The organism is Sphingobacterium olei, assembly GCF_005048855.1.
GTDB classification, from domain to species: Bacteria; Bacteroidota; Bacteroidia; order Sphingobacteriales; family Sphingobacteriaceae; genus Sphingobacterium; species Sphingobacterium olei.
In genome coordinates this window covers 1-57,671 of sequence record NZ_SUME01000013.1, presented here as the reverse complement: position 1 = coordinate 57,671, position 57,671 = coordinate 1, and the positions used below count along the sequence as shown (strand labels likewise).

Annotated in this window: 53 protein-coding genes (1 of these 53 running past the window's edge); 26 read left to right on the top strand and 27 right to left on the bottom strand. The window is 41.7% G+C overall.

Annotation, left to right across the window (positions count from 1 at the left end; translation table 11 throughout):
• Both FAZ15_RS21520 and FAZ15_RS21515 read right to left on the bottom strand, forming a co-directional pair.
• On the bottom strand, positions 1-338 hold the 5' end (the start) of the coding sequence (locus tag FAZ15_RS21520) for a hypothetical protein (RefSeq protein WP_136903439.1). Its footprint begins 1,705 nt before the window's first position; only the first 338 of its 2,043 coding nucleotides appear in the window; its start codon is at positions 336-338; the stop codon falls past the left edge of the window.
• 136 nt (positions 339-474) lie between these two features.
• Entirely contained in the window at positions 475-1,149 is a 675-nt protein-coding gene (locus tag FAZ15_RS21515) for a hypothetical protein (RefSeq protein ID WP_136903438.1), read from the bottom strand.
• Between the two features lie 199 nt (positions 1,150-1,348).
• Between FAZ15_RS21515 and FAZ15_RS21510 the strand changes: the two genes are divergently transcribed.
• The 3 genes from FAZ15_RS21510 (at position 1,349) to FAZ15_RS21500 (ending at position 4,450) form a co-directional block, all read left to right on the top strand.
• Complete coding sequence (locus tag FAZ15_RS21510; RefSeq protein ID WP_136903437.1) at positions 1,349-2,098, top strand: 5'-nucleotidase C-terminal domain-containing protein; 750 nt, start codon at positions 1,349-1,351, stop codon at positions 2,096-2,098.
• Positions 2,073-3,035, top strand: coding sequence for a bifunctional metallophosphatase/5'-nucleotidase (locus tag FAZ15_RS21505; protein WP_136903436.1), 963 nt, complete (start codon positions 2,073-2,075; stop codon positions 3,033-3,035). Before FAZ15_RS21510 ends, FAZ15_RS21505 begins: the two co-directional genes overlap by 26 nt.
• Positions 3,036-3,235: 200 nt before the next feature.
• Positions 3,236-4,450: an MFS transporter gene (locus FAZ15_RS21500; protein WP_136903435.1), complete on the top strand. Its 1,215-nt coding sequence runs from the start codon at positions 3,236-3,238 to the stop codon at positions 4,448-4,450.
• Positions 4,451-4,463: 13 nt separating this feature from the next.
• On the opposite strand, the gene recR is transcribed toward FAZ15_RS21500, so the two are convergent.
• Positions 4,464-5,078, bottom strand: a complete 615-nt coding sequence (gene recR / locus FAZ15_RS21495) for a recombination mediator RecR (protein ID WP_136903434.1) — start codon at positions 5,076-5,078, stop codon at positions 4,464-4,466.
• 55 nt (positions 5,079-5,133) lie between these two features.
• Here recR and FAZ15_RS21490 point away from each other — a divergent pair, with 55 nt between their 5' ends.
• Positions 5,134-5,838 (top strand): LOG family protein, encoded by a 705-nt coding sequence (locus tag FAZ15_RS21490; protein ID WP_136903433.1) that lies wholly within the window; start codon positions 5,134-5,136, stop codon positions 5,836-5,838.
• Positions 5,839-6,014: 176 nt separating this feature from the next.
• A complete protein-coding gene (locus FAZ15_RS21485; RefSeq protein ID WP_136903432.1) occupies positions 6,015-6,239 on the top strand; it encodes a hypothetical protein in 225 nt (74 codons plus the stop codon).
• 194 nt (positions 6,240-6,433) lie between these two features.
• On the opposite strand, the gene FAZ15_RS21480 is transcribed toward FAZ15_RS21485, so the two are convergent.
• The 4 genes from FAZ15_RS21480 to FAZ15_RS21465 form a co-directional block, all read right to left on the bottom strand.
• Complete coding sequence (locus FAZ15_RS21480) at positions 6,434-9,646, bottom strand: TonB-dependent receptor (RefSeq protein ID WP_136903431.1); 3,213 nt, start codon at positions 9,644-9,646, stop codon at positions 6,434-6,436.
• 250 nt (positions 9,647-9,896) lie between these two features.
• A complete protein-coding gene (locus FAZ15_RS21475; protein ID WP_136903430.1) occupies positions 9,897-10,538 on the bottom strand; it encodes an MgtC/SapB family protein in 642 nt (213 codons plus the stop codon).
• 11 nt (positions 10,539-10,549) lie between these two features.
• Positions 10,550-12,931 (bottom strand): endonuclease MutS2, encoded by a 2,382-nt coding sequence (locus tag FAZ15_RS21470; RefSeq protein WP_136903429.1) that lies wholly within the window; start codon positions 12,929-12,931, stop codon positions 10,550-10,552.
• A gap of 4 nt (positions 12,932-12,935) precedes the next feature.
• A complete protein-coding gene (locus FAZ15_RS21465) occupies positions 12,936-13,769 on the bottom strand; it encodes a DUF4296 domain-containing protein (RefSeq protein ID WP_162305027.1) in 834 nt (277 codons plus the stop codon).
• An 81-nt stretch (positions 13,770-13,850) separates the two neighbouring features.
• Between FAZ15_RS21465 and FAZ15_RS21460 the strand changes: the two genes are divergently transcribed.
• The 8 genes from FAZ15_RS21460 to FAZ15_RS21425 all read left to right on the top strand — a co-directional run bounded on the left by FAZ15_RS21460 (position 13,851) and on the right by FAZ15_RS21425 (position 23,308).
• A complete protein-coding gene (locus FAZ15_RS21460) occupies positions 13,851-14,540 on the top strand; it encodes a YggS family pyridoxal phosphate-dependent enzyme (RefSeq protein WP_136903427.1) in 690 nt (229 codons plus the stop codon).
• Positions 14,541-15,368: a DUF3298 and DUF4163 domain-containing protein gene (locus FAZ15_RS21455; protein ID WP_136903426.1), complete on the top strand. Its 828-nt coding sequence runs from the start codon at positions 14,541-14,543 to the stop codon at positions 15,366-15,368.
• Between the two features lie 29 nt (positions 15,369-15,397).
• Positions 15,398-16,666 (top strand): aspartate kinase, encoded by a 1,269-nt coding sequence (locus FAZ15_RS21450; RefSeq protein ID WP_136903425.1) that lies wholly within the window; start codon positions 15,398-15,400, stop codon positions 16,664-16,666.
• A complete protein-coding gene (locus FAZ15_RS21445) occupies positions 16,659-17,843 on the top strand; it encodes a THUMP-like domain-containing protein (RefSeq protein ID WP_136903424.1) in 1,185 nt (394 codons plus the stop codon). Before FAZ15_RS21450 ends, FAZ15_RS21445 begins: the two co-directional genes overlap by 8 nt.
• Before the next feature lie 132 nt (positions 17,844-17,975).
• On the top strand, positions 17,976-18,971 hold the full coding sequence (locus tag FAZ15_RS21440) for an LLM class flavin-dependent oxidoreductase (protein WP_136903423.1): 996 nt from the start codon (positions 17,976-17,978) through the stop codon (positions 18,969-18,971).
• A 158-nt stretch (positions 18,972-19,129) separates the two neighbouring features.
• The gene (gene sbnA, locus FAZ15_RS21435; protein ID WP_136903422.1) at positions 19,130-20,110 is read left to right on the top strand and encodes a 2,3-diaminopropionate biosynthesis protein SbnA; all 981 of its coding nucleotides are present in this window, start codon (positions 19,130-19,132) and stop codon (positions 20,108-20,110) included.
• Positions 20,107-21,915, top strand: coding sequence for an FAD/NAD(P)-binding protein (locus FAZ15_RS21430; RefSeq protein WP_162305026.1), 1,809 nt, complete (start codon positions 20,107-20,109; stop codon positions 21,913-21,915). Before sbnA ends, FAZ15_RS21430 begins: the two co-directional genes overlap by 4 nt.
• Positions 21,899-23,308: a type III PLP-dependent enzyme domain-containing protein gene (locus tag FAZ15_RS21425; protein WP_136903420.1), complete on the top strand. Its 1,410-nt coding sequence runs from the start codon at positions 21,899-21,901 to the stop codon at positions 23,306-23,308. Before FAZ15_RS21430 ends, FAZ15_RS21425 begins: the two co-directional genes overlap by 17 nt.
• A gap of 6 nt (positions 23,309-23,314) precedes the next feature.
• Here the strand turns inward: FAZ15_RS21425 and FAZ15_RS21420 are convergent, their stop codons facing one another.
• The 3 genes from FAZ15_RS21420 to FAZ15_RS21410 all read right to left on the bottom strand — a co-directional run bounded on the left by FAZ15_RS21420 (position 23,315) and on the right by FAZ15_RS21410 (position 26,674).
• Complete coding sequence (locus FAZ15_RS21420; protein WP_136903419.1) at positions 23,315-24,394, bottom strand: acyl-CoA dehydrogenase family protein; 1,080 nt, start codon at positions 24,392-24,394, stop codon at positions 23,315-23,317.
• 6 nt (positions 24,395-24,400) lie between these two features.
• A complete protein-coding gene (gene pnuC, locus FAZ15_RS21415; protein ID WP_202912466.1) occupies positions 24,401-25,006 on the bottom strand; it encodes a nicotinamide riboside transporter PnuC in 606 nt (201 codons plus the stop codon).
• Between the two features lie 174 nt (positions 25,007-25,180).
• Positions 25,181-26,674 (bottom strand): malate:quinone oxidoreductase, encoded by a 1,494-nt coding sequence (locus FAZ15_RS21410; protein WP_136903418.1) that lies wholly within the window; start codon positions 26,672-26,674, stop codon positions 25,181-25,183.
• A gap of 235 nt (positions 26,675-26,909) precedes the next feature.
• Between FAZ15_RS21410 and fabG the strand changes: the two genes are divergently transcribed.
• Positions 26,910-27,653 (top strand): 3-oxoacyl-[acyl-carrier-protein] reductase, encoded by a 744-nt coding sequence (fabG, locus tag FAZ15_RS21405; protein ID WP_136903417.1) that lies wholly within the window; start codon positions 26,910-26,912, stop codon positions 27,651-27,653.
• A gap of 65 nt (positions 27,654-27,718) precedes the next feature.
• On the top strand, positions 27,719-28,693 hold the full coding sequence (locus FAZ15_RS21400) for a LuxE/PaaK family acyltransferase (RefSeq protein WP_136903416.1): 975 nt from the start codon (positions 27,719-27,721) through the stop codon (positions 28,691-28,693).
• A 16-nt stretch (positions 28,694-28,709) separates the two neighbouring features.
• Here FAZ15_RS21400 and ypfJ read toward each other — a convergent pair whose 3' ends face one another.
• Positions 28,710-29,576, bottom strand: coding sequence for a KPN_02809 family neutral zinc metallopeptidase (gene ypfJ, locus FAZ15_RS21395; RefSeq protein WP_136903415.1), 867 nt, complete (start codon positions 29,574-29,576; stop codon positions 28,710-28,712).
• A 191-nt stretch (positions 29,577-29,767) separates the two neighbouring features.
• Between ypfJ and FAZ15_RS21390 the strand changes: the two genes are divergently transcribed.
• Positions 29,768-30,346 carry a PhnA domain-containing protein gene (locus tag FAZ15_RS21390; RefSeq protein WP_136903414.1) on the top strand — a complete coding sequence of 193 codons (579 nt, stop codon included), beginning with the start codon at positions 29,768-29,770 and terminating at the stop codon, positions 30,344-30,346.
• Positions 30,347-30,359: 13 nt separating this feature from the next.
• On the opposite strand, the gene FAZ15_RS21385 is transcribed toward FAZ15_RS21390, so the two are convergent.
• Complete coding sequence (locus FAZ15_RS21385; protein WP_238387339.1) at positions 30,360-31,325, bottom strand: polysaccharide deacetylase family protein; 966 nt, start codon at positions 31,323-31,325, stop codon at positions 30,360-30,362.
• 367 nt (positions 31,326-31,692) lie between these two features.
• Here FAZ15_RS21385 and FAZ15_RS21380 point away from each other — a divergent pair, with 367 nt between their 5' ends.
• From FAZ15_RS21380 to FAZ15_RS21335, 10 genes are all read left to right on the top strand, one after another.
• Entirely contained in the window at positions 31,693-32,439 is a 747-nt protein-coding gene (locus FAZ15_RS21380; protein ID WP_136903413.1) for a methionine ABC transporter ATP-binding protein, read from the top strand.
• A gap of 21 nt (positions 32,440-32,460) precedes the next feature.
• A complete protein-coding gene (locus tag FAZ15_RS21375; RefSeq protein WP_136903412.1) occupies positions 32,461-33,117 on the top strand; it encodes a methionine ABC transporter permease MetI in 657 nt (218 codons plus the stop codon).
• A gap of 64 nt (positions 33,118-33,181) precedes the next feature.
• Positions 33,182-33,988: a methionine ABC transporter substrate-binding lipoprotein MetQ gene (metQ, locus tag FAZ15_RS21370; RefSeq protein ID WP_136903411.1), complete on the top strand. Its 807-nt coding sequence runs from the start codon at positions 33,182-33,184 to the stop codon at positions 33,986-33,988.
• A 43-nt stretch (positions 33,989-34,031) separates the two neighbouring features.
• Positions 34,032-34,397 (top strand): hypothetical protein, encoded by a 366-nt coding sequence (locus tag FAZ15_RS21365; RefSeq protein WP_136903410.1) that lies wholly within the window; start codon positions 34,032-34,034, stop codon positions 34,395-34,397.
• Complete coding sequence (locus FAZ15_RS21360; protein WP_136903409.1) at positions 34,394-34,891, top strand: CpaB family protein; 498 nt, start codon at positions 34,394-34,396, stop codon at positions 34,889-34,891. The genes FAZ15_RS21365 and FAZ15_RS21360 overlap by 4 nt, the downstream gene beginning before the upstream one ends.
• On the top strand, positions 34,888-35,508 hold the full coding sequence (locus FAZ15_RS21355) for a toxin-antitoxin system YwqK family antitoxin (protein WP_136903408.1): 621 nt from the start codon (positions 34,888-34,890) through the stop codon (positions 35,506-35,508). Before FAZ15_RS21360 ends, FAZ15_RS21355 begins: the two co-directional genes overlap by 4 nt.
• The gene (locus tag FAZ15_RS21350; RefSeq protein WP_136903407.1) at positions 35,475-36,755 is read left to right on the top strand and encodes a hypothetical protein; all 1,281 of its coding nucleotides are present in this window, start codon (positions 35,475-35,477) and stop codon (positions 36,753-36,755) included. The genes FAZ15_RS21355 and FAZ15_RS21350 overlap by 34 nt, the downstream gene beginning before the upstream one ends.
• Positions 36,752-37,138 (top strand): type II secretion system protein, encoded by a 387-nt coding sequence (locus FAZ15_RS21345; protein ID WP_136903406.1) that lies wholly within the window; start codon positions 36,752-36,754, stop codon positions 37,136-37,138. The genes FAZ15_RS21350 and FAZ15_RS21345 overlap by 4 nt, the downstream gene beginning before the upstream one ends.
• A gap of 125 nt (positions 37,139-37,263) precedes the next feature.
• On the top strand, positions 37,264-37,758 hold the full coding sequence (locus FAZ15_RS21340) for a prepilin-type N-terminal cleavage/methylation domain-containing protein (RefSeq protein ID WP_136903405.1): 495 nt from the start codon (positions 37,264-37,266) through the stop codon (positions 37,756-37,758).
• A gap of 5 nt (positions 37,759-37,763) precedes the next feature.
• Positions 37,764-38,909, top strand: a complete 1,146-nt coding sequence (locus tag FAZ15_RS21335) for a type II secretion system F family protein (protein WP_136903404.1) — start codon at positions 37,764-37,766, stop codon at positions 38,907-38,909.
• A gap of 18 nt (positions 38,910-38,927) precedes the next feature.
• Here FAZ15_RS21335 and FAZ15_RS21330 read toward each other — a convergent pair whose 3' ends face one another.
• The 15 genes from FAZ15_RS21330 to FAZ15_RS22595 form a co-directional block, all read right to left on the bottom strand.
• Complete coding sequence (locus FAZ15_RS21330; RefSeq protein ID WP_136903403.1) at positions 38,928-39,359, bottom strand: hypothetical protein; 432 nt, start codon at positions 39,357-39,359, stop codon at positions 38,928-38,930.
• A gap of 295 nt (positions 39,360-39,654) precedes the next feature.
• Complete coding sequence (locus FAZ15_RS21325; RefSeq protein WP_136903402.1) at positions 39,655-40,248, bottom strand: hypothetical protein; 594 nt, start codon at positions 40,246-40,248, stop codon at positions 39,655-39,657.
• 2 nt (positions 40,249-40,250) lie between these two features.
• Positions 40,251-45,365: a DUF6443 domain-containing protein gene (locus FAZ15_RS21320; protein ID WP_136903401.1), complete on the bottom strand. Its 5,115-nt coding sequence runs from the start codon at positions 45,363-45,365 to the stop codon at positions 40,251-40,253.
• A 15-nt stretch (positions 45,366-45,380) separates the two neighbouring features.
• Complete coding sequence (locus FAZ15_RS21315; protein WP_136903400.1) at positions 45,381-48,923, bottom strand: RHS repeat protein; 3,543 nt, start codon at positions 48,921-48,923, stop codon at positions 45,381-45,383.
• Between the two features lie 297 nt (positions 48,924-49,220).
• Positions 49,221-49,718, bottom strand: a complete 498-nt coding sequence (locus FAZ15_RS21310; RefSeq protein ID WP_136903399.1) for a hypothetical protein — start codon at positions 49,716-49,718, stop codon at positions 49,221-49,223.
• The gene (locus FAZ15_RS21305) at positions 49,705-50,955 is read right to left on the bottom strand and encodes a hypothetical protein (RefSeq protein WP_136903398.1); all 1,251 of its coding nucleotides are present in this window, start codon (positions 50,953-50,955) and stop codon (positions 49,705-49,707) included. The genes FAZ15_RS21310 and FAZ15_RS21305 overlap by 14 nt, the downstream gene beginning before the upstream one ends.
• 10 nt (positions 50,956-50,965) lie before the next feature.
• Positions 50,966-52,927, bottom strand: a complete 1,962-nt coding sequence (locus FAZ15_RS21300) for a secretin and TonB N-terminal domain-containing protein (RefSeq protein WP_238387338.1) — start codon at positions 52,925-52,927, stop codon at positions 50,966-50,968.
• Between the two features lie 2 nt (positions 52,928-52,929).
• Entirely contained in the window at positions 52,930-54,354 is a 1,425-nt protein-coding gene (locus FAZ15_RS21295; protein ID WP_136903397.1) for a GspE/PulE family protein, read from the bottom strand.
• Between the two features lie 12 nt (positions 54,355-54,366).
• Complete coding sequence (locus FAZ15_RS21290; RefSeq protein ID WP_136903396.1) at positions 54,367-54,867, bottom strand: hypothetical protein; 501 nt, start codon at positions 54,865-54,867, stop codon at positions 54,367-54,369.
• Complete coding sequence (locus FAZ15_RS21285) at positions 54,867-55,289, bottom strand: type IV pilin protein (protein WP_136903395.1); 423 nt, start codon at positions 55,287-55,289, stop codon at positions 54,867-54,869. The genes FAZ15_RS21290 and FAZ15_RS21285 overlap by 1 nt, the downstream gene beginning before the upstream one ends.
• A gap of 210 nt (positions 55,290-55,499) precedes the next feature.
• Positions 55,500-55,700 (bottom strand): hypothetical protein, encoded by a 201-nt coding sequence (locus FAZ15_RS21280; protein ID WP_202912465.1) that lies wholly within the window; start codon positions 55,698-55,700, stop codon positions 55,500-55,502.
• Between the two features lie 191 nt (positions 55,701-55,891).
• A complete protein-coding gene (locus FAZ15_RS22600; protein ID WP_162305024.1) occupies positions 55,892-56,056 on the bottom strand; it encodes a hypothetical protein in 165 nt (54 codons plus the stop codon).
• Complete coding sequence (locus tag FAZ15_RS21275; protein ID WP_136903394.1) at positions 56,049-56,351, bottom strand: hypothetical protein; 303 nt, start codon at positions 56,349-56,351, stop codon at positions 56,049-56,051. The genes FAZ15_RS22600 and FAZ15_RS21275 overlap by 8 nt, the downstream gene beginning before the upstream one ends.
• A gap of 233 nt (positions 56,352-56,584) precedes the next feature.
• Positions 56,585-57,013: a DUF5675 family protein gene (locus FAZ15_RS21270; protein WP_136903393.1), complete on the bottom strand. Its 429-nt coding sequence runs from the start codon at positions 57,011-57,013 to the stop codon at positions 56,585-56,587.
• A gap of 143 nt (positions 57,014-57,156) precedes the next feature.
• On the bottom strand, positions 57,157-57,671 hold a 515-nt coding region (locus tag FAZ15_RS22595; RefSeq protein ID WP_162305023.1), incomplete at its 5' end, for a DUF6266 family protein.

Here is a 57,671-nt window from a genome sequence, read left to right as displayed (position 1 = left end):
TGAAAGCGTTTAGCATCCGAAAGAGGAATCAGTGCACCTATAAACGTAACACTGTCAGCAAGACGAGTAAACACATATGATTTGGATATAAGATTGATACCTAGATCCTCAATCTGATAAATATCCTGTGATAGCGAATCGCTTAATTTTTTAAAAAAATCTAACTTGTTCAATGTCGTGTTGATATCTTTCGTATCCACCAATTGAAACAGATTCTTAGTGTCGAAAGTCGCTAGGAAATTAATATCGGCTGGAAGCTTTTTAAAATGATTTTGTGCACTGACCTGTGATAGCCCTATCAGAAATAAGAGTGTAGCAAAGAGAAGTTTTGTATTCATCCGTTTATATTATTATAGTTGATATTGTTCGTTATTTCTTAAGGCATCATTAATGCGCAAGCTCGGTTACCTTAGGTAATACACTTTGAAATCATTGAAAGTCCGATCGGGCCATGATATAAAGATTTTTCAAATTTTAATTAAGTACTATCGTATTAGAGAGATTTGTATTATCATTGATAAGATCCAGTATTCCTGTTTTTAGCATCACCGCTTTCCGATTCGCTGATATACTAGCCTTACTATTCTGTTGTTTTTTTACTGGATCCACAAATCGATATATACTCGTAAAATAAGCGTCGTTAAATACCTTTTGATTTTCTCCTTTCAATTTTAAAAACTCTTTTTTTGCATCTTGCGAGGCATTATATTTTCGAACAAATACCTTATTTGATGCATCGTAAGCATAGGTAGTGTAGCCCGATATATTGGTTTTAAATTTAGTAGACAAGGTCTTGGTAAATGCATTTAAAGCCGCTACGTTATTAAAATCACATTCCAGCGTCGCGATATAATTATTGAAATCCAAACTGGAATTCACATTGCTCACCCCTTTCGTTTGTTTAAGGATAAGGACGATATCATTCAGTTCCTTTTGGACTGTCGTCTTACTAGGCACCTTAATACCATTCACACTATCCAAAAGCATCAATGAGGCGACTTTGGTCTTGCTTTTACTCAAATTTAATGTTGCTTTTATTTTTCCGGCGCCATTGGATTGGAAATTGATTTCTTCGACGATATCGAAGCAGCTGCTGAGCGAAAATATAAGCATAATGGTTACGCTACTAAAAAAAAATCTCTTTAACATCAATGATAGTTTTATCTAGGGAGACAATCTACATGCCAAATTATCCCTAAATTATTTTCCTGCAAAGATAGAAAATAAAATAGTTCATTTGTTGAATTATCTGCGATGCAACATTACGATAACATTACAATATTTTAATGCGTTTGTTTTTGTTGCTACTGACTTTCTTCTTAGCTTCGTAGGTTGAATTACAAGTTCTATGCGCATCTTACATTTTTTAACGATTTCAGTTGCTGGGCTGTTTCTAATCGGCTGCAAGAGTCCCTATCTTGCCCGCGAAAACCGACCGATCACCTATACCATCAATGCAGGTTTGCCTGAAGACACGTCTATTGTAAGTTATTATGCCCCCTTTAAGACAGCCATGGAGAGCGAAATGAACCGGCAAATAGGTTTTTCAGAAAGATTCTTAAATAAAAGCCGCACGGAACCTGAATTTCTAGTAGGGAATTTCTTTGCCGATGCACTTCTGGAAATTGGAAAAAAAATTGATCCTACTGTAGAAATGTCATTTTCAACAAAAGGTGGCATACGTTCCGAACTGCAACAGGGTTCTGTAACCGTAGGTTCGATCTTCGAATTGATGCCGTTTGAAAATACGATCACCATATTAGAAATAAAAGGATCGGATCTGTTGATATTAGCTGATTTCATCGCTAGTACAGGAGGACAACCGATTGGGGGATTCAGCATAATGATAAAAGATGACCACCTGGAAAGTATTAGACTTCATGGTAAAACTATCGACCCAGAGAAATCGTATAAGTTGGTTACTTATGATTATTTAGCGAATGGCGGAGATAACGTAAAGGGGCTGAGCAATCCGTTAAAGCGTATTAATACACCTATCCTGGTACGGGAAGGTTTAATTGAATACGTAGAGCAGTTAACAAAAGAGAATAAGAAAATAAACACACAGCTTGATGGTAGAATTGCAATCATTAAATAGAAGGTCATTTATTCGAAAAATGTCAGCATTAGGCGCATTTTTCGCCTTTGATTATCATGTCAATAAGCTTGAAGCAAGCGCCAGAAGAGAAATACAGATTACCATTCTCCATACAAATGATGTCCATAGCCGTATCGAACCTTTCCCTATGGATGGGTCAAAAGTACAAGGTCTCGGTGGTGTCGCCCGCCGGAGCACTCTTATACAACAGATTCGTCAAGAGGAGAAAAACGTGATGTTATTTGATGCGGGTGATATGTTCCAAGGTACCCCCTATTTTAATTTATTTGAAGGCAAAGTCGAATTAGAATTAATGTCAAAACTCCGATACGACGCAGGAACGTTCGGTAATCACGAATTTGACAATGGCATAAATGGCATACTCAAGCATTTTGATAGCGCCCACTTCCCGTTCATCACATCGAATTATGATTTCTCCGATACAGCACTTGCCGGAAAAACAAAAGAGTATATCACCTTTGTGAAAGATGGCATAAAAATAGGTTTATTTGGATTAGGAGTAAATGTAGAAGGCTTAGTAGATCCCAATAACTATCTAGGAATGCGCTATTTAGATCCCTTAGAAGTTACAACACGTCTCACGGACAAATTAAAAAATGAATTAAAATGTGATTTGATAATTTGCTTATCACATTTGGGGTATGCTTATCAAGATGATACGATATCGGATTTAAAATTAGCCACCAGCACCAAAGATATTGATTTAATTATTGGCGGTCATACCCATACATTCTTGGACAGACCTACCGAGGTTAAAAATTTGGATGGCAAGATCACATTAGTTAATCAAGCGGGTTTCGGGGGTGCGAATTTAGGACGTATCGATTTCATATTCAATCCCGCTACGAAAAGCAAACGAACCGTATTCAATAATTACACCATATCTTCCGAAATGGATCGACAAATCGTAGCGTAATATATATTATAAATGCTATATTCGCAATCTTTTAAATTTATTTGCGGATGAACTTCGGGATTACACATTAAATATTGTCATCCTGAAGGATCTCTCAACTACCTAGCTTTTTAGATCCGTCCGCTCGCCAGTATGACAAAAACGCTAGGTTAACGACATCAACCGCAGACAGACAGCTAATGAGTTAGAATTATTTACGGATGAACACAATAATCCAGTTATATATAAAATCTTACAGAGGCCTATCTCCCGCCGCTTGGTTGCTGGCATTAGTCATGTTAATCAACCGTACTGGATCGATGGTAATTCCCTTTTTGGGAATTTATATGTCATCTGAATTAAATTTTAGCAAAACCCAGGTTGGATTAGTTTTAGGATGTTTTGGCCTCGGATCAGTATGTGGATCATGGCTAGGAGGCTGGCTAACCGACCGTTTTGGCAATTTCAAGGTGCAGACCTGGAGTTTAATCCTTACCATCCCCTTATTTCTGATCACTCCCCAGTTTCGAACATTCGAAAGTTTGGCACTGATGATATTTATACTAACATTGGTTGCTGATATCTTTAGACCGGCTAACTCGGTATCCGTAGCTAAATATGCCAAGCCTGAAAATATCACAAAAGCATACTCGTTAAATCGTATGGCTGTAAACCTTGGGTTCTCTATAGGCCCTGCTTTAGGTGGCTTTTTAGCAACCTTTTCTTACGATTGGATATTTTATGGAAATGCGATGGCCGCCGGTGTTGCCGCTCTCGTTTTTATCTATTTTTTTAAAGACAAGAAAGGTAATACTAAAATTGATCAACCGATCAGAGCAGAAATATCTCCCGACAAACCTGCAAAAAATGCCTATACCGATAGCCTATTTATATTATTCAATATCCTCTGTTGTCTTTTTTCAATGGCTTTTTTTCAGCTTCTAAGTACTTTACCGCTATTCTATAAAGATGCTTATGCCATGAACGAAAGTCAAATAGGACTTATTTTAGGTTTTAGCGGTTTTGTTATTGTACTATTTGAAATGGTACTAGTTCATCTCGTAGAGCACCGCTTTACTGTAAAACAAATCATGTTTTGGGGAACAGCTATAGCCGGTTTTTCCTACTGGATGTTGAATTTAGATTTTGGAATTATGTGGCTATATCTCGCGATGTTCTTCCTATCCGTTGGTGAAATGCTTACCTTGCCGTTTACGGCCACCATTGCCATACAACGGGCTTCGTTGCAAAATCAAGGTGCCTATATGGGATTCAATTCTTTGGCATTTGCGGCGGCAAATATTGTATCTCCTTTTCTTGGAACATTTACAGCAGAACATTTCGGTTACAATACACTATGGACTATTACAGGCTTTATCCTTATATGCACCAGCTTTGGATTCATCTGGGTCATTACAAAGATGAAGAGCGAATAAAAGATCTTATTCCTTAGCTCACATTTCTTTCATAAGGCACTCGTGTGGCGATAGATCTACCCAATGTAATTTCGTCCACGTACTCCAATTCACCACCAAACGCAATACCCCTTGCAATCGTGCTGACTTGTACATTGAACTCCTTCAGTTTACGATAAAGATAAAATATGGTAGTATCGCCCTCCATCGTAGCACTCAAGGCTAAAATAACCTCGTTGATCTCCCCCTTTCTTAGTCGATCGATCAGTCCCTCTATCTTAAGATCGGCAGGCCCTATCCCATCCATCGGAGAAATCAATCCGCCAAGAACATGATACACCCCTTGGTACTGATTTGTATTTTCGATAGCCATCACATCGCGTGTATCTTCTACCACACATATTGTTGATTTATCCCGCTTTAACGACTGGCATATCTCACATATCGCTTCATCTGATATGTTGAAACAAGTGCTACAGTATTTAATATTTTCTTTAAGATTACTTAGGGACTGTGTAAAGCGAGATACCTCCATATCCGATTGCTTTAGCAAATGCAAAACCAATCTTAATGCTGTCTTCCTTCCAATCCCTGGCAGTCTACCAAACTCATCAACAGCTTGCTCTAATAATTTCGACGAGAAATTCATGGGGTAAAAATATATAAAAATTATTATATTGTGAACATAACAATATTTATAAAGAATGGCTAAAGAAGATAAAATAAGAAATTCATTTGCCAATAAAACTTGGCAAGAAATCAAAGTAAAAGACTCCTGGCAGATTTTTAAAATCATGGCCGAGTTTGTAGACGGGTTCGAAAAGTTAGCTAAAATAGGTCCTTGTGTATCTATATTCGGATCCGCACGTACAGCAGACGAAAATAAATATTACGAGATGACGGTAGAGATAGCCCGATTATTAGCCGAAAAGGGCTATGGTGTCATTTCGGGTGGTGGTCCAGGAATTATGGAAGCCGCAAATAAAGGAGCATACAATGCAGGAGGTAAATCAGTTGGTTTGAATATTGACCTACCGTTCGAGCAATTTCACAACAAATATATAGACCGCGACAAATTATTGGAATTCAATTATTTCTTCGTTCGTAAAGTCATGTTTATGAAGTATTCGCAGGGCTATATTGTTATGCCTGGAGGGTTTGGTACGATGGACGAATTATTTGAAGCGATCACACTTATTCAAACCGGAAAGATTGCCCGGTTTCCGATTGTATTAGTCGGAAAGGCATACTGGGGTGGCCTTATCGACTGGATTAAAAACACCATGCTTACAGAAAAGAATATCAGCGCAGAAGATTTAAATCTCTACCGATTGGTCGACACACCCGAAGAAGCGGTCGAACATATTTTCCGTTTCTACGATAAATATTTGTTGAAACCGAATTTTTAATCATACGAGGTTATTTCTTTCAAAAAATACATCTTGCTTTTACGCAATTTTCTATCTATTAAACTACTAATTTGTTGACCTGTTTAAAAAAAACTAAACAAAAGCGGTTTTAAGATGTTGATTAATTAACATCGAAGATGAAAACACAAATTTCGAACTTTAAAAGGAGGATTACTATGAGTACGCAAGAGAACGAAAAAGATCTAGAGAAAGCAGAAGAATTAAAGAGATTAAAAGCTGAACAAGAAACTCAAGAAAAGCAAGAAGAAGAGGATAACGAAACATCAACCGAAAGAAAAGGAGACGGATATGTTCCTCCCGCGCCTGAAATTCCCTCTGCGAGAAATACGCGAGAACATGGTGGTCCGATCATAAATCGGGAACCGGGTGGGTTACGGTGAATTAATGTAAAAAGATCCCCCTTCCGAAAATTTGGAAGGGGGAGTTATTTAATTAATCTATTAAATTTTCAGATATCGTTAAAAAGAATAAGTTACATCTAATATTAAAATGCCTATCCGCTGGGAATAAAATATAGAAGGGCAGTGTTTCGATGAACAATTCGTTTCCATTTTTTAATTTAACAAATTAAAGATTAGTTGAAAATATAACGCACACCAATTTGTGCAGACCATCTAGAAGATATAGCTTGTACAACATAAGGTTTTTCATTGTTTAACGTTTCACGCAACTTATAGCGAGGCGTATTTGTTCCAGGTTCAAAGCTATCAAACTGAATTATACGAGCTTCATTGTCCCAAAAACTACCAGAACCGGTATACATTTTACCCCAATCGCTGTTTAATAAATTTCCAAAATTCATAATATCAATTGACAATTGAAGTTTATTCTTTGTATTTCCAATATTGGCAATTAAATCTTGCATAATCTTAACGTCAAACTGATGAGAGAAAGGTGTTCTAGCGCCATTTCTTTCAGCATATTTACCTCTGTTTTTATTAAGATATTTATCATTTTGTATATAATTATCCAAAATAGTCCATTGCGCCTCTGGTGTAAGATCGCCATTTGTCACAAATTGAATATCTGATTGACTTTGTGGAATATACATCAATGAATATTGATTTGACGCACTACTCGTAGCATGTCTTCCTGGATCTCCTTGTATCAAATAGGAGTATCTAGCTCCAGACTGACCATTGTAAACCAATCCAACAGTTGTGCCCAGGTTACGTAAATATTCCTTATTAAACAATATAGTACCTAACACTCTAGAACCAGTGCTGAAAGGCGAATGACCGATTGTTGCGGAGTTTGTACCGTTTACCGTAGCTACACGATAGAAGTTTGATTGATTTTGAGAAGACGTTCCAGAAATCAAATCTTTAGATTCTGTGTATGTATAGGCCAACGATGTAAATAAGCCAAAATTAAAATTCTTTTGAACTGACGCAGTAGAAGACCAAGAATAACCTTTATTAACATTGCTAATTTCAATTACCTCCGTATAATTTGGCATTACACGGTTACTATTATATGCAGGATATAATAGACGATTATCAGCTCCTTCTAATTGACCAATCGGTGCAACCTTATTTAAATCTGTAAACTTGAATGAAGACACATTTTTTGAATACATAAAGTCTAGTGTACCTCGAATCCCAAACGGTAACTCCTGATCCACAGCGGCTGAAAAACGTGCTATTTGTGGAACTTTTAGATTTCTATTCATAACCGAAATATTCCCTGAAGGAGATCCAGCTGGTCCTTTTGGCTGATCTTCTACGTTAGGCACAAAATTGACTGTTGGAGCACCAGAAACACTTGTATTTACCCCACCCAATAAGACGCCATCTTGTGTATACGCACCAGAAGCCCAAACGAATGGAAAGCGAGAAGTAAATAACCCCATTCCACCACGAACAACCGTACTGCGGTCTCTATTTACGTCCCAGTTAAATCCTAATCTCGGAGAAAACATCAATGCTGCTTTGGGCATGCGATTAGTCTGAACATCGTGTTGTACGGCTATAATGGATTGATTAAAATCTGTGTTTTCTTGCGGCTTAGACGTATAAATTGGAATATCCAAACGAATACCTCCGATAATCTTCAAGTTATCCTGTACTTGAAACTCGTCTTGCACATAAAAGCCCAGCTGCATAGCTGATACGTCGGCCCCCGCTCTAGGATTGTCATTGTTGCTGTAGTTATAAGCAAAATTATTAGCTAAACCGCGCTCATAATTCTCCAAGGCTGTGAAAGGGTTACCTGTCGCAGGGTTTACATCAGAAACTGGTGAATCCCTAAATGTGTAAGATCCGAAAGCACTTCCAATAAATCCGTTATACATTTTATAAAACTCATTGTGCGTTCCAAAAGTTACTGCGTGCAATCCTGAATTCCAAGTTGTATTATTGGTTATTGTAAATACTTTTTGTGTTAGTAAATTGACAGTCGAAAATGCTTCAGGTCCTAAATTTATGCTACGGCTATTATCCATTTGAATGGCTACACGAGGTGCAGCTTGTCCTAACGAACCGCGATCGTCCAATACATCTGTATATCCGATCAATAAATTATTTGACCATGAATCGTTGAAACGACTATTTAAATCTAAAGTAGCCGAATGCGTTGTATGATCTTTGGCAATTCCTCCGTTAGAAAATGTTACAGATCTCTCCCCAATAGAACTTTGTAGATCTTTGGCTTGTACTAAACTATATCGCAACGCCAACTTGTGTTTATCGTTAATGTTATAGTCGATACGAGTAAAAATTTTATCAGAGTTGTTAGTAGAAGTCAGATCAGAATAGCTTCCAGGATCATAGCCATACCCTTTTGAGATGGCTAATGCTTTTTCAGCCTCCGCAACTGTAATCAACGATGCACCAGATCCTACTTCAAATGTAGCTGGTATACTATTTTCTGTCCGTTCGTAATTAGCGAAGAAGAACAATTTGTTTTTAATAATCGGCCCGCCAACACGAAAACCATATTGTCTTTCGTGAAAATCCGCTAGCTTAGTTGCTTCTTCATTTTCTTTTACAAGTGATTTCGGCGTTTTACCCGTTAAATCTTGATTTCTCGTATAGAAATAAGCCGAACCTTGCACTTCGTTGGTACCTGAACGAGTTACGGCAGATATACCGCCACCAGCAAAACCACTTGCCCTAACATCAAAAGGTGCAATTTGAACGGTCATTTGCTCAATAGCATCTAACGATATCGGACTAGTACCTGTTCCTCCGCCATTCGTTCCCGATGCATTTAGACCGAAAACGTCATTAGACACAGCACCATCAATCGTTAATTGATTAAAACGATTGTTTACCCCACCTATAGAAACTGAGCTACCTTTAACATCTGCCTGTGGCGTCAATCTTGTAAAATCATTAAGCCCCCGTGACACAGTAGGCAATGATGCTAACTGATTTTTAGATATTGATGTTTCTGCTCCAGTTTTTATTCCTCTACTTCGGGTACCAGTTATCGTTACCTCATCCAAAGCAGTCGCGCTATCTCCGAAAATCGGATTTAAGACAAATGGCTGTCCCAACTGTAAGTATACATCTTCGTATACAACCGGATCTTGCCCGATGTAGGTAATTGTCACCTGATAAGGACCTCCTACCCGCATACCATTAAGGTTAAATCTACCTACGCCGTTACTAGCGCCAGCATAAGTAGTACCAGAAGGCACATGAACAGCTTTAATAGAAGCGCCAGCCGTTGCTTGTCCAGACTGAGCCGTTACCACCCCCGTCATGCTACTTGTTGTAACCTGAGCCTGAATCGTACCGTAGCTGGCAAGAACCAAAGCAAAAAAGAGTAAAGATTTTTTCATATTTCTTTTAAATAGTTAAATCGAAAGCAAAATTAAGAAGAGATTTTGCATTATAAGTCACTTAACATAAACTTAATATGAAATCAACCTCGGTTCAAAGAGGTATTATTTAAAAAATACTTTGCTCCATTTCAGAAATTAAAAAAAACGTCAAAGAAAATTAAAAATTCTTACACTTTTATCAGTACAACTACTGAAAAATTTAAATTTTAACAAAATTTAACAATTGTGAATTGTGGAAAAGTTTTTTTTAAAGATTACGGAAATGATCTACATAATCTAACGCAACTATTTCTTCACTAGCTCTCCGGATGTTTTTCCGATTACCTGTTACTTCATATACAACGGTCAGATGTCCACCATTTTTCTCGAGTCCTTTACGGTTTAATTTCACGCTATGTGTCAACATGAACTTTTCAAATTCATCCAAGTAGTCTATTTTAATGTCTCTAAATGTTACATGGATCGTCCTTAGGTGGTAGATATTAGCCATATACAGTTCCAATTTTTGGAATAGTGAAAGAATAATAACCATACAAATGGTCAATGCTATGCCAAATTGAAACTCGCCAAACCCAACAATCATTCCAATAGAGGCCATGGTCCATATCACCGCTGCCGTGGTCAAACCTTGCACACTGAACTTGCCCTGATATATAACACCTGCCCCTAAAAAGCCTATACCCGTAATGATATTAGCCGCTATCCGATCGTCCGAAATATTACCCATTCTAGAGAGCAAGGTAAAAATCGTTGATCCAAAACAGATTAAGATTACTGTTCTAAAACCGGCAGATTTATTTTTAAATTCACGCTCAAAACCGATTATACTTCCACAGAGAATGGAAATTAAAATAGCTTGTGTATTGTCATTAAATGTCCAATCAAACATATCTGTTAATTTTAATTGATGTACGCATAGGTTATTCCATCTCCTCCTCGATCAGCATGCTCATCTTCAAATCTATTCACATGGCTATATTTTCGCAAATAATCCCGAATAAACTTCCGCAATATTCCGTCGCCTTTGCCATGCACTATTTTTAGCGTCGGATACCCTATCATCACCGCACGATCCAACACCAATTCTATCTTCTGCAACGCATCTTCCGTGCGCATCCCTCGTACGTCGATCTCCGGTTGAAAGTCAGCTACTGAATCCGTTGAGAGGCTACCCAGTCGTTTAATAGCTTTCGATTTTTCCTTACTCCGTAGTTTCGTAACACGGTTCTTTTTCACTACCGTACGAAGTTCCCCTAAAGCAATTATCAAACTACTGCCTTTTGTTATTTCTAAAATCTCCCCCTCAGAACCCGAATCTTCGATCCGTACCCAATCTCCTATCTGTAGCTCCACATGTCCAACATCCGCAATTTTAGGTTTTACAACTTTCTCTTTTAAATCTGAGGTATGTTTATCCAACTGCTGATTTAATCTCAATCGGATCTCTTTTGTCTTATCTTTATCTGCCTGAACAGATTTTATTTCAGAAATCGTATTCTCGACCAACTTATTTGCATCCTTCAGTATCGATTTTGCTTCTTCCTTGGCCGTTCGGATAATTTCCTTTTTATTTTCCTCCATATATGCCTGTAAGGACTCGTATTTGGCTTTCAATTCTTCAACCTCCTTCTCCCGTCGGATTACAGCCTTCTTAGTATCGTATATCTCTTTTTTATCTCGTTCTAAGTCAACCAATAGTGTGTCCACTTTCTTTTGCTGCACACCGATTTTCTGTTTTGCAGCCTCGAGGATTTCTTTTGGTAATCCAATTTTTTGGGCAATTTCAAATGCATATGAACTCCCGGGTTTACCCGTTTGGAGTATATAAAGCGGTTTCATCTGTTGATTATCGAATAGCATAGAAGCATTTTCCAACCCTTCCGCGTGGCTTGCAAACAATTTTAGATTCGAGTAGTGCGTTGTGATCACTCCTCTTACTCCTTTTTTATTCAATTGTTCTAATACGGCTTCTGCTATCGGCCCTCCAAATTGCGGGTCAGTTCCTGTCCCAAATTCATCTATAAGCACCAATGTACGTGCATTTGCAAAGCCCGCAAAATGTTTCATTTTCGACAAGTGAGCGCTGTATGTACTCAGATCACTTTCAATAGATTGATCGTCGCCGATATCTGCAAAAATTTGTTTGAATATGCCTACCGTAGAAGTCTCATCTGCAGGAATTAAAAGACCGGACTGCAACATCAACTGCAATAGTCCGACCGTTTTCATACACACAGACTTTCCTCCTGCATTAGGACCGGAGACGAGAATAATACGATCTGTACCATCAATTTTAATATTCAGGGGCACTACCGGATGTTGATTACCTTTTTTAGCGTTTAAAAACAATAAGGGGTGTCTGGCATTGACCAAGTTGACATCTGCTTCTTTCGAAAGAAGGGGCATCACCGCATCAATATCTATTGCAAATAACGCCTTAGCTCGTACAAAATCCAACTTGGTAAGCAGGCCGTGATAAGCGAGTAAGAGGGGTACATGTGGACGTAGTTCACTTGTCAGGTCGGTCAGGATACGGATCACCTCCCGTCGTCTCTCAAATTCCAAATCCCTAACCTTATTATTCAGATGAAATACCTCTTCTGGCTCAATATAAGCAGTTTGTCCCGTAGCCGATTCATCATGAATCAGTCCCTTTACCTTCCGCTTATTTTCCGCCAGAATAGGGATACACAACCGGCCATCCCGTATCGTCAGCCCACTATCGGCAGTCCATCCATTGCTTTGTGCCTGTTTAAAAACAGTATCCAACCGTTTACGTGCTTCTTGTTCGCTTTTTAAAATCTGCTGACTTAAATCTAGAAGTAAACGCGAGGCATTGTCCTTCATCTTACCCCGATCATCCAATACCATTTCGATTGATCTTACAATTGATTTTTCAATCGGGAGATGTTCAAACAACAATTCGAGATGAGCATATTGCCCCTCTCTTTCATTAAAATATCGGATAATGGCGTAGACCGTACGAAGTGAGCGCAACATACTGTACAATTCTTCTTCGAAGAGAAAACTTCCTTCTATTTTTGCTTTCTCTGCCAACGGCTTAATCGGATAAATATGATCTACGGGCAAAGGTGCATCGTGCTGCAAGATATTTTTAAATTCTTGAGTTTGACGCAGGAAACGGTCTATTTGATCTATTTTTACTTGAGGTTGAATTTTCTCAACCATCAATTTTCCAGCTTCACTCAGACATTTTTCTTTTATTAAATTCCTAATATCCGTGAACCCTAACTTATCTATTGCGTTTTGAGGATAAATCATACTTCTACAATAATTTAGGTCGTTGTAAAGGCCTCAGCGTATTTGGTACAGAACGCGGAACATTTCTACTGGTATCCGACCAAGGCTTTAATGCCTCAGGATGCAACTCAACTGGCAATTCCTCTACAGGAGATCGTTCAATGGGCTGATCTCTATTAAGCCGATCTTCATTAATCGGAGGTATTGTATCGGTAGGTAGTGTTTGAGGCACCTTAACAACCGGTGGAGAGATGTGAACGCCATATGCTTGAATAGCAACATCAGAGTGGTCATAAAACATTCTTGTATATTCAGCATATGTCAATTCGGTCGTATCCAATACCACGTTGGAAATAAGATTTCTCATATCATCCACATTTTTTTGCAATCGGTATACCCTGTTGATGCTATCCTGCCGATACGCATTACGCAATGAATCCTTGACCATAATCTCTTTATTGTATCCTTCCAACTTTTTCTTCACATCTCCATATATTTTTTCGGTCAAATTTGGATCTCCCATATAGTGACTAAGGTTTTTGGCAAAAGTAGTCGAATCCAACCCATACTTTTTAAAAATTTCCTCATACATTACAGGCAGGACTTTAACCGCACTATCTTTGCTCAATGTAGAAAGATAACCATCTATCAAATGCACCTCCGTCATCAATTCAGACATTTTCCGTTCAGACAGTTGACTGCCAGTCCCCTCGCCCTTGCAGGAAACAACCAAAAAAGACGTTGCGATCAGTGGTAACACCAACAACCATGAAAACCTCACGAAGGTTCTTGAAGACCATTGGATACGAACACTCTCTGAAAAAAACGAAAATATTATAACAAATAATAAGCGTTGCATTTTGTAAATTTGTACAAAAATACGAAAAGGCATTGTAATCATTGCTTTTAGATAGATCATTCCCAAAATATTATTGCATACATGAGCATCACAACGAATATAGAAGAAATACAACAAGAATTGGCTCCACTAAGCGTAACATTGGTTGCTATTTCCAAAACAAAATCCAACGAAGATATATTAGAAGCCTATAACGCTGGACAGCGATTATTTGGAGAAAATATGGTTCAAGAGCTCGTAGACAAATACGAAGCACTTCCAAAAGACATCGAATGGCATTTAGTAGGACATCTTCAGACCAATAAAGTAAAATACATTGCACCTTTCATTTCATTGATCCACTCTGTGGATTCATTCAAGTTATTAAAAGAAATCAACAAACACGCAGTAAAGAACAATCGTGTAATTGATTGTCTTTTGCAGGTGTTCATTGCGGAGGAGGAAACTAAGTACGGCTTTGACCATGCTGAATTGATTGAAATGTTTCAACAAGCGGAGTTTGCCGAGCTGAAAAACGTGCGCATCAGAGGTTTGATGGGTATTGCAACAAATACCGATAAAGAAAAAGAAATTAAGGAAGAATTTTATGAATTAAAAATGCTTTTCGATGGCGTGAAAGTGAGCTATTACCGTAAGGAAGATACGTTCGATATACTTTCGATGGGCATGTCTTCCGATTATAAATTAGCAATAGAACGAGGCAGCAACATGGTACGGTTAGGCAGTACAATATTCGGCAAGCGGGTGATCAAACATTTTAAAACAGTATAGATGGCTATTCACTGGATGCATAAACTCATCTATATTATATTGTTAGTTGTTTTTATCTGGGCTTGTGGTATCGAAAATAACGATAAATCGACATCAGCTAAAAATAAACTGCCCTTTTTGGAAGATACCTTGCAATTTAGCTATGTAGATTTCAATGAGATCAGTCCCTATTTCGCCCTCCATAACGATACGATTGATACTGCATTTTATTCCATAAGATATCCTCAATTTAGTATTCAAAAGTACAACGATTTATTAAAACCTCATATCCTCATTGAAGGTGAAAACACTGCTCAAGATGCGGCGGATAACTTTATTATGGGATACAATGAATTTGTAGAAGATGAGGCTACAAGACAACTTCACTTTGCCTGGTATCGCAAAATTGAGTGCCTGATTACGATAAATACACCATTATTCTTTTCCATGAAAAATAAGCTCTCCGAATATACCGGAGGAGCACATGGAAATAATTACGTATTTTGGTCCAATTTTGATATTTTAAAAGCCGAAAAAATTGAGCTCACTGATGTTTTAGCAGAGAATAAACAAGAAGAATTAACTAAAATTGCAGAACGATATTTTATTGAGGTCGAGTCCATCCAAGATACGACATCACTGGACAGCTCCTATTTTTTTGAAGGGGGTAAATTTAAACTCAATGACAATTTTGGTTTCACAGAAAATCATCTTGTCTTCTATTACAACGAATATGAAATCAAGCCCTATTCAGAAGGTACAACGGAAGTCCGTATTCCATATGAGAAAATACACGGCTTATTAAACATCCGAGGTAAGCAGTATATCGAAAGTATCAAGAAAAATTAGAAAAATAAATCTATTATATTTAAGAATTAATGCAAGTATTCAAGTTTGGAGGCGCATCAGTGAAAGATGCAGAAAGCATAAAAAATGTCACTGCTATCATTTCAAAATACAAAGATCAAGAGCTTCTTGTGGTCGTATCTGCAATAGGAAAAACGACCGATAAACTGGTGGAAGTAACGAAGAATTATGTAGACCAAACTGGAGATGCCTTTGTTCAGCTCCATGCCGTTAAAAATGATCATTTCAATATATTAAAGCAATTATTCGACACGGAGAATCATCCTATATTCGATGAAATTGCAAATTGTTTTGTTGAAGTGGAATGGATCTTGGAAGAAGAACCCCAAGATTCTTTTGACTATCTATTTGACCAAATTGTTTCACTGGGTGAAATTCTATCATCTAAGGTGTTGGCGGCTTACTGCCAGTTGAGCAACATCAGTGCTAAATGGGTCGATGCTAGGGATTACATTCTTACCGACAATACCTATACCGAGGCAAACGTGGATTGGGAAAAAACGGAAGATAAAATTCGAAGGGATATTCCATTTATATTAGATGAGCATGTCATTATTACACAAGGTTTTATTGGCTCCACATCCGAGAATTTCACAACGACGTTAGGTCGAGAGGGATCAGATTATTCGGCCGCCATCTTTGCATCCTGTCTGAATGTAGAAGATATTACCATCTGGAAAGATGTTCCCGGAGTACTTAATGCAGACCCAAAATGGTTTGACCAAACTGAATTAATCCCCGAATTATCTTATACTGATGCGATCGAGTTGACGTACTATGGGGCGACAGTAATCCATCCAAAAACAATAAAACCATTACAGAATAAGAAAATCACATTAAATGTACGTTCTTTCATCAATCCGGAAAAAAATGGAACAAAGATCCGTACGACCAATCAAACTTTACCCGTACCTTCTTTTATTTTCAAGGTCAATCAGGTATTCATCAACATTCAACCACGCGATTTTTCCTTCATCGTTGAAGATAATTTAAGTCATATTTTTAATTTATTCCACCAAAACCGTATTAAAATAAATATGATGCATAACAGTGCGATCAGTTTTTCAGTGAGCATAGATGATACCGGCGAAAATGTGTGGAAATTATTGGAGGATCTCGAAAAACGCTATAAAGTAAGCGTAGCTTCTGGTCTAGAATTGATAACGATTCGCTATTACAATCAACAAACTTTGGATAGAGTATTAGTAAATAAGGAAATAATTCGCGAACTTAAGGACAGTTACACTTGCCAAATGCTAGTGAGAAATATAGATGAATAAACGCATTTTAGATAAGGACATACAGCAGTTCATCAAAGAAAATAGAGAGAAATCACCTTCTGCTATTGCTTTGAAGAAAAGTCCTTTTCCAGATGTGAATTCTTCAGAACTAGCCGCTCAGATCGATGGTTGGCAGCGTAGCGTTCGTAAATTACCGACATGGGCTTTTTCCTCTCCTATTTATTATCCAGACAAGATCAATCTTGAACAATGTTCTTCTGAACACACCGCACTGGTAAAACAAACCCTTATAGCAAAAGGTGCCCGCGTGATCGATATTACAGGCGGATTCGGAGTGGATAGCTGTTACATGGCACAAGAGGCCGAGGTCGTCATTCATTGTGAACTTAATAAAAATCTATCTGAAATCGTAACGCAGAATGCGATAGAACTCGGTGTTCAAAATTTGATATGCCTCGCGACAGATGGTGTCGCATATGTAAGTCAACAAAAAGATGACGCGCTGGATTATATTTTTATCGACCCCTCCCGTCGGGTAAACCACGCAAAAGTTTTTTTATTAGAAGACTGTGAACCCAATATCGTAGCATTACAAGATCTATTCTTTCAAAAATCCCATACCATTATCAGCAAACTGTCCCCTTTATTGGATATATCGGCGGCCTTGCAGAAACTACGACATATTAAGCGGGTATACGTGATCAGTGTGGATGGCGATTGCAAAGAACTATTATTTGTGCAAGAGCGAAATTATGAGGGAGAGGCAGTTATTTCAGCAATACGGATTTTTCAAGATCAGTTACAGCGTCATTCATTCACGATTCAAGAGGAAAAGGTAACATTAATTCGTGCCTCCGATCCGCTGCATTATTTGTACGACCCAGATGTATCCGTTACCAAAGCCGGTGCATTCAAAACCATAGCGAAACGCTTTGATCTATACAAATTACACCAGCACACACATTTGTATACTGCTAACGACATTAAAGATCATTTCCCCGGACGTATATTCGAAATCCAACAGGTTTATTCTCTGTCCAATTTCAAGAAAGAAAATAGAATCTATCAAGCGAACGTTGCTACAAAGAATTATCCTGTGAAAGTGGCCGATATTCGCAAAAAATTTAGAATAAAAGACGGGGGTAAAGACTTCCTTTATTTTACAACCGATATGACAGGTAATCATATTGTCATACATGCACACAGAGCACGATAAAAGACAGTAAAATTACAAAGTCTATATTGATTCATTGTATCTTTAAATTATGAAATATTCGGCCGGTCGTAGGCGAGAACAAGCTTACCCACACTCCATGGAGCCGGCGGGTTCACGAAGAAACAACAACATATGGATCACATTAAATTATCTGCATTAGAATTAGCTACAATTAGCAAAGGATCAACAACCTCTGAAGCAATTGAAAGATCGGTCATCGGCGCTCAATATATCGAAAAATTAGGCTATCACCGGATCTGGTTTGCCGAACATCACAACATGCAGCATATTGCAAGTTCGGCTACGGCTGTATTAATAGGACATATCGCCGGAAGGACAAATACGATCCGCGTAGGTTCAGGCGGAATTATGCTCCCTAATCATTCTCCATTGGTTATTGCCGAACAATTTGGCACATTAGAAAGTATATATCCTAATCGTATAGATCTGGGTCTAGGTAGGGCCCCAGGTACAGATCAGGTGACGGCAATGGCCCTACGTCGGAATAATCTCAACACTTCCTTTTACTTCAAAGATGACGTATTGGCACTCCAACAGTACTTTGATGAGAACAATGTCCAGGCCAAGGTACGTGCCTTTCCCGGTGAAGGACAAAATATCCCCATCTATATATTAGGGTCGAGTACAGATAGCGCCTATCTTGCCGCAGAACTGGGGCTTCCTTATGCATTTGCAGCCCATTTTGCTCCTGCAATGTTATCCCAAGCGACCGAAATATATCAAAAGAATTTTAAACCTTCGGCACAATTAAACGAACCGTATACTATGGTCTGTGTAAATATTGTCGCAGCAGATTCGTATGACGAAGCGAAATACCTTTCCACGAGTTTATTCAACATGTTTGCAGGTATTCTTACCAATCGACGCATACCCTTATCCCCTCCTACCGAAAAACCCATTTACGATGGAATAGCTGAAATCGAACAAGCGGTACAGAGCATGGTATCATGCACTTTTATCGGTACCGAAAATGATATTCGCTCAGAATTAGGAGATTTTATAGCTCGTTATCAGGTTGATGAGATCATCACTACAAATTATATCTTCGACGATGCTAAGCGCCTGCATTCTTTTGATATTACAGCTCGTGCGTTGTTAACGAAATAGGTTAAAACCGCTAAGGCGACATTTGCCGAATTTGTAAGGATGGTACATTGTTATATGATTTGGACGTTTTTGCACTTATCACTCCGGTCTCAGCCTTTGAAATGCGCGAAACAAAACCTACTTCCAAATTGTTATAAAGTAGCAATAGCACTTTATATATGATCAAAAATCAGACAATGGAAGGGATACTATCCCTTATTGGAAATACACCTTTAGTACATTTGGAAAACATATTTGCAGAATACGGTTTTGAGTTCTATGGTAAAATGGAAATGCAGAACCCAGGAGGAAGTATTAAAGATAGAACGTCTTATCGAATTATTACGCATGCACTCCAAGAAGGGAAAATAAGTAGCGATACCATTATCATTGAGTCTACCTCAGGCAACATGGGGATCGGCTTGGCGCAGATATGCCTATACTATGGTCTAAAATTAATACTCGTTGTAGATCCGCATATTAATCCACAAGCTGCCAAACTATTGGAAACATATGGCGCCGAATTCGTCACCGTCACCGAACATGACGGTAAGGGAGGTTATCTAAAGACACGATTAGAAAAAGTCCAAGAATTATTAGCAAAGTATCCAAACTCCTTTAACCCCAATCAATATCATAATCACGACAACCCCCTAGCCCATCGACATACCGTCAATGAAATTCACCAATCCTTGGGTTATTTTCCCGACTATATACTCATTCCCACTAGTACCTGTGGCACGCTAATGGGGTTCGCCAAAGAACTCCATCGTCAGAAAGCAAAAACCAGAGTTATAGCAGTCGACGCTGTTGGGTCGGTTATTTTTGACGACGATCCGCAGTTACGCCGTATTCCGGGCATGGGATCCAGTCAACATTCCGAGTTTTTAGATCAGAATTTAATTGAGCAGGTAATACATGTCCACGATGAGGAATGTATTATGGGATGCCATGAGCTTCTGCAAAAAGAAAGTATCTTAGCGGGAGGTTCATCTGGAGCTGTAATCTCCGCTATTGAAAAGATAGCAAACAAAATTGAGCGAAAAGCTTCTGTAGTCGGGATATTCGCCGATAGAGGCGAAAGGTATTTGGATACTATCTACAATAAGGAATGGATCAGTCGACATTTTCCGAATACCGTAAAAATAAAAAATGTATGATTTGGCAATCCAAACATATTACACAACACGGGTTAAAATCCAAAAAAATCATATCGGATAAAACCATTGAAATCAAGGATCTAAGACCATCACCTGCAACAGAATGTATCGCTATAGTAGGTGGTGGCCCAAAAGGATTTTACGCCTTAGAAAGACTTTTGGCACAATTAAAAGATGCCGAAAGCACTACAAATCTGGAGATTCATATTTTCAATACCAATTCCTTTTTTGCATGTGGACAAAACTATCGTCCCGATCAACCTGATTACTTACTCATCAACTATGCGATCGGTAATATCGATGCATGGGAAGTACAGCAAGCACCTCAAATCGTAACGCAGCGTTTAAATCTAACAGAGTGGATTAAGCACAATAAACATGAGCAATGCCCAGAAGTCAATCCCAGAGATTTTGCGTCCCGGGAATTGGTTGGCTATTATTTAATGGATTGCTTACAACATGTCGTACAGGTTGTTCCGAAAAATGTTTCGATCCGTCTCATTAGCACGCAAGTCGAAGATATCATAGAATCGACCTCCACCTATACATTATATGCCGACAATCAACGATTACCTTTTGCATATGAGTCCATCCTCCTAGTTACAGGTAATAGTTATCACAATTCCTATTTGGAAAACGCACAGCAGCATGCCCATGTGACCTGCTTTAATTCCGCCTATCCTATCCGACAACTGGATCTTATACCCGATCAAGCAGACGTCGCAATACAGGGATACGGACTCACTTTTACAGACGTTGCCCTACACCTTACCGAAGGTCGTGGTGGCAGATTTGAATATCAGCATAATGAATTAATCTATATTCCATCAGGAAGAGAGCCGATACTTTATCCTTATTCCCGCAATAATTTAATGATGCTACCGCGGAGTGGAATGCTGCCCGAGGAAAAATATGAACTGATATTTTTCACAGACCATTATATAGACAGCGTACGACAGCGCAACCGAGAAAATAAGATATCCTTTAAGAAAGATATTGCACCGATCCTACAGAAAGAAATTCAGTATGCCTATAACAGACTGGCACGTGAGGATGATGGCCTAACAGAAATGGAAGTAATCGACAAACTTTTCTTTCCCAACAAAGATCTTGATAGTCCGCAGCTTGAGAACTACCATCAGTACATGCTGGAAATCACACAATATATGCAGGAGGAAGCTGCAAAAGGAATTTCGGCAAGCCCATTCATGCTTGCCGTACACGCCTGCAGGGCATGTCTGCTTCAAATGGCAAAAGTTTACAACTTCTGTGGAATGGACGGAAAATCGCACGAATATTTTGATAGAAAATGGTCTAGCAACATGAATAGGCTTAGTTTTGGCCCCCCAGCCGAAAACAGTAAAAAAATCCATGCACTGCTGAAGGCGGGATACATACAAGCCAAGTACGGTAAGCTGCCGGCATTCCGGTTCAATTCCAATGGTCTCGAACTTTTCAATGATTACTACACGAAAACATTTCAATACCATATTGACGGCCGGATTGCCAAACCGAATTTAGCAGCTGCTAATAACCATCTGTACGGCAATCTGTTTAAAAGTGGAATGGTGCGAGAGCTCATCAATGATTCGTATCACACCGGATCAATAGCGATCCATTCCGATGGAACGCTAATCGGAAAAGAAAATTCGATGTTATATGTCTATGGCACTCCCACCGAAGGTAATGTGCTTGATAATGACACCCTTTCCCGAAAATCATATAATTTCGGAAATATCTGGGCGCATAAGACAGCCAGTTTAGTAACCACGAAGTACAAGAAACAATATGAGCACAGCCTATAAGCACACACCTTTAACGCCCATAATAGCATCATGGGTAAATGAGATCATACGCAATAAACAATTAATACAAGGGGCGATAGAACAGCATCACTCTCCTATTAACATTCATCATCTGCGCAGTTTTGAAGAAAATATAACAGCCTTTAAAGCTGTATTTAAAAAATACGAACTCAAACACCAGGTATTTTTTGCACGCAAGGCGAATAAAGCTATTTCCTTTGTGAAATCCGCCAAAGAAACAGGCGCCGGGGTAGATACCGCAAGCTTTCGCGAACTAGATCAGGCTTTAAAAGAAGGTGTTCCACCTCATCATATCGTGCTCACGGCAGCCGTTAAAAACGACAGGCTTATTGCGTTAGCCGTTAAAAACCAAATCCCCATTACGGTGGATAATATAGATGAATGCAATCTAATCCATGAGATCTGCGAAGAACTCGATACGCAAACTCCGATCTTGGTCCGAGTAAGTGGATTTGATTTTATAGGTCATAAAATGTCGAGCAGATTTGGATTTGACATCGATCTGGCAAAGGAATTGATCAGCCAGACTTTGCCTTCGAGATACCCCCGATTCAACTATCTAGGGCTTCATTTTCATTTGAACGGTTACTCCATTCCGCAGCGTGGAGAAGCGTTGTTGCAATGCATTGCGTTAAGCGACCTCCTGCGTGCCCAACGTATTGAAACGCAGATCATCGATATTGGTGGCGGGTATCTGATCAATTACTTATCTTCCCGACAAGAGTGGGATTCCTTTTTAGCAGAACTGAAATCATCTGTGCTGTATCAGCGTACCCCCATTACGTACGACCGGGATCCGCTGGGAATGACTATTTTGGATGGCCGTATTTACGGAGAACCCGCAGTATACCCGTATTACAATGAAGTGAACAAAGCTCGTTTTCTGGAAGAAATTTTAATATACAAAAATAGAGACGGGATCCCTATTCACGAACTTATTCACGATCGTGAAATCGAGCTCCGAATAGAACCCGGGCGCAGTACACTCGATCAAGCCGGTATTACGGTTGCAAAAGTAGCTTTTCGAAAACCGGATACCAATGGGGAACTGTTGATTGGATTGGAAATGAACCGTACACAATTACGGAGTTCAAGTGCAGATTTCCTACTGGATCCCATTCACCTTCCGGCAACAGAAGGCAGTGAGGAGGAAGAATATTATGGGTATTTAGTTGGGGCTTACTGCTTAGAACAGGAATTTATCCTGAAACGGAAGATCAAATTTAACGCGTTTCCTCAAATCGGGGATCTCATTGTATTTGTCAACACTGCCGGTTATATGATGCATTTTTATGAGTCTGAGGCACATCTCTTCGAATTAGCGAAAAACCTGGTTTACAACCAAGACTTACAACAACTTATTGAAGATTAGCAAAAGTTAATCTTCAATATTGAGTAAACTATGTTGGCTGGCTGTAAATAAATTTCGAAACACGATATTTAATTCATTTTTACGTTGCGCGCCATGAATCCCCACCATTGGATACAATTCTAACACACTGCTTTTAATCTCCTTTACGATAGCATGTGCCTGTAAATGAATTTGTTGAAAGATAGCATCATTTGAGGTCTGTCCGATCTTAAAATTTTCCCAGGATACGACGCAATGTTCCCGTATCAACTGTATTTCCTGTTCTAAATATATTCTTTTACGGTCTACGAGCTTAAAGCGGTCCTTAGCATACTTATCTGCCCAGGCCTCATTCTTTGATTTTTCAAAAAAGTACTTTTCTACTAAATCCAAAAACCTGCGGTACATCCCAGTGTAATTTGCCAATAATGTAATCTCTGCAAAAGGCAAAAAAGGGTAAGCAAATAAAGGGCTGGAGGACAAACGATGCTCGGGAGAGATGGTAAAGGAGTTTGATGGAGAAACCGATAATTTATCGATAGAAAAGCTATGGCTAGCTGTACATTCCAGCCCCATGGTATCCCAATCGTAGTGGATCAATACATTATCCCGATCCACAAAGAACGACCGCACAACAGGATTACCATCTTCATCAAGCAGTGGTACACCATTTTCATGAATAAAACAATTCAACGTAAAATGGGTAAGATGCGGCGCACCCGTAGCATATTGCCATTGTCCACTTATTTCATACAGTCCATCCTCGAGATTAGCTACTCCACCTACCCTTCCGCTACCGCCCCAGCATACCTTCCGCCGCGAAAATATCGCTTTGGCACTGTCCGGTTGCAGGTATCCGGCAAACATATTCGCTCCGGAACACAGTGTAACCGTCCATCCAAGTCCGCCATCCAGGTAAGCCAATTCCTCTAACAACGAAAAGCCTTCCATGATGCTCAGCTCTAATCCCCCATAACTACGTGGTACCCATATATTAAACCATTTCTGCTCATAGATCATTTCCAACTGCTCAGCGACTAGTCTTTTATGTTGTATAGATTGCGCTTGATAATCTTGTATCAGCGCCTTGTTTTTAGGGGATATCATAGCAAATTAATTAAGTTGAAGGCGCATGATCTTTTTCCATTTTAGAAAGCCAAATATAGCTACGATGAATAAAAATGAAGTAAGTGCGGCAAAAAGATAAAGATCCTTGTGGATCAAAAGAGGAACAGCAAAGAAATTACTGATATTTAGCAATATCCAATTCTCAATTTTCCGTTTTGCCAATAACCACATCCCCGCCCATGCAGTAGAAGTTACCCATGCATCCCACATGGGTACGTCAGAATCTGTAACTCCTTTTAAAATAAAATAGAAAAGAAAAAAGCCACCGAACACAATGGCGCCTACTACCTGCCATTCCTTTTTACTGCAACTGCTGATCGGTCGGTCTTTAGCCACCTTGTTAGTCGTCCAGTACCACCAACCATATATACTCATGATTAAGTAATACATATTGAGCGCGATTTCGGCATACAATTTTGCACCAAACAGGACATACATGCTCAATGTAATGGAGAGTATTCCAAAAAAATAATTTGATACTTTGTTATTTTTGGACAACAGTACCTGAATGATTCCAAATATAACAGCTAATCTTTCCAACCAGGAAGTTTGCTGGAAAGCGGTAACGATATGTTCAATTATTATTTCCATTGAAGTGCGTTAAGGATAACTACACTTACGGAACTGCTTTAAGACATGATTTAGAAATTAATCCCTACGCCGGCATTATCCGGATCAGGTTCCTACCTGTTACAGGTATTGGGTATAATCTCAGCCTTTTAATAGAGTCATCTCTATTCTTAGCACCCCATAAGTTTGTCTAACTTATTTTAGTTTTAATACGGTATGCGTTTTTTCCCTTGTGTATGCACACAACTGTGGGTCATCGTTTAATGACTTCCCCCATGAAGGGATCATTTCCCTTAATTTCTTACGATATTCATCTGATTTTGCCCGCTCCGGAAAACATTTTTTCAATAGCTGTATCATAATGGCTACCGAAGTCGAAGCACCTGGCGAGGCACCCAATAGTGCAGCAATGGAACCATCAGCGCTCGATACCACTTCCGTACCAAATTCCAATATTCCACCATGCTTAGGGTCTTTTTTGATTACCTGCACCCGTTGTCCTGCTTTTTCAATTGCCCAATCTTCCAATTTGGCCGTCGGCATAAATTGTTTCAGGGAATCCAACTTATCTTTCGGTTTCTTCATTACTTCCGTAATCAAATACTTCGTTAATGGCAAATTATCTAATCCCGCAGAAAGCATGGGTTTAATATTCGACAATTTAATGGAGGCAGGTAGGTCGAAATACGACCCTTTTTTCAAGAATTTGGTTGAAAACCCCGCATATGGTCCAAACAACAACGCTTGTTTTCCATCAATATAACGGGTATCTAGATGAGGTACCGACATCGGAGGAGCACCTACTGAAGCTTTACCATATACTTTTGAGTTGTGTTGGCTAATGATTTCTTCATTCGTACAGCGCAACCATTGCCCACCTACCGGAAAACCACCATATCCTTTAGCTTCCGGGATACCGGATTTTTCCAATAACAATAGAGAATGGCCTCCTGCACCGATAAAGACAAATTTGGCTATAATCTCACGTTTCTCGCCCGTTTTTAAGTCTTTAACTTCTATTTCCCAACGTCCATCGTCCTCACGTTCAATATCTTTTACCTCCTGATTTAAGGAAAGTTTAATATTATCTTTTTTATCGAGGTGATTTATCAAATCCTCGGTAAGCACCCCAAAGTTAACATCTGTACCAATCTCCATTTTTGTTGCAGCGATAGGTTCATTCGGATCACGGCCTTCCATCATCAGTGGAATCCATTCCTCCAAAAGCGACTTCTCCTCTGTATATTCCATCCCCTTGAACAGGTTTTCCTTCGTCAGCGTTTGATAGCGTGTTTTTAAGAAATTCACATCTTTCTCTCCAAATACAGCACTCATATGAGGCACCTGACGGATAAACTGTTCTGGATTGGCAATTACTCCTTTTTCAACTAAGTAAGACCAGAATTGTTTTGACACCTCAAACTGTTCTGCTATTGTAATCGCCTTGTCGATTTTCACAGAACCATCAGGTTGTTCAGGTGTATAATTTAATTCACATAGGGCAGAATGACCTGTTCCAGCATTATTCCATGCATCCGAACTTTCCGCAGCAACAACATCTAAGCGCTCTAATATCTCAATATTGACAGCAGGATTTAATTCATTAATAAGCGTACCTAATGTAGCACTCATTATACCCCCACCAATAAGAACTACGTCGACTTCAGTTTTTTGTTTTTTCTTGCCCATGTTTATTTAATTGGATGCAAAATTAACATTCAGAATTGGTTATTTCGAATGGTTTTGTCAAAATTCTCTCATTTCCCTAATGAAATTGTAAAAACCGATAATTTCCTTTACATTTTTAGAAAACTTCAGAGACTTCTATTATAAATGCCGGCTATATTAATAAAAGTTTATTTTTGGATTATAAACAGAATTTAACACTTTTGTGCTGAGGATGAATAACAATAATATTATACATATGAAATTACTTGAGGGAAAAACAGCTTTGGTAACAGGAGCTTCAAAAGGTATAGGTCGTAAAATTGCTGAGGTATTTGCCCAACAAGGGGCTAACGTAGCTTTTACCTATTTATCTTCAGTAGAAAAAGGACAAGCACTAGAGCAGGAATTACAAGCTTTTGGAACACAAGTTAAAGGTTATCGCTCAGATGCTTCAAAATTTGACGAAGCAGAGAAGTTAATAGACAGTATAGTAGCCGACTTCGGCACCGTCGATATCGTTGTGAATAACGCAGGTATTACAAAAGATGGCCTATTGATGCGCATGACCGAAGAAAACTGGGATGATGTCATCAATATCAATCTGAAGTCTATTTTCAATGTATCGAAAGCAGTTTCCAAAGTAATGATGAAAAATCGTAAAGGAAGCATTATCAATATGAGTTCGGTGGTAGGTGTGCAAGGTAACGCAGGACAGGCAAATTATGCTGCTTCTAAAGCGGGTATCATTGGTTTCTCAAAATCCCTTGCCAAAGAGCTCGGTTCCCGTAATATCCGTACCAACGTTGTTGCTCCGGGATTCATACGCACCGAGATGACGGAAGTATTGGATCCCAAAGTCGTTGCAGGATGGGAAGCTAATATCCCGTTAAAACGTGCCGGCGAAGCAGAAGATGTGGCCAACGCCTGTCTATTCTTAGCCTCCGATCTTTCCGCATACATCAACGGTCAGGTATTACCGGTCTGTGGCGGTATGTTATAAGAAATATAGGACAAGCTGCCTACCAGCGGCAGGCAGCTTGTCCTGTTATATCACATGTTTGTAAAATGGCAGCACATCTTTTTGATATTTCAGATGATCATCAATTTAATGCGGCTGCATTGGCTACATTCCACTATCAATATGAACATACGCCAGTTTATCGCCAATATGTAACCCATCTCGGTGTTCAACCAGACCGGGTCGATCATTACTCAAAAATCCCGTTTCTGCCAATCCAGTTTTTCAAGACGCAGTCGATTATCGTCAAAGACAAAACTCCTGAAATTACGTTTACCAGTTCGGGTACTACAGGAATGGTGACGAGCCGACATCCCGTAGCGGATATACAGATATACGAAAAGAGTTTTCGCAACGCCTTTGCGTTGTTCTATGGGGATATAAGAAACACGGCTATACTCGCCCTCCTTCCATCCTATCTAGAACGGTCTGGATCGAGTCTTATCTATATGGTAGACGATCTCATAAAATCTTCCCATCAGGAGGAAAGCAATTATTTTCTTTATAACCACGAAGACCTATATCGCGTACTACAAGAATTGCAGGTCAAGGGTACAAAGACCATACTTATCGGGGTTACCTATGCCTTATTAGATTTTATTGAAAAATACACGGTCAACTTTCCTGATCTCATCGTAATGGAGACAGGAGGTATGAAGGGTCAACGCAAAGAAATGGTTCGCCTTGAGCTGCACGAATTATTGTGTAAGGGGTTCGGAACTTCCACCATCCATTCCGAATATGGCATGACAGAGTTGCTATCGCAAGGGTATTCTTACGGACACGGACTTTTTAAAACACCTCCGTGGATGAAGATACTTATTCGAGATACCAACGATCCATTGACATTGCTCGACAACACAAAAACAGGAGCTATAAATGTCATTGATCTAGCAAACTATTACTCCTGCTCATTTATTGCCACCCAGGACTTGGGCAAATATCACGAAAATGGTGATTTCGAGATCCTCGGTCGCTTTGACAATGCAGACATCCGGGGCTGTAACCTATTGATTCAATAGGCTTTCTGAAAGAAATTTACTTCAAACTTGGGTCATTGAAAGTATTACCGGCATTAATATCTCCGGTATCATATCCCTTTTTAAACCAATATGCCCGTTGTTCCGAAGTACCATGTGTAAACGATTCCGGATTGGAACGTCCTGTCGCCTGTTCTTGAAGGTGATCATCACCAACTGCTGCTGCAGCCTGCATACCATCTACAATATCATCGTAGGTCAACTCGATTTCGGTAAGCTTATTAACGTGATGAGCCCATACACCAGCATAAAAATCCGCTTGCAATTCCGTCATCACCGAAATTTTATTATATTCCCGCTCGCTCATCTTCCCCCGCATAGCATTGGTCTTATCCATCACACCCAATACATTCTGAATATGATGTCCCACTTCATGAGCAATTACATACGCTAACGCAAACTCACCTTTAGCGCCAAATTTCTCAGACAACTCTCTATTAAATCCCAGGTCGAGGTATACTTTCTGGTCCGCAGGACAGTAAAAAGGCCCAAAGTGCGACTGTCCATAGCCACAGCCTTCCGTTGCCGTACCTTCTGTATAGATGACCATCGTTGGTTTAGGATAAGTTTCTCCCGCTTTCTTGAATAAACTAGACCATACATCGTCCGTGCTCGCGAGTACAACATCGGCAAAATCCAATAGTCGATCCTCTTCTGGAGTAGATTGATACTCCCCTTGCTGGGATGCATTCATCGCACTACCACCGCCCATCTGATCCAATATCTGCGCAGGATCCCCGCCCAGTAATAAACTAACCACCAGTACGATCACGCCACCAATACCTCCAAGTGTGAGTTTTTGTCCCCCAGACATCCCCCTTCTATCCTCAATATTTCCGCCTCTACGGCCACCTTGCCATTTCATAATTCAGCTATTTAATGATTAATATTTTTTTTCTAATCAATAATACAAAATCTCTGCCACAACTTTCTTACTGCGTCAGGAATGTTTGATTAAAAAAAATCAACGATCAAAACACTCCCTTGATACTTTCGAATTTGCTAATACGCCTTCAAAAGATTTTAATTTCGTATTTTTGCGCAAAATAAAATCAGATGAATCTAGCGCAACAACTTATTGCACGCAGTGGAGGGGCATGTGAATTATGTTCGTATACAGAAAATCTTTCCATATACGAAGTACCCCCTACGTCTGTAGCAAATAGCGACAACAGTATTTTGGTATGTCAGACTTGTCTGGCACAGATCGAAAAAAAAGAACAATTAAATTCAGAACACTGGAAAGTGCTGTCGGACAGCATGTGGTCTGAATACCCTGCCGTACAGGTCGTCGCCTGGCGGATATTAAGCCGATTGCGAAATGAGAGCTGGGCATCGGATAATCTGGAGATACTTTATCTGGATGACGAAAACCTAGAATGGGCTAAGAAAACAGGTGACCACGAACAGGACGGTACTGTAGAATTTCATCAGGATTCCAATGGCACCCGATTATATGAAGGAGATACGGTCGTTCTTACCAAAACGTTAGATGTAAAAGGGTCTTCTTTAAGCGCAAAACTGGGTACAGTTGTCAAGAATATAAAATTAGTGGCCGACAACACCGAACAAATAGAAGGAAAAGTAGAAGGACAGACGATTGTAATTCTAACCAAATATCTACGCAAAGGATAAAGAATATGACCGATTAATATCTCTTCGGGTAATCTTCTATAAAATCAAATTGATAATCTTCGCGTTTAAGGCTGTCGATGAGTGCTGTCAGTAACAGCTGTCCTTTCTTATTCTGAAACATATCGTCGTGCATCAGTAAAACCACGTTGTTAGGTGTCAAGGAACTCTTGTTGTTCATAAAGTTCCGGATCCGATGATATATCTCCCCTACCGACTGTATCGGTTTGCCGGTTAATCCGTGGATTCTCCATTCGACGTCCCACCCATAGATCTTGTACCCATTGGTATACAGTAAATCTGCGGTACTCGATCCACTTTGCAGATCTATCTTACGCACATCGTCATATATCCATATATTTCGGCCTGGTAAGCGAATAATCTTATGCGTTAAAGCTAAATCAACTTCATTCTTTTCGAAATCAGCAAATGCCGTATTTGGATTGCTATAAAATGCACTGAATCTGTTCATTCCGTGCGTATAGGAATGATTATAACAACCCACCAGTGGATTTGATCTGTATTTTTCCAGATCTCGCTTCAGACGTTTGCTCATATTAGCATGCCGTCCGACCAAAAAAGCATTTATTTTGATATCCTTTGCCGTAGCAATGGAATCAATCGCTGCACTGCCGATTAAGGGACCATCATCGAATGTAAGGTAAACATGCTTCGGTTTGTTATCAAATTCTCTGCGCAAAGAATCTTTTAAGCGTCGTTTCTGCAATTTGACATCAACAGGATTGATACTATCCACTTGGAATGTTATTAGATTCTTTTGTAAAGAATCCCATTTTGTAATCAGTAATGGACTTTTCTTTGGCTCTGGCTGTATCATCGTCGAGTCGAATCCGGCAACAGCCGTATCAGCTGTTGCAATATAACCCAAGGTGGTGCTTGAGCTGTGCTGACATGACGTAAATTCCAATAAAATTAGAATTGATAATATGGACAGCATGTTCCCTCTCCCGATCTTTGCCATTTTATATACCACAAAATTAAAGTGTGCATTATTTAAACGCAAAAATAGCTTTTTTTCACAAGACAAAACCAATCTCAATTAAAGTATTTTCCACAAATATTGTAAAAAGCAGAAAATTTTTATTGCGACACGCACAAACATTTTCGTAACAGCGAATCCCGACAACCCATTTCATCCGCCGATAAGCAGGCAAATTGGTTTCAAACCGAACGCTATATCGAAACAATATAGACCAGTCTTATAGATTTAATTACATTAAATAAATTAAACACCTTATCTTAGCCCCATAAAACTATTTTGTTGGAAAAAAAACATCCACGACAGGCTACCTGTATACGGTATACGATGGATACTTTTACAAAAGTATATGATTCATTTAGACAAGGTAAGTAAGGTATTTCATAAAAAAAATGGTCGGGTAGTCGCGTTAAAAGAGGTTACGTTGCACATCGAAAAAGAAGATATCTTTGGCATCATAGGATCATCCGGTGCAGGGAAAAGCACCTTGATCCGCACGGTTAACCTACTTGAAAGGCCCACCTCCGGACATATTTTCTGGGATAAGGTTGATTTGGCTACGTTGGGGGACAAGGCACTTATTCAAGTCCGTCGCAAAATTGGGATGATATTCCAACAATTCAACCTCCTCTCCTCGCGTACCGTATACGAAAATATCGCGTTTCCACTCGAACTTGTCGGTACCCGTACGGAGGTGATCCGGGATAAGGTAGAGCGGTTACTCGTACTGGTGGATCTGCTCGATAAAAAAGATGAATATCCGGCGAATTTATCCGGTGGGCAAAAACAACGGGTCGCCATCGGAAGAGCCTTGGCATCAGATCCAGAAATATTGCTTTGCGATGAAGCAACCAGCGCCCTCGACCCGCACACTACGCGGTCCATACTCGCTCTTTTAAAAAAAATAAACCGCGAGTTGGGCATTACTATCATCCTGATCACACACGAAATGGAGGTTGTACGCGCGATATGCAACAGGGTAGCCGTCATTGCACAGGGTGAGATCATTGAACAGAATGATGTGGAATCCCTGTTTTTAAATCCACAAACACAGGTTACCAAAGATCTACTCAACCCATCCTTACGAATCGATTAACTTAAACAATTGCTATTACATATGTCTGAAGGAATATTTTGGTTATTATTAAAAGGCACTTGGGAAACTATATTTATGACCTTTACATCTGGATTTTTCAGTTTTTGTATCGGTTTGCCCTTAGGTATCTTTCTATTTGTCACCCGTCCCGGCCAATTAATGGAAAATCGTTCGCTATACCGCACGACAGCCTTCTTTGTGAATGTGTTCCGTTCGATCCCATTTATCATTCTTATCGTCTGGATGATTCCTTTTACCCGTATGTTGGTAGGGACCTCCATCGGTATGCAGGCTGCTATCGTACCGCTCAGTATTGGTGCAGCTCCGTTTGTCGCCCGTCTTGTTGAAAATTGCCTATTGGAGATACCGCATGGTCTTATTGAAGCAGCCCGTGCCATGGGTGCTACGCCCATGCAGGTGGTACGTAAGGTACTTGTTCCCGAAGCTTTACCTGCGTTGATCAATAGTGCTTCTGTCACCCTGATTACACTGGTCGGTTACTCCGCAATGGGGGGTGCAGTAGGTGCAGGCGGACTCGGGCATATTGGTTATCAATATGGATACGTCGGGTATGATGCGCTGATTATGAATATGGTGCTGATTCTGCTCGTAGGCATTGTCTTCCTTATCCAATTCACGGGCGATAGGCTGTCCAAACGCGTAGATCATCGCAAATAACAATGCCTACTAGTTTTATCCGAGATATTAAAGTTATATTATTATACAGTTAAAAAATACACATATGAACACAGCCTTCAAATCAATAATAGGCCTGGCAATCGCTGCCATTGCCCTATCCTGCTCTTCTAATTCCAATAACGAGAATGTACTGAAGGTCGGCGTACAAGCCGGACCGGAGTATGTATTGGCCGAAACAGCAAAGAAAGTCGCCAAGGAAAAATATAACCTGGATGTCGAACTCGTTACATTCAATGATTATGTCATGCCTAATGAAGCCCTGCGTCAAAAGGATATCGATGCCAATGTATTTCAGAACAGGCCTTATCTAGATGTACAGGCCAAAAACAGGGGATATGACTTTGAAGTATTGGGCAATACATTTGTCTATCCGATGGCAGGCTATTCCAAAAAAATAACATCCATCGAGCAGCTTAAAAACGAAGATACGATTGTCATACCGAATGATCCCACCAATCTGGGAAGAGCCTTGCTATTACTACAGCAAGTCGGCCTGATCAAGCTAAGGGATGGCAGCAATTTACTTCCAACACTGCAGGATATAACGGAAAACAATAAAAACCTGCGGATCCTGGAATTGGAAGCGCCCCAACTGCCACGTACATTGGACGACGATAAGGTAACAGTGGCCGTGATCAATAACAATTTTGCAGCAAGTCATCAGCTCACAGCCAAAAAAGACGGCATTTTTGTAGAGAGTGAAAAATCACCTTACGTGAATATCATTGTAAGCCGTAAAGACAATAAGGATGATGCCAAGCTTGCTAATTTTGTAAAATCATATCAATCCGACGAAGTTGTTCAGGCTGCAGAAGAGGCATTTAAAGGTGGTGCCATCAAGGGCTGGTAAAAATAGATAATATTCCCTATCTTTAGCTACCAAGAATTAATTTATGTACTTATTTAAAATAGGACTTGTGGTGTTACTTTTCGGCGGATTAACGTCCTGTGCGGAATTCATTGAGTACCCGCTTGAAGAAGAACAGGTCGCACTGGTCGCCCCCATGAACAATCTGGAGACAACGGACTCCGTTATTGCCTTTTGGTGGGAGCACCACGAAGATGCCAAATATTACCGTTTCCAACTCGTATCGCCTAATTTTGAGGAGATTCGGGCGGCACTGATTGATTCGTTAACCTATGACAATAAGATTGAGCTCATTCTAAAACCGGGGAAATACAGTTGGCGCGTACGTCCAGAAAACGATGGAAGTGCCGGTCAATACCAATATAGAGAACTTGAAATAGTTGCTGAATGAACAATAAGGCACTCGTTTACATTTTATTAGCCGTAGTCGTCGGTGTGTGGGGATATGTTATCTACCGCGTATTCAGCGCGGTCTCCGGTGATGAAGGACAAGTGATCATGGCCAGCAGGCCTGTAAATATAGCCGTCCAGGATCTTGACTATTATACAGTTAAAGATAGCCTATTCCTTTCTCTCAACTACCGGGATCCCATTTACAACAGTGGCGATGCAGCAGACGATGAGATTGGAGAGCAGGGAGAAGTCGACCTGCATTATACAGATCCCTATGCTGTCTATGTTGAACCCGAACCTCAGGTCGATATCAGCTATCAGGGTTTTATCGAAAACGAGTCAAATAAAAAACGGATCGCTATTGTCACCATATCGGGCAATCAATACATGATGGCCAAAGACGACCGGCAACAGGAGATTACCGTCCGTAACATCCAGCCCGACCGCATCATTATTACACATAAAAACGAAACAAAAACCATATTTAAATGAAGTTTATAGGAATCCTTATTTTCTTGATCACATGCTGTAGCCCCTTATGGGCACAAAACTATATGGACGTCATGGACAATAATAAGGTGACTATCCATACCGATCATCAACATAAAATTATATTCCAGACAAAAGAAATACACAAAAAGACCTCGCCCGACAACACCTATTTCTGGTATGCTTCGCGCAAAATCCATGAAACACAGGGCGACTATTCGGGTAAATTACTGCATGGAGACTACCTGCATTATTACCCTGATAATGAACTTGCTTACAAAGGTCAATTTAAGAAAGGTTTAAAAACCGGAACCTGGACAGAGTGGACCGACGACGGCATCCTCAAAAAGCAGAGCCACTGGAAAAAAGGGCAAGAAACCGGAGCATATAGTTTGTACGACGAAAAAGGCAATACCTTGGAAATGGGAAAGCTTAAAGCCGGCAGACGAAATGGGAAGGTTGTTATGCGTCTACCACAGGATAGTACATTTTCCACCACCTACTATCAAGAGGGCAACGAAATCTCCAAAGAAGCATACATCGATCAGAATATATTCAGGAGAACTGGTCATTACATCGGACAGCAATGGCAGAAATTGTTTTCGAAGAAAAACAAGTAAGTAAAAAGCTGACTGCTTCGGCGCTACAGCTTACATTGATTATCTCGTTGATCATTACCATTATCCTTGGTTCGCTGATCTACCTATACAGTTTTTACAGGCAGCAAGATAGTAAGATCCAGCATCAGGACCGTTTATTAAATCTTATTACCTCGGGTTTCGAACTTTCCAAATCGGTGTATCTTTCTCCCAGTGACACCGTATGGGCCGATGTGCTTTATGCAGGCGACAGCCTGCGTGTGCAGAAAGAAAACTGGGGGTTGTATGACAAAGTAACTTTGACGGCTATTTATCAGCACGACAGCATTAAGCGTGCTTTCCTGCTCGGTCTGGAAAGCATCGACAGTACCGTACTGTATGTTTCTGATGAAGACCGTAACCTATCAGTAAGCGGCCGTACCACGATTATCGGCACCGCTTACCTGCCTCAAGCCGGCATCAAACCCGCATTCGTTGACGGCAAGTTTTTCGATGGAAAAGAAGAAATTATCGAAGGCAAAAAGAAGTTCAGCGAGCGTGCTTTACCCGCCATCGATAAGCAACGTTTGCAGCCGTTAACCGAAGGACTGGATAGCAGCACTTTTTTAAGCCCTTCGATGCTTCAATTTTCCCAACATTTCCGTTCCTTTAAAGAGCCCACGCAATACGTTTACAGCGAAGCAGCGCTATGGCTTTCTAATCAAGCAATAGAAGGCAATATCATGCTATCCAGCGACACGCTGATCCATATTACTGCCGACTGCACCCTAGAACACATCATCTGCATCGCCCCCACCATACGAGTCGACAAGGGCTTTCGTGGAAGTGTACAACTCTTCGCTACAGACTCCCTTATTGTGGGCGATGAAGTACACCTCTCGTATCCATCTGCCTTGGTATTATTTGCCGAAGACGAAGAGTTCCGCAGAGCGTTAAAGATAGGCAAAGATGGCTCCATCGCTGGGAGTGTCCTGCTTTATGAAGAAAAGCGGAGTTCCGTACCCCACATGCTGAGCCTAGGTGAAAACAGTTTAGTAACGGGCGAGCTCATTGCATTTGGGATGCTCAAATACACGAAACCCTTAACCGTAAGAGGCAGCACGTACTGTTATCGTTTTATTACGCAGACCCCCAGCTCCCTGTACGAGAACTTCCTGATCGATATCAACCTTGATCGATCGGCACGCCATCCCTTCTTCCTGCAGAGCTATGCCTGGCAAAAAGAAGAAAAGAATGTACCGAATAGTATACTAACCTGGCTGGAATGAAGACGATGAAGATAACGCGACGAAGATTAAAAGCCTCTACGTTGGTCGAGGTACTAATTGCGATGGTCATCCTGCTCAGTGTGTTTGCCGTAGGCATGATGATCTTTGCTAACTTAACCAGTAGCAGCAGATCCCGGGAATCCAAAACCATTCAGGCCCAGATGCAGGATATCCTATTTCAATACCGGCAAGACGAAGACATTCCGCCTACCCAGACCATCGATAGTGTGGTTTATTACCTCGAAGAAGAACCTCTCACAGCATACCCCGACCTCACAAAAGTAACCGTCTACGCCGAACGCCTCGCCGATCATGCCGTTATCGACAGTGTTATAGAGATTCAACTTAGATTGCCACACCTTCGTACCTCAGGTTCGCAATGACGCGGAGATTGTACGTCTTCACTAACACTATAATCGTCATTGCGAGGAGGTACGACGTGGCAATCTTTCTCGACGAATGAAAACAAAAAAACTTTAAATTACACGCTTTATATTTATTTTTACGCATGCGACACCATCGACATCAATTAGCCGCCTTTACCCTACTGGAAGTAACCATAGCGATGTTGCTTGTTGCGATATTAAGCGCATTTGCCTATTACGCCTTTTCAACCTTTAACCGCTTACTATCCGATCAGCAGATCAAAAAAAGAGATCAGTATTCCGTTGATCTTTTCCGGCACCGTATCAAGGTAGACAGCTATCGTGCCGACAGCATATTTTTAGATCAAGCGGTATTGCGTCTTAAAGATTCCGTAGGATACATCGATTATACCTTTCTGGATTCCCTTATCCTCCGCGAGCAGTATGCATTGCGTACCGACAGCTTTCTGATCAGCTATGACATACCCCAGTATGATTTTGTATCCAGCGGAAATTTCGAAAGCAACCTGATCCAGTCGTATACCATTCCGTTGCAGATCGACGATAAAACCGTACCTTTACATATATACAAACAATATTCATCCCTACAGTTAACTGGAGTTATTCCCATCGAGTAGAGCCTATGTCGCAGATTGATATTTCATCCTATAAAAAGAAGAAAGCAGTTTCGTCCGAAAAGGCGCCTTCGTTTGATCTGTTGGCATTGCTCAATAAAGATATCAGCTTTGGCAGTAAGCAGCTGGGCGACCGAAAGAAAGAAGAGTTCTACATCGAGCTGAGTATGCTTTTATTATCCGGAGTCGATCTGAAGACCGCCTTCGAATTGGTGCTTATCGATCAAAAAAAAACAAAAGAAGGGCAGCTCTTCCATGAAATCCGGGAGCAGGTATTGCAGGGCGATCCCCTTTCCGAGGCCTTACGCAAAAAAAGAGGGAAATTTAGCGATTACGAATATTATAGCATACAGATCGGTGAAGAAACCGGAAAGTTAGGCGAAGTGCTCAAAGAGCTGGCCGATTATTATAAAAATAAGATTGCGCAACGACGCAAAATAATATCCGCTCTCACCTATCCGCTGATCGTGTTGTGTACCTCTATGGGGGCAGTATTCTTTATGCTTAAGTTTGTGGTACCGATGTTCGCCGATGTGTTTACCCGATTTGGCGGAGAGCTGCCTTGGATTACCGGCTTTATCCTCGATGTATCCAATTTTTTAGATCAAACCTTTTGGTGGGCCATGTTGTTCTTTGCCGTAATTGCCTTTGGACTATACAGCAGCAGAAAGAAGGTATGGTACCGCAAGTGGTCATCTACCATACTCTTGAAGCTTCCCGTTGCTGGCGACATTATCCGTAAGATCCATTTGGCGCGCTTTGCCAATACGATGCGGCTGCTGGTAAGCACAAATACCCCCTTGTTGCAGGCCATACAGCTGGTACGGCAGATGTCGGATTTCTATCCCATTCAACAATCCCTGCTGCAGACCGAAGATCTTATCCTTCACGGTGAGAGTCTGCACAACAGTTTGGCAAAATTTGATTTCTATCCCGGTAAGATTGTGCAGCTGATCAAAGTAGGTGAAGAAGTAAATAGACTGGATTTCTTTTTCGATAAGATTGCTACCCAACTCACCGAGGAAGTGGAATACAAGACCTCCACTATTTCTACGGTGCTTGAGCCATTGATCATTATTTTTTTAGGACTGGTTGTGGGGTTGATTTTGATCGCTATGTACCTACCGATGTTCCAGATGAGTAATAGTTTTTAGAAATGACTATAAACTAACTTAAAATAGATATTGATGGTATTTTTCCTGTCGATCCATGGATTCTTGCACCATCTTTTTATATTCCTCTTTTTCTGTTATAATATCAACTAAAACTTTATTGAACGATGCAATCCTTTTTTCAATATCGTTAACTCCTTTATAGTCAGGCACACAATGAAACATAGATATGACACGAGTATCTCTGTAAATTTTCATCAGAATAGCGTCAGACGGATACATTCGAGGCGTCCCTATACGATACTCTCCCTCAATCAAAGCGATACAGTTTTTTTCAAAAGATTTTTTAATACCAACGTCTTCCTCTTGCGTAAACCGAATTGTATCTATCAATATGTCATCTTTTCTGAACTCCAGTTTTAAAACACGGGAATGATAGTCGAATGTAAGCCAGGGACTCAATTCGATCTGAACATTAAATCTATCAGACAAAGAAGGTCCTTTATTTGTATCACACCCGCTAAAAAGGACTATACAAAAGAATAAAATACATTTTAAGGTGTTATCCATAATGTAATTTACTATCCAAAAGCCCTCTATACTCGTTCCAAACAAATAAATCCAGTCCTTACAATATAGCAAAACTTACAAAAAACAGGGTATGCTCTTGACCCGTATTCTGTATTTTCTCCGTACATACAGGATAAGAGCTTTTCACTATTAAGCACGAGCACTGCATATACTCGCACTAAAAGAATTAAATAGCTATTACTCTTTCTCATCACTATTACTCTTTCTCATCACGTTTTGAACTTACCTCATCTAGTGGGCACTCCTCCACTTTTTCTTTTCCTACCTTCAACAGGACAATTTCGTTATCTTTGAATGCTATTAAAAACTCAGAGCTAGATCCATCGAGGTAAGCAATCGTATCGTAAGTATTGTTGGACAACAATTCAAGCACTTTATTTTCTTTGTACATTCGTAATAATTCACCTTCGTAAAACACATTATAGAACTGATTATAACCAAATACGCCTATAAGTTGATTTTTCGAATTCAACAAATAGCTAGAAGTAGTTGCAATCTGTTTATTCCCATTGTCATCAAGAGAATAAACAAATACAAAGTCTTTATCTTTGACCTGTTGCGAAAATGGTTTGTCCGGATAAACAGGTATAATTGTAAAAAGGTGAACAAAACGCTGCGGCTGTTCCTTTTTAAGGTGTTTAAATCGCTTAATATTTTTTTTAAAAATTTCCATCAGAGACTCTTCATATTGAAGAAGAGCTACACTGTCAATTTTTTTTTCATAAGAAAACTGGCAATACACACGTAATGAAACTAAACACAAAATTATCAAGATAAAAACAGACTTCATAGCTATCTAATATAAAAAACATTAAGCAAATTATTAAGATTTTGGGTGGTTCCTGTGGTTAAATTCCTGAAACTTCCGAATGCGGGATCCATCACCCGATATATATATTGATTAATAATCCTTCCGGTCAGCTTTGTAATAGTCCTTTCAGTAACTCTTTGTAGAACTACGGAATGAGCTACCGCTCCCCCTGTATTGGTGGTAAAAGCAACACTATTACCCGAAGAAAAACTTCTAATAATTGACGCGTTACTTAATTGACTACTAGTCCCCGTCACTGTATAGTTAGTATTGTTTCCATAACTATTCAACCAAAAATCTGCATCTCTCAAAGGGTTTGTATCTGCATTTCCACCTGCAATGTTTCTCCAATAATTTTGAGTTGAATTCCCACCTAGTGATCTGTCTATCGACTCTGCAGATGCAGGCAGACAATTGTTCCGTCCATTCTGAGTGACAGCTACTATATTTTGGTCATGCAAAACAACATCGTTGACCGTCGCTCCATCCCAAAACCTACGTCCATCTACAGAAGCATGCACCCCTCCAGCAAGACCACCTAGAACTCCTCCTGAAACAGCTCCCAACATCCCAGTTTTTAATCCACTTCCAAAAGCCTGTGAAAAAGTTTTGCCTTCGATCAAACCATTTCCTGTTCCTCCTATTAGTCCTGAAGTCAATCCCGTAGAGGCTCCAATTGTCGCACCATTAATAAAACTAGTTCCTGCTACCGCACCTGTTCCCATGAAGCCCGCTCCGAAGGAACTACCTGCTCCTGCCAATACAGAACTCACTCCTCCTGCTACACCAGCTCCTATAGCTCCGGCAACTGCTCCTACACCGAAATAACCGAGTCCTTTTGCATTAAATTGCGCACCGTTCGACAACCAATTAGATACTCCCCCAATAAATGCTCCAATAGCCAAATGAATCCATTCTCCATTCGGATCCATAAATATGGTCGGATTATTCCCCATCGCCAGATAAGGATTCGCAAATTGTTCTGCCGGATCCATTGCCGACCAACGCCCGATAGCCGGATCATACATACGTGATCCATGGTCAAACCAGTTTAATCCGCCCTGATCGTATAATTCCTTATCTGAATACAGAAATTTACTCTTCTCTCCGGATACATAAGCCAGATTCAGGTTATTGACCGCATCGCCATACATTGGCATACCGTACGGATAGTAGCTGTTCTGCTGCAATACTTGCGCCGTGGTCTGCGTCGCATCGCCCGGGTCAGGTCTAAATGTCACCCGCACACTGCCCAGATGGTCTTTTAGATCGTATTCGTATGTATAGGTGCTTCCGTTTCTACGTGCACGACCCTCCGCAGTATGTAGATATACGAGCTGGTTCTGCTCGTAACGTATGCCGTCTATATAATCAATGGTATATACTGCAGCACCGTTCGTATAGGTTGCCTTGAGTTTTTTGCCTGTATGGTCATACAGGAAGTCGAGCTTATGGTTAGTGCCAAAGGTAATGGTCCGGGGCATGTTGCGCCGGGTATAGGTAATGCTGATCCCCTTGCCCAGATCGCCTATCATATTTCCGTTCGGGTCATATGTATGCTCTATGGGCTGCTGCACCTTATCGTGATAACCCAGGTTCTTTACAGCTACAGCCTCCGTACTGATGTCGTCAATTTTGGTACTACGGTATCCATCATAGCTATAGGTGAGGCTGTCTATCTGCCGTTTGGCATTTCCGGTAAAGGCATAGCGCCCTAGGGAATTGATCCGGCCGTTGATGTCATACTTTAGGTACTCACTATGAGCATTATCTACCGTGCCATTCTTCTCTGACAAGGCCATGGTCATCCTGTTCATGTCATCGTACCGGTACTGATAACCCATCTGCGGAGGTGCAACGTCCTGTGAGGGCACTTTGCTCGTCTTCCATTGCATAGAGGCAATATTTCCATTGTATTGAGGAGCTATCGGATCCGTATTATACGACAACCTCATACCAAAGAGATCGGGATTGCTGTCGGCATCCCCGTCGTTAAAGTCAGAACCCACAACCAGCCCCGGATCGTTGATGGCAACCAGCCACCCCCGTTCGTTGTACCGGTAATCCACGCTCTGCAGGAACTTCGTCTGACTCGGACGCTTATGTAGCTTTTTGTCCACCAGTTCTCCCAGTTCGTTATAGGTATACGATACGAGCGTTATCTCCTCTAACGCATTAATCTTCTGTTTGACTTCCAGTAATCTGCCAGCATGATCGTATACATGACTGTCCGTAACAGTAACCTGTTGGCCTCCGGAACCTGAATGGATCCGTGTCGTGCTGGCCAGTTCGCCCACGAAATTGTAATTGTTGTTCACCTGATCCACGCCTCCGAGATGATTGGTAGATTTGGACTGCAGCAAGCGGGCAAAATCATCGTAATAGTTGACTGTCCACAGTACCGCCCCTGCCGATTCGTCCGTCCATGTTTTCGTGACTGTCCCCAAACGCGAAGGGTACTCCATTCTGGTCTTTCCCGCAATCGCGGTATAATTTAAGTTAGCCGGAAGCCCGACAACGGAATAGTTGTCATAGTAACTGACCAACGTGTACGACATCCCGCCAGCTGTAGGCCATGCGGTATTCGAATAGCCATGCGTAGCGGCGTTTGTGTTTCTGGTCTCGAAAAGAACGGTATGGTTAGTCACCTGCGTCTGCAGGTTCGCCCTAGATATAGCCGTATTGTTATTTGTCCAAAAGCCACTAACAACAGGTCTTCCAAGAACGTCGTATTTCACAATGGACCACTCGTGGCTTACACGCTGCTTGGGATCCTGTGTAGCGACCAACTGATCTTTTGCATTATAAACGTAATAGACAGGCTCCAGTCCGGGGCTTCGTTCTTCTATAAGCAATCCACGGTCATTATACCGATATTGGTAGCACCATTTGTTTAACGCTTCAATATCAGGAACGAGATAGTCCGGTTCCGCTGCGGGAGGAAGAATATAAGCGAGATTCCCATTATCGTCATATACGTAGTAGGTGGTGAACATCCGTGGATTTCCATCAATACGACCTACGGTTCTTTCTACTAGGATCTGACCTTCCTTGTTCTTGAATGTTTCGTGCCTTCCGTTCTGGTTATAAGACTTCAGATTTTCATTTCGTGTTACCTGTCTTACCAGCGTCTGGTTGGGATAGCGACCAACCACTTCCAGCGTATTACCCGATGAAGAACTCGTCACCTTAAAGCGTGCAACACTATTAACCACTTGCGTATTATTGAGAGGCGACTCGCTGCTGTTCAGATAGCTTCTTTGCTTGACGGTATTGTTGACTTCGCCCTGAAGTCCGGGACTCGTTGGTTGCCAGGCCACTCCGGGCGATCCACTTTCGTGCACAAGCTCTCCGTTGCCATCATGTAGTTTACTCACACTGAACGGAGCCGTGTTCTGTACAATTTTATTGGTTTCCCAACCTGATAGTGTATAAAAAGAAAGCTGCTCTGTTTCAGCCTGTAACCTGTAAGCGCCATTGCTATTTGAGATACTATAAGGTAAGAAACCGACCGACAGTCTTCCTGTCGTATCTGGCCTGTGATGACTGATATAATCCTTTTTGGTGGGACTGACCTGCCATGCTATTGTCTGCATTGTTCGGCCCATACCATCATAGTACTGTATATGGTGGTTCACTGAATCAACAGGTTTCCCCGCCATTGCCTGGATAGTCTTATATGGATGTTTAGGTACTGTCTCCAGAATATAGTTCCGATCACCGCTGCCGAAGTTGGAACCACCTCCGGACGAACCGCCCACTGAAAACGTAAGGATCGAGGTGGCCGTACCGCTGGCATTACGCGCCGTCACCGTATAGTTCTGGCTAACCGTAACCTCCGCTAGCTTGCCGCTTATCTTGCCCGTAGAACGGTCAAATGTAAGCCCATTCGGAAGTGCGGGGCTAATGTTATATGCCGGTTGTATATTCACTTTCTTGATTCGGTTGGAGGTGTTCTCCGTAATATGGTATTTGCCATCCGGCGTACGGGAGATACCGTAGGGATTGGTGAACTGGCCTCCTGTTGAGACCGTCGTAACATAGCCCGAGGGGGAAATGTAACGCAGGGAATGGTTCTGCATGTCGACCATGTAAATGTTGCCGTTCTCCACCACCAGATTGTTGGCATAGTTGAACCGTGCAGCGCTCCCCTGCCCGTCCACGTTACCGATGGTACCGTTACCGGCAACGGTCATTACCTGGCCGGAACTGATCCTGCGTACCGCATGGTTGCTACGGTCGGTAACATACAGGTCTCCGTTGCCATCAAAGATAAGCCCCATCGGATGGTTGAAGCGGGCGGTCAAAAGCGCTCCGTCCTGAAGCCCCAACGTACCGCTCCCGGCATACGTGCTTACAACACCTGCTGGGGTGATCTTGCGGATACGGTGGTTGTAGGCATCCGCTACATAAAGGTTGCCCGAGCCGTCGAAGGCGAGCCCCATCGGATAATTGAACGAAGCAGCCGTGCCCGTACCGTTGGTAGAGCCTATGCTGCCGCTGCCCGCGAATACGGTTACCACACCTGCCGGGGTGATCTTGCGGATACGGTGGTTCTGCTGGTCGGCAACAAAAATATTGCCCGAGCCATCCACCGCCAGGAAGCTCGGATGGCGGAAACGGGCAACTGTGCCCGTACCGTTCACGTAGCCATAGGCGGTACTGTTGCCCCCGGCAAATACCGTCTGTACACCGGCTACGGTACGCTTAAGGATCGAATGGTAGCCCGTATTGGTGATATACAGTGTACCGTCGGCAGCACTCGCCGTATTCAATGGATTATAATAGCCTGAGGTAAGTGTCTGCTCCACCGTGACCGAAAAAGTGGCGGCACCACCGCTGTTGGTCGGTGACCAGTCGATCTGCTCGTTTACGGCAAAGTTCCGCGCCGATCCGTAGCTGACCACGGGTAAGCCGGAAGAAAGCGGCTGCATCATGCCTCCCTGCGGTACAGCCTGTGCCGTAGACACCGGCGCAATCGGGACCGTAGATTGGATGTGGGCATTCAGTGTATCGCTCTGCCCAGCAGCGCTCAGCGCCTGCCCTGCAAGTAGCAGGGACAGGTAGCAGTATATTTGTATAATCGATATCTTCATGTGGTCAATAATTTTTTAATAAAATGGAACGGTTTCCGCTACGTTACCGAATTCGTCATAGATATAGACATATCCCTGACTGCCGTCCGGATAAACCATAAAATCATCGACCGTTGTTTCCTCATTGAAAAAGACGTTGAATTCACTTTGCCCCGTGAACCAGTCTTTGACACGAATGTAACCATCGTCCCAAGCTGACCAAGGAGTGTACCAATACATACATATGTACTGCTTATTGGGATCCAATACATTTCCCGTACCGATAAATCCATTGTATGGGCTATAGATATCCAGTGCCTGAGATCCATGGTAATAATCTATCCCTACAGATGCGACGGTATGCGAAAAGTGAAAATTGTGTGCTTCAAAACCCGACCCTGGATTGCCATATGTAGCAGACTCAAAAGATGAAAAGGAATAATCATTCGGATTCGTGGAACCGGAAGTGATTGTTGCCATCTTTCTGCCTGAAGACGAATCAAAAATATCTAAAATCGAAGGATTGGGATCAACTGGCGGGTTAGGATCAACTGGTGGATTGGGATCAACCGGATTATTAACTTCAGCTGGATTGCAATTGACTACCTGCCCAGCATAATTATAACAATAGGTTTTCAGGATATATCCATCCTTGTCTTTGACGAGAGACAGCCTTCCCAGCCCATCGTACTCATAGAAAACAGTCACTCCATTCGCATCCGTTTCGCTGCTTATGCCGGTTAACGACTGATACGTATATGTCGTTATCGCCGATTCTTCTGGATAAACCCGCACCTGATCCACATGTGATCCTTCATTAATAATAAGACCATTAGTATACGGCTTCTTTACATAATGCCACTTTCCGTTCTGATAATAGCGGTAATCAATTAAATAGGATCTGGTATTGGGCCTGACAAATGGCACGGTATAAGGAGTGGTCTTTGACCCTTTGCCCGAATATGCCAACGTGGTGCTGGCCCCATCAAAACCGTCATAGAAGAATTCATAGTATTTTGTGGGCCGTACCGTGATATTGGAAGGATATAACGCCTGTGCGTGATTGATCTCTGCGAGCGGCCGTCCTTCACTGTCATAAGCATAGGACACGGCTGTACTTTTGGCCTCTTTTGCCGAACTTAGGTGTCCTCCTGCCTCATATTCATAGGTCACCTCGTCCTTTAAGACATTGTTCCGATAGGCCCGTTCCTTCTTCTTACGCGGCATCGCGTCATAAATAATATGGCTTTCATTACTTGTACCCCTAGTGACATTCTCGGATATGGTATGCACAGGCAGGTCTTTTGCGTGATAAGTATTTACCAGACTGGTGATGTTGCTCAGTTCACCAGTTTCCAGACGGGGAATACTGCTTAGATCAGATGAATAGTAAAAACTGTTACTTATATTTTCTCCTTTCGAGTTTACTGTAGATGTCTTTCGCAGTTTATAGTTGTTATATTCGTAATTGACAATCGTTGTCAAGGGCAAGTTATTATGTTGGACATACTCCTTTGTAGTCTTCTTGAGTAGATAGAAGAACTCCGGTCTTGTATAATAGAGCGTTCTAAAAATCTGAGGATATCCAAAATAATATGCCGTTACGCCGAAAGACCGTAATTCGTTGGATTGTGTATTGTGGTATTCATATTCAACGGACGACATCAAGCGGTCAAACTTATTGAAGCTTTCCTCTTTGAGTGGCTGCCCTCTCCTATTAGCCCTGCTGATACTAGAATAAATAGTCTCGGTACTACTTCCCGACCATTGTGTGACTGGTCCCGTATACCTAACATTCACCATGTCCCTGTAAAAGTTACCGTGTAGGTCCGTATCGTGATTACTAAAATTATGCACGGAATAATCTTGGGTCGGCATCACCACTTTAACCTTTGAATATCCCAAAAATATCCCATTTAGATCATGGAAGAGCGCTGGGATATGAGAGAAAAACTTTACGTAGGTAAATTGTGCATCAAAATTAAATGCGCCTAAGTTATCGAAAGACTCCGAAAGGACACGCCCCGACGATTCACCGTTAAAAGTATAACTATAACTTGTGGTAAGTGTATCCTGCTGGGAAATGGAACTGACCGACTGCACGCGAAGGCCCCCTCCGTATCTGTTGCTGGAACTATTTGGCGACAGGAACTGGTTCATTTCATAGTTAATGGCTACTTCCAGTCCTGTCGGATATTCCACCTTTGTCAAAACCGATGCTTTGGCATAGTCTGGATTCGACAAGGCCTCCCTATACGAGATAGAGTTTAAAGTAACCTGCTCTAAAGTTATACTGGACGATATATTACGGTAATAGCCAAAGAAATCCTGATGGTAGGAAGAGCGGGCAGGCAACGATCGGGTATGATATACAAATTCCCTATAAGGCACTACGGTGCTGTTCTTGACATCCACTTCCTGTATGGCAGACAGCATTAAACGTGTACCGTTCTGATAGACAAACCTAAACTCTTTATTGAGGATGCCTGATTTATCTTTTAAACGTACAGATGTTAATCCTTTATAATTAGGAAAGTCACTTCTCGTAAATGGTAAATTATAAAGAAATTCAATACTGCCCAGTTTTGATTCTATTTTGGAAACGTATTTTGGCACAATGGTCATCGTATTTGATTCAAGCCCGGTTGTATCTTTATCAACAATAGCATTGTCGGAATTCCTGATCTTTACATTTGCTCCCCAGGAATAATAATCAATAGCTACAGAAGAGCCAGTGATGTATTGCCAGGTAATGGTATCATGGGTCAGAGTATTGATGACCTTGTCCAGGTACCAGGTAGATATATAAGTACGGTTGCTATTATTTAGTTTTGTGGTGTGCATTTCCCTCGCGCTAGCTGTCGAACCAAAATAGTATTCGGTTCCCTGCCCGTCAAAGACTTTAAAAGAAGAATTGTCGCTCGAGCTGGGGAAGAAATTGGAATGCGTTATTTTTACATTCGTGCCCAATGTCTGAAATACGGGATTGCCATTTTCATCGAACGTGAAACTGAGCGAAAAAGTGGGGGTTGTGATCTGAAACAGATCAGGTTCAGAATCGATATATTGTGTAGGAACGACATCACCTGGTGTACCTTTTAGATTCAACATCGTATGCATATTCTCCAACGTATTCGTGTTGTATGCATTTTTGATATAAGAAGCTACGTTCACACTTCCAATCTTACCGTTAAGATAGCCACCTAATTGCCAATAATTTAGTGTTTGATTATAAATACCCACGTGATCATCAGGATACCCTCTAACTATACGGGTAATGGAACTTGCTGAGAGCTTCCATCCTAGCCCAGCTTCGCCAGAATAGTCCTGCACTTTTATTCCTCTCCCTCCAATATACTGCAAAGAAACAGGGATGGCCATTGATTGACTAGGCAAGGACAAAAGGGGAATCCCTACATTCGCCGTACCGGTGTACAGGTTTACGCTGACCTCACTGGCTGCCCCGCCAGCATTTGATATTGCATTATTTGCAGACGGAGTGGCTACTTTATTCTGTGAATAAGCATATAAACTACAGCACATAATGGCAATAGAAAAAAGGTATCGGATACCGTTCATAGTAATATCGGTTAATTTTGTTCAGTTTAATTCTATTTTCACATAAGTAAACGCCGTTTAAATTAACAAGACGAAATACTTAGCAAAAAACGAATAATATTTCTTTTCCTTTTTTAGGATTAGGACTTTCCTTTCTTATATGTAAACGGTATTACGGCATAATTGACGCTGCTAATTCGTATTAGGTTACCATGTGACTAAAATTAAAAAACGATTATGACAAAAACAAGCAATCAAAATACTTTTTAAAAAAAATGATCAGATAATACAAAAATCTCATCTAAAAATCTCGCCCAATTAGAACTTTCTCTGAACCACCCGCCCCAGCACCACCCGATACCCTTCCTTCTGATACACTACACTGCTCACAAAGTATACTTTCTCCAAAGCAGCTACCGCTTTGATGATATTACTGTATTTTCCTTGTAGGATAATTTCCTTTTGCAGTACGGCGGCAGGTTTTTCGGTAGGTTGCCTGCTGCCATCGTAACTGAGTTTGACGGACAGGCCTTCGATCGCAAGGCTTACATCCTGAAGAAAGTTATTCTCGAATGCAATGGAGTCCATGCTGTAATGCTGGATAAGGGTATCCAGTTTGGCGGCCTTCTTTTGCAGCTGGTAGGCTTGGTCGCCTTGTACGCCTGAAGCACCTACAGCCCGGGTGAGCTGATTGTTTCTGCTTATCTCCGAAAAAGTCTTCGAAAACGACAGCCACCAACAGATGATAAATGCCAGCACGGCGGCCGCTATCAGCAACTTATTTTTGGATCTATAGTTTAGCTTATCCCACATCATAGCTAAAGATTATTTCCAACGAAAATACCTGCTGCTCATCGTCAAAGACCTGTGATTCGGTAAACTGGGTGATCTGCACCTGATCTACCCATGGCTCCTGATTTAGCTTCCGCACCCACTGGTTGAGGCCATCGAGTGTAGCACACTTCCCCTTCAGTACGATCTTATTTCGATTATCCTGTGTCGATACCTTTGCTCCTCTTCTACGCTCGGGTTGTGGGTTGACACGGATATCGGTAAGGGATACATAAGGCGCCTCATTAAGCGACACCCCCAATTGATCCAATAACCAAGCCTTGCTCACGCCTCCGTTCCAGCCAAGCTCCTTGAGTACGGAATCCTGCTGTGCAATTTCCTGCTGCAACTGTTCCACATCCTTCTGGGAAGAAGCCTGCTGCGTAGTCCTAGCCGACAATACCTCATTCTCGCTATAATAGTAACTGTACAACACCGTGCTAAGTATAAGAAGAATAAAAGTCGTGGCTAATAGCAATAACCCATTGTTCTTAAACTGGATCTTCGCCAGCGCTTCCTGAAAACGTTCAGTCAACCTGTCAATGGACAGGCTTCGGTCGCTTACAAATTCGTGCATCAATGTATTAAAAGCAGCGGCATAGGACCCGATGTACTGTGCATCTATGGGTCTATTGCCTACTTTAAGCTGAAACTTGGCCTGCTGCTGTATATCGTACCGATAGGCATTCCATACACCTTCTTCATCCGTCTGTATGGCATGCCCTGCAAATAGGTAATGCTTATTGTAGGTATTCACCTGCTTGAGGATGGCGTCGAATACAAAAGGTCCAATAAAAAGCTGCACCACAGCAATTTGTCTTTCTTCAAGTTGAAGGAGGATACCATCTACCCTATCCCGTTTAGCGATAGCTACCCAGAAATATTCAGTTCCTTCCAAATAGGAATAGTAAAACTTATCGGCTGAAAAATGAGGAAAAATCTGGCTGATCAGTTCCTCATCCCATTTAGTATCAGCGGTGCGCGGAATTTCCTTCACGAGAATACCCTTGCCTTCGAGGTAAAGACTAACCGCCGCGGAAGGTTCAGCAAGGCAATACGATGCGAGGTCTTCCAGCTGCACGAAGGATTCTGTCGACACCAGATCGATACCTTCTTTTCCAAACCGCAAATGTGAAAGCGCATAGGTATCCGCTTCCGACCCCAAGGTAGCGGAAATGCCGATAGCGGCCGGTATTCTATAATGCTTGCGTATCGCTTCCATCCCCTAAGCGCTAGTAGATTATCGTTGGCTTAATAAATACAACAGACACCACTTTACTCGTCGTCTTTTTCTTGCTACTAAATATCCAGCGTAGTACCGGGATCCGCGACAGGATTGGGATACCAGAACCTGAGTCGCTGTTCTCCAATCGTTCGATCCCTCCTAATACAATCATATCTTCATTCCGTGCCCGGATAATCGATTCAAATTTACTGGTCGATGTGGGTGGAGGCCTGTTTTCTGCCGGTGTACCAATAAAATCTGTAATATCAACTTTGATGTTAAGGGTGATCTGATCGTCTGCCGATACCACCGGGCGGATGTCTATCTGTAAGTTAGCTTCTACTTCGGTAAACTGCTCAGTAATGATATTCTGCGATTGCAACGAGGGAATCACATTCTGCGTCTCTGTACGGTAATAGCGCTTACTACCAATACTCAGCGATGCTTCGTGTCCATTCAGCGTGGATAGCTTTGGCACCGAACGCATCTCTACATTTTCATTTGCTTCGAGTGCTTTCAGCGTAACATAGAAGCTTGGTGCCACCCTGCCGAGATTGAACGAATTATTACTACCGATCTGCGACAGAAACCGGTTAATGGATCCTGCCCCGAAGGTAAAATCCATACCCGATAACAAGGTACCTCCGGTTCGTAAAGAATCCGATACGCCTGCCGAAATCCCTGTTTCCACTGTTGTTCCTTTTCGGATATCCAATAGCGTCACTTCAATCAGCACCATGGGTACCAGCCTGTCCAATTTGTTAATCAGCATTTCGATCTCATCAATCTGTGGTCCCGAACCGGAAAGCAGCAGCATATTCTGCTCCTTGAATTCCTTAATCTCTACATCCCGTTTCCAGTCCATCGGAATCATCGCTATCAGTGTATCAATGGAACGGTTCTTCACATGGATAATCTTGCTTGAACGCAGTCCTTCTACCTTACGATCTCCAATCAGGTAGGTTCCGTTTTCGATCCGGTAGGTATATGGTGTACCCTGAAAGATCGACGACAGGAAACTATCAAAGGTGATGTCCTTCACGCTGGTGCTCACCTGCCCCTGTATATCCGAATAGATAAAGTAGTTTATACCGGCATCTTCCGCCGCGCGCTTAATAAGGTCAATGAGCGATGAGCGCGTTGCCTGTATGGTAAAGAGTTTACCCTGTGGGCCGCTATTTCCCTGTTTGTAAACGGTAAAGTTTCCGCCCCCCTGTTGCATGCCACCCATGCCAGGTTGTTGTCCACCCATCCCTTGTGTGCTATTGCCCCGGTAGCGTACCGCTGTCTCCTGACTGTCGTTGATAAAGAGCTCTTCGCCCGGTACAAGCGATTCGAAAACATATACGCCATCAGTCGTTTGATGATAACGAAGGCTATTGGCATACGCCAGTTTTTCCAAGGCTACATCAAAGGGCGATGCCGTCATATAGCCCGATACGGTCTTGCCCTGTAGGGACACCGGTACGACCACGTTCCGTCCCGATACCTCTCCGATCTTTCTGGCGACACTAGCTAGTGTATCGTTGTTCAGCTCATAGCTCAAGGTATTATCTGCCGCATTATAGGAAGCTTTAATCTCCCGCTTGGGAATAACAGGAGCTGCATTGCGCATGGCAGAGATACTCAAGATCGATCCGATCACATTGATATCCAGCTGATAAGTCTTGCTCAGGAACAGCAATACATTAAGTGCCGTTTCACCCTGAAAATTATTGACAATCTGATGGTTGATATTTGGATCAATATTGATGTTCAGTCCGTTGGATTCGGCAAGTGCGCGTACAAACTCCTGTAGTGAAGCACCCGAAACCGATAGCTTTACCTTTTCCTGCAAGCCCGGTACAGAATACGTGAGTGCATTCAACCGTTGCTCCACCTGCCGATATTGGTCATCGACACTTTGCGCATGGACCAAAACAGCGGCAAATAAGCATATACAAATAATAAAAAATCGCGACACAAACATGGTTAATAATTAAATAGTAGCGGATAAATTTCTTCAATACTGGTCTCTTGATTAGCAAACAGGTCAAATGCATTCTCCCCAAGGGTCTTGATTTGTCGTTCGCGCAACAGCTCTTCGACCTGCATATTTCCTTTCTTTACCTCCATGGCCAAGTCCTGATCCAATGGGATAATCTCGTAAACTGCCTTCCGTCCCTTATAACCTGTATAGTAACAGGCTGCACATCCCTTGGGCACCGCATGGCGATCCACGGCATAGTACGGAATAAACTGCTTGGGATACAGTCCCTTTTCAATGGGTTGCTCCTCCTTGCAATTCGGACACAGTAAGCGCACTAAGCGTTGTGCCACCGTCGTGTTGAGGGTATTCGCGATCAGGAAGCCGGGAATCCCCATATCCATGAGGCGCGACACCGTACCCCAAGCCGAGTTGGTATGTATCGTCGACAACACTAGGTGACCCGTCAATGCAGCCCGGATAGCCATATTTGCCGTATCCGGATCACGGATCTCCCCCACCATAATGATGTCGGGATCCTGACGTAGAAAGGTACGCAGCGCCGCACCAAAGGTAAGTCCGATGTTCTCGCGCAATTGTACCTGATTGATACCTTCCAGTGTATATTCGATGGGATCCTCTATCGTGAGGATATTCGTTGTCTCTTTATTGAGATGTTTCAGTGTAGCGTAGAGGGTCGTCGTTTTTCCCGATCCTGTAGGACCCGAGATCAATACAATCCCGTTGGGCTTTTTGATTCCGTGCAGGTAATTGGCATAGTCATCGGCGGACATACCCAACTTATCCAGGAACACATCCCCTGCATTGTTATTGAGCAACCTCAACACCACTTTCTCTCCGTGCAGCGTAGGCAATACCGATACGCGGATATCAAACTGCTCTTTGCCCTGCGTATAGTTGATACGTCCATCCTGTGGCAGGCGTTTTTCGGCAATATCCATATTCGACTGGATCTTGATCTTATTGATCAGGGCAGGATAATCGGTTTTGGATAAGGTATACCGCTCCACCATCATGCCGTCGATTCGGATCCGGATACGTCCCTTTGTTTCAAAGCTTTCGATATGGATATCACTACTTTTCAGCTGTTTGGCTTCCATAATCAGGCGGTCCAAAAAATCAGCATTAAAGGCAAGTACTTTCGTTACCGCAGATGCACCTTGGGTTTCTTCAAAATAATATTTCTGCAGGTAAGTATCCAGTATTTCGGACTCCACCTGCTGTAGCTCGTAGGGCATATCCAGTACCATATTCAGCTCCTCTTCGAGTGGTCCGGTCAATACCGCATCCGTACATAACACGAGCTTGTCCTGATCCAGCCCAATAGCAGCGATACGGTAGTGCCGAGCCAAGGCCCGTGGGATACGGTTGGCGATTGCAGAATCTATGTACGGTACTGTGATGGACATTTGGTCGATATACTAGCTAAAAAGTTTAACGGTTAATACGCTGTCTAAAGATAGGAAATTAATCCATTCCAGAAACAACAAAATAATCAGGAAAATCGCCTGTAGTCCGGCCAATGGCACAGTGGCTGTCTGCTTACGCATACCGATTACATAAATCAGCAAGGCAAACCCGATCGAAACAATCGTAAAGATGATAAATCCCGGCAGATCCCATAGTAACGCTACACAAGCGATAAACACGACATCTCCCCATCCCAGGTAACGATCAAAAATCCAGATCCATTTCCGTTCCTTCAAACAAAAATAGACATTGAGCAGGGCTAACTGTAACACACAAAAAACCATATTCACAGCAAATCTGGAAGCTACCTGATCGAAAGAGCCGTTTTCCAACACCATCCATAACAAAGAAATGAAGAGTCCAACAAACCAATAGATATAAACGGATCGATTCTTAAAATCTTCATAGGCGATGCCCAGCAGGCAACCGACCGTTAAGATAATCGCAATCACTAGTCGGCGGTCACTTCCCGTAAATTCTTGTCCTGGTCGATTTCCCAGACGTTGAAGGTACCATCGCCATCGAAATCCACTACCGCCGTAGCCCGTGCTACGAAAGAATTGTGATCGGCTTTCACCACGTCTATACGGTAATTCGCTTTGCCGTCATTGCCATCTGTGCTTAGCTTTTCTTGTATAAAGCCAATTTCTTCCAGGTTAGCACTGTATTTCGATTTTTCGTAAAAATGGTTCTGCTGCAGTGTCTGCACATGTTGCAGTTGCATCTTAGCTTCCGTACTTTTCGCTTTGGTAATCAAAGGAAGTAGATTGGGGAGTGCCAGGAGAATCAAAATCCCGATGATAACCAACACTACCAATACCTCCGTAAGTGTATAGGCCTTAAGTTTCCGCTTCCTAAAATCTGTCTTATTCATAATTAAAGTTAATCGCATAATCACTGCTAGCGAAGATAGGAAAAAATATAAAGAAGCTAATTATCCATCGGTAGGAAATTTACAATTACATTTAGTTATTTAGTTTTATCAGTTTTATTTATTTTTTTAATTTCTTCAATATCTCCTAAATCTTTCGCTCTACCCGTTGCGCGTTTATTCGATATAAAATCATTAGCTCTTGTTCGAAAATCATAATTTTCTTTTCGTAACACTTTTTTCAATATGTTGGGGGTAATCACCAAGCAGCCATTGATAATACGCTAGTCGCAACCTAGTTACCTCTCCTATTCGCTCAGATACAGTCTTATTTAACCAATATGCAACATCTGATGCATCTTCCTCGTTCATATCGACATGCTTCACCACCATTGCCATCTTGCGCTGCTTCATCTTATACGTAGAATTGTTTATGTTAAAGATACGAAATTAGCTGTTAAATTTGAAAAAACGACACCAAATAATGTTGGGAAAGCAAAATATTACGTAATTAAATCACACAATTGCTGCTAACGCATTAAAAAACGCCCTACCTTTTAAAGTAGAGCGTTCTAAATTTGGCTAACGCCTCTAATCCCTGTTCCTTACTTTCCCTTTTTCTGGAGTAGCCGGGTTAACAGATAGCTGACGAGTGTACCGACTACAGCTAGTACCATAGTTTGCAATAGATTCGTCCAGGGAATTAGCCCCATAATGCTACAACAGCTACCTCCTAAAGTCGGAAACATACTACCGCTGTGGCTATTCATCGCTTTCCTTTCTTCCGTCCTCTTCTTCTGATTCCTCGCCGACATCGATGTAACCGACGATCACTTTATCGCTTTTCCGGATCTGCTCATCGCCTTCGGCTTTTTGCGACATGTCGTCTGGCACCTCCTGATCCCGGGTTTCTGCTTCCTTCTCCCCTTTATCCAGTACAGATTCGATAATCCCCAGCCCTACGGCTACGTATTTTAAAATGTTTAATGCCTTTCCCGGCAACTTGATTGGAGCCAGCAGTACCACTTGTAGTGCCCGGCTTATTTTGTTTATAATGTTTTTCATTTTGTTTTAGATGTGAGACATGAGATATTAGATTTGAGACATTAGATTTGAGATGTATGACCGTTAAAACGTCATCGCGAACCTGAGGCACGAGGGTGACGCGATCTTATTTGCAAAAGACAAAAGATTGCCGCGTCGCTACGCTCCTCGCAAAGACGAGAATAACAGTTCTAACTCCTAATCTCTAACTCCTAACCCCTAGTCTCTAACCTCTAACTCCTAACCCCTAGCTCCTAACCCCTAGTCTCTAACCCCTGCCCCCGAATCACCAAAAACACTTCTGCTTCCATATCCCACAGGCTGTACACCAGTGCTTTCAGCTTATCTAAAGCCTTGCGACTGTCGTCGCCTGTACCTTCCCCAGTGAGCGTCGTAACCGGAGCGATGCAACCATGTAACTCTTCCATCGCGTGGTTAGCAGCATGGACCAGTATCGCCTCGCGACCAAGCACAGCCGGAATTCCGATCTGCTCCCCGTGCTTATAGTACTTTGTCTTCTGCAGTTTGTAACGGCCTTCCGGAATACAGCTCAGCCGTTGTAAATTATTTCGCCATGGTAACTCGATTGTATGGCATATGTGTTCACCCTTAAAGGTGATGGTTCCGTTTGTACCCTTCTCTCCGTATTTCCGTCGGAGATAGAGTGTATGTGTGTTAGACATAAGATATTAGACATTAGATATTAGATTTGAGATTTGAGACTTTAGATGTGAGATATTAGACATTAGGAGTTAGATTTTAGGAGTTAGGACGATCTAGTCTCTAACTCCTTCCACCTAACCCCTAGTCACCAATCACCAGTCACTTAACTGACAGTGATTTCGCCTAGGTAGTAGCTACTGGATGTTTTCACGCCATCTCGATTTCCTGTGAATACCCATCCAACGACATTATCCCCTGCATACACTTCCGGAAAGGTCAGATCCAGCGAACCGTCTGCACGTGTACCCGATTCTAGGATACTGAAAAAGGACTTTTCCTTATTGTACATCAGGAGGATCACCACATCATCCGAAAATGCGTTGAAACGGTTTGTTTCTACCGTCCAGCTTAGGGATACCTCCCGCGGTGCGGTCTCCTGCCAGCTCACCCCCATTAGGTTCGATAGCCCGCCTTTGGCGATTACCACCGCTTCATAATCCAATGTCTGGTTTGGATAATCGCCCATGATACCATTCGCCAGCAGATGCTGAAGCGCTTTATTGTATCCGGTTGAGCGGCCCTGTAGGGCATCCGAATAGCCCAGATTGAGCAGATCCTTGATCGGTGACAGAAAACTTACGCCAAGTGCAAATTTCGCACGCTGTGCCAGTTGATCCG

Coding starts and splice junctions, on each gene's coding strand:
- FAZ15_RS21515 (WP_136903438.1), bottom strand. CDS start 1,149: ATGTTAAAGAGATTTTTTTTTAGTAGCGTAACCATTATGCTTATATTT.
- FAZ15_RS21510 (WP_136903437.1), top strand. CDS start 1,349: ATGCGCATCTTACATTTTTTAACGATTTCAGTTGCTGGGCTGTTTCTA.
- FAZ15_RS21505 (WP_136903436.1), top strand. CDS start 2,073: ATGGTAGAATTGCAATCATTAAATAGAAGGTCATTTATTCGAAAAATG.
- FAZ15_RS21500 (WP_136903435.1), top strand. CDS start 3,236: ATGAACACAATAATCCAGTTATATATAAAATCTTACAGAGGCCTATCT.
- recR (WP_136903434.1), bottom strand. CDS start 5,078: ATGAATTTCTCGTCGAAATTATTAGAGCAAGCTGTTGATGAGTTTGGT.
- FAZ15_RS21490 (WP_136903433.1), top strand. CDS start 5,134: ATGGCTAAAGAAGATAAAATAAGAAATTCATTTGCCAATAAAACTTGG.
- FAZ15_RS21485 (WP_136903432.1), top strand. CDS start 6,015: ATGAGTACGCAAGAGAACGAAAAAGATCTAGAGAAAGCAGAAGAATTA.
- FAZ15_RS21480 (WP_136903431.1), bottom strand. CDS start 9,646: ATGAAAAAATCTTTACTCTTTTTTGCTTTGGTTCTTGCCAGCTACGGT.
- FAZ15_RS21475 (WP_136903430.1), bottom strand. CDS start 10,538: ATGTTTGATTGGACATTTAATGACAATACACAAGCTATTTTAATTTCC.
- FAZ15_RS21470 (WP_136903429.1), bottom strand. CDS start 12,931: ATGATTTATCCTCAAAACGCAATAGATAAGTTAGGGTTCACGGATATT.
- FAZ15_RS21465 (WP_162305027.1), bottom strand. CDS start 13,769: ATGCAACGCTTATTATTTGTTATAATATTTTCGTTTTTTTCAGAGAGT.
- FAZ15_RS21460 (WP_136903427.1), top strand. CDS start 13,851: ATGAGCATCACAACGAATATAGAAGAAATACAACAAGAATTGGCTCCA.
- FAZ15_RS21455 (WP_136903426.1), top strand. CDS start 14,541: ATGGCTATTCACTGGATGCATAAACTCATCTATATTATATTGTTAGTT.
- FAZ15_RS21450 (WP_136903425.1), top strand. CDS start 15,398: ATGCAAGTATTCAAGTTTGGAGGCGCATCAGTGAAAGATGCAGAAAGC.
- FAZ15_RS21445 (WP_136903424.1), top strand. CDS start 16,659: ATGAATAAACGCATTTTAGATAAGGACATACAGCAGTTCATCAAAGAA.
- FAZ15_RS21440 (WP_136903423.1), top strand. CDS start 17,976: ATGGATCACATTAAATTATCTGCATTAGAATTAGCTACAATTAGCAAA.
- sbnA (WP_136903422.1), top strand. CDS start 19,130: ATGATCAAAAATCAGACAATGGAAGGGATACTATCCCTTATTGGAAAT.
- FAZ15_RS21430 (WP_162305026.1), top strand. CDS start 20,107: ATGATTTGGCAATCCAAACATATTACACAACACGGGTTAAAATCCAAA.
- FAZ15_RS21425 (WP_136903420.1), top strand. CDS start 21,899: ATGAGCACAGCCTATAAGCACACACCTTTAACGCCCATAATAGCATCA.
- FAZ15_RS21420 (WP_136903419.1), bottom strand. CDS start 24,394: ATGATATCCCCTAAAAACAAGGCGCTGATACAAGATTATCAAGCGCAA.
- pnuC (WP_202912466.1), bottom strand. CDS start 25,006: ATGGAAATAATAATTGAACATATCGTTACCGCTTTCCAGCAAACTTCC.
- FAZ15_RS21410 (WP_136903418.1), bottom strand. CDS start 26,674: ATGGGCAAGAAAAAACAAAAAACTGAAGTCGACGTAGTTCTTATTGGT.
- fabG (WP_136903417.1), top strand. CDS start 26,910: ATGAAATTACTTGAGGGAAAAACAGCTTTGGTAACAGGAGCTTCAAAA.
- FAZ15_RS21400 (WP_136903416.1), top strand. CDS start 27,719: ATGGCAGCACATCTTTTTGATATTTCAGATGATCATCAATTTAATGCG.
- ypfJ (WP_136903415.1), bottom strand. CDS start 29,576: ATGAAATGGCAAGGTGGCCGTAGAGGCGGAAATATTGAGGATAGAAGG.
- FAZ15_RS21390 (WP_136903414.1), top strand. CDS start 29,768: ATGAATCTAGCGCAACAACTTATTGCACGCAGTGGAGGGGCATGTGAA.
- FAZ15_RS21385 (WP_238387339.1), bottom strand. CDS start 31,325: ATGGCAAAGATCGGGAGAGGGAACATGCTGTCCATATTATCAATTCTA.
- FAZ15_RS21380 (WP_136903413.1), top strand. CDS start 31,693: ATGATTCATTTAGACAAGGTAAGTAAGGTATTTCATAAAAAAAATGGT.
- FAZ15_RS21375 (WP_136903412.1), top strand. CDS start 32,461: ATGTCTGAAGGAATATTTTGGTTATTATTAAAAGGCACTTGGGAAACT.
- metQ (WP_136903411.1), top strand. CDS start 33,182: ATGAACACAGCCTTCAAATCAATAATAGGCCTGGCAATCGCTGCCATT.
- FAZ15_RS21365 (WP_136903410.1), top strand. CDS start 34,032: ATGTACTTATTTAAAATAGGACTTGTGGTGTTACTTTTCGGCGGATTA.
- FAZ15_RS21360 (WP_136903409.1), top strand. CDS start 34,394: ATGAACAATAAGGCACTCGTTTACATTTTATTAGCCGTAGTCGTCGGT.
- FAZ15_RS21355 (WP_136903408.1), top strand. CDS start 34,888: ATGAAGTTTATAGGAATCCTTATTTTCTTGATCACATGCTGTAGCCCC.
- FAZ15_RS21350 (WP_136903407.1), top strand. CDS start 35,475: ATGGCAGAAATTGTTTTCGAAGAAAAACAAGTAAGTAAAAAGCTGACT.
- FAZ15_RS21345 (WP_136903406.1), top strand. CDS start 36,752: ATGAAGACGATGAAGATAACGCGACGAAGATTAAAAGCCTCTACGTTG.
- FAZ15_RS21340 (WP_136903405.1), top strand. CDS start 37,264: ATGCGACACCATCGACATCAATTAGCCGCCTTTACCCTACTGGAAGTA.
- FAZ15_RS21335 (WP_136903404.1), top strand. CDS start 37,764: ATGTCGCAGATTGATATTTCATCCTATAAAAAGAAGAAAGCAGTTTCG.
- FAZ15_RS21325 (WP_136903402.1), bottom strand. CDS start 40,248: ATGAAGTCTGTTTTTATCTTGATAATTTTGTGTTTAGTTTCATTACGT.
- FAZ15_RS21320 (WP_136903401.1), bottom strand. CDS start 45,365: ATGAAGATATCGATTATACAAATATACTGCTACCTGTCCCTGCTACTT.
- FAZ15_RS21315 (WP_136903400.1), bottom strand. CDS start 48,923: ATGAACGGTATCCGATACCTTTTTTCTATTGCCATTATGTGCTGTAGT.
- FAZ15_RS21310 (WP_136903399.1), bottom strand. CDS start 49,718: ATGATGTGGGATAAGCTAAACTATAGATCCAAAAATAAGTTGCTGATA.
- FAZ15_RS21305 (WP_136903398.1), bottom strand. CDS start 50,955: ATGGAAGCGATACGCAAGCATTATAGAATACCGGCCGCTATCGGCATT.
- FAZ15_RS21300 (WP_238387338.1), bottom strand. CDS start 52,927: ATGTTTGTGTCGCGATTTTTTATTATTTGTATATGCTTATTTGCCGCT.
- FAZ15_RS21295 (WP_136903397.1), bottom strand. CDS start 54,354: ATGTCCATCACAGTACCGTACATAGATTCTGCAATCGCCAACCGTATC.
- FAZ15_RS21285 (WP_136903395.1), bottom strand. CDS start 55,289: ATGAATAAGACAGATTTTAGGAAGCGGAAACTTAAGGCCTATACACTT.
- FAZ15_RS21280 (WP_202912465.1), bottom strand. CDS start 55,700: ATGAAGCAGCGCAAGATGGCAATGGTGGTGAAGCATGTCGATATGAAC.
- FAZ15_RS22600 (WP_162305024.1), bottom strand. CDS start 56,056: ATGAATAGCCACAGCGGTAGTATGTTTCCGACTTTAGGAGGTAGCTGT.
- FAZ15_RS21275 (WP_136903394.1), bottom strand. CDS start 56,351: ATGAAAAACATTATAAACAAAATAAGCCGGGCACTACAAGTGGTACTG.
- FAZ15_RS21270 (WP_136903393.1), bottom strand. CDS start 57,013: ATGTCTAACACACATACACTCTATCTCCGACGGAAATACGGAGAGAAG.